Annotated in this window: 56 protein-coding genes (2 of these 56 cut by a window edge); 32 read left to right on the top strand and 24 right to left on the bottom strand. The window is 35.0% G+C overall.

What is annotated here, in order from left to right; all coding sequences use genetic code 11:
* Window positions 1–108, top strand: the end of a protein-coding gene (locus GIY83_RS09555) for a SusC/RagA family TonB-linked outer membrane protein (RefSeq protein ID WP_208686599.1). Its footprint begins 3,093 nt before the window's first position; 108 of the gene's 3,201 nt are visible here — the last part of the coding sequence; the start codon falls outside the window, past its left edge; the stop codon is at window positions 106–108.
* Window positions 109–120: 12 nt separating this feature from the next.
* A complete protein-coding gene (locus GIY83_RS09550) occupies window positions 121–1,545 on the top strand; it encodes a SusD/RagB family nutrient-binding outer membrane lipoprotein (RefSeq protein ID WP_208686597.1) in 1,425 nt (474 codons plus the stop codon).
* Between the two features lie 83 nt (window positions 1,546–1,628).
* Here the strand turns inward: GIY83_RS09550 and GIY83_RS09545 are convergent, their stop codons facing one another.
* Window positions 1,629–2,447: an alpha/beta fold hydrolase gene (locus GIY83_RS09545; RefSeq protein WP_208686595.1), complete on the bottom strand. Its 819-nt coding sequence runs from the start codon at window positions 2,445–2,447 to the stop codon at window positions 1,629–1,631.
* Window positions 2,448–2,901: 454 nt separating this feature from the next.
* Window positions 2,902–3,243, bottom strand: coding sequence for a helix-turn-helix domain-containing protein (locus tag GIY83_RS09540; protein WP_194614830.1), 342 nt, complete (start codon window positions 3,241–3,243; stop codon window positions 2,902–2,904).
* Window positions 3,244–3,400: 157 nt separating this feature from the next.
* On the opposite strand from GIY83_RS09540, the gene GIY83_RS09535 reads away from it, so the two are divergent.
* From GIY83_RS09535 to GIY83_RS09520, 4 genes are all read left to right on the top strand, one after another.
* Window positions 3,401–3,907 carry a YceI family protein gene (locus tag GIY83_RS09535; RefSeq protein ID WP_229029270.1) on the top strand — a complete coding sequence of 169 codons (507 nt, stop codon included), beginning with the start codon at window positions 3,401–3,403 and terminating at the stop codon, window positions 3,905–3,907.
* 255 nt (window positions 3,908–4,162) lie between these two features.
* On the top strand, window positions 4,163–4,732 hold the full coding sequence (locus GIY83_RS09530) for a Crp/Fnr family transcriptional regulator (protein ID WP_194614828.1): 570 nt from the start codon (window positions 4,163–4,165) through the stop codon (window positions 4,730–4,732).
* 128 nt (window positions 4,733–4,860) lie between these two features.
* Window positions 4,861–5,652, top strand: a complete 792-nt coding sequence (locus tag GIY83_RS09525) for a type 1 glutamine amidotransferase domain-containing protein (protein ID WP_229029268.1) — start codon at window positions 4,861–4,863, stop codon at window positions 5,650–5,652.
* 209 nt (window positions 5,653–5,861) lie between these two features.
* Window positions 5,862–6,176, top strand: a complete 315-nt coding sequence (locus GIY83_RS09520; protein WP_208686593.1) for a putative quinol monooxygenase — start codon at window positions 5,862–5,864, stop codon at window positions 6,174–6,176.
* Between the two features lie 64 nt (window positions 6,177–6,240).
* Here the strand turns inward: GIY83_RS09520 and GIY83_RS09515 are convergent, their stop codons facing one another.
* The 4 genes from GIY83_RS09515 to GIY83_RS09500 all read right to left on the bottom strand — a co-directional run bounded on the left by GIY83_RS09515 (window position 6,241) and on the right by GIY83_RS09500 (window position 9,613).
* Window positions 6,241–6,867, bottom strand: a complete 627-nt coding sequence (locus GIY83_RS09515) for an NAD(P)-dependent oxidoreductase (protein ID WP_208686591.1) — start codon at window positions 6,865–6,867, stop codon at window positions 6,241–6,243.
* Window positions 6,868–6,877: 10 nt separating this feature from the next.
* Window positions 6,878–7,675, bottom strand: a complete 798-nt coding sequence (locus GIY83_RS09510) for an inositol monophosphatase family protein (protein WP_208686589.1) — start codon at window positions 7,673–7,675, stop codon at window positions 6,878–6,880.
* An 81-nt stretch (window positions 7,676–7,756) separates the two neighbouring features.
* On the bottom strand, window positions 7,757–8,617 hold the full coding sequence (locus tag GIY83_RS09505) for an AraC family transcriptional regulator (protein WP_208686587.1): 861 nt from the start codon (window positions 8,615–8,617) through the stop codon (window positions 7,757–7,759).
* A gap of 111 nt (window positions 8,618–8,728) precedes the next feature.
* Window positions 8,729–9,613 carry a LysR family transcriptional regulator gene (locus GIY83_RS09500; protein ID WP_208686584.1) on the bottom strand — a complete coding sequence of 295 codons (885 nt, stop codon included), beginning with the start codon at window positions 9,611–9,613 and terminating at the stop codon, window positions 8,729–8,731.
* 199 nt (window positions 9,614–9,812) lie between these two features.
* On the opposite strand from GIY83_RS09500, the gene GIY83_RS09495 reads away from it, so the two are divergent.
* From GIY83_RS09495 to GIY83_RS09455, 9 genes are all read left to right on the top strand, one after another.
* Window positions 9,813–10,952, top strand: a complete 1,140-nt coding sequence (locus GIY83_RS09495) for an efflux RND transporter periplasmic adaptor subunit (protein WP_208686582.1) — start codon at window positions 9,813–9,815, stop codon at window positions 10,950–10,952.
* A 17-nt stretch (window positions 10,953–10,969) separates the two neighbouring features.
* On the top strand, window positions 10,970–14,137 hold the full coding sequence (locus GIY83_RS09490; protein ID WP_208686580.1) for an efflux RND transporter permease subunit: 3,168 nt from the start codon (window positions 10,970–10,972) through the stop codon (window positions 14,135–14,137).
* A 1-nt stretch (window position 14,138) separates the two neighbouring features.
* Complete coding sequence (locus GIY83_RS09485; protein WP_208686578.1) at window positions 14,139–15,551, top strand: efflux transporter outer membrane subunit; 1,413 nt, start codon at window positions 14,139–14,141, stop codon at window positions 15,549–15,551.
* 118 nt (window positions 15,552–15,669) lie between these two features.
* A complete protein-coding gene (locus GIY83_RS09480) occupies window positions 15,670–16,242 on the top strand; it encodes a Crp/Fnr family transcriptional regulator (RefSeq protein ID WP_194614819.1) in 573 nt (190 codons plus the stop codon).
* 99 nt (window positions 16,243–16,341) lie between these two features.
* Window positions 16,342–17,445, top strand: a complete 1,104-nt coding sequence (locus GIY83_RS09475) for an L-dopachrome tautomerase-related protein (protein ID WP_194614818.1) — start codon at window positions 16,342–16,344, stop codon at window positions 17,443–17,445.
* A gap of 137 nt (window positions 17,446–17,582) precedes the next feature.
* Window positions 17,583–18,815, top strand: coding sequence for an MFS transporter (locus GIY83_RS09470; protein ID WP_194614817.1), 1,233 nt, complete (start codon window positions 17,583–17,585; stop codon window positions 18,813–18,815).
* A gap of 2 nt (window positions 18,816–18,817) precedes the next feature.
* The gene (locus GIY83_RS09465) at window positions 18,818–19,597 is read left to right on the top strand and encodes a hypothetical protein (protein ID WP_194614816.1); all 780 of its coding nucleotides are present in this window, start codon (window positions 18,818–18,820) and stop codon (window positions 19,595–19,597) included.
* 2 nt (window positions 19,598–19,599) lie between these two features.
* On the top strand, window positions 19,600–20,601 hold the full coding sequence (locus tag GIY83_RS09460) for a TIGR03571 family LLM class oxidoreductase (RefSeq protein WP_208686576.1): 1,002 nt from the start codon (window positions 19,600–19,602) through the stop codon (window positions 20,599–20,601).
* A 65-nt stretch (window positions 20,602–20,666) separates the two neighbouring features.
* On the top strand, window positions 20,667–20,948 hold the full coding sequence (locus tag GIY83_RS09455; protein WP_194614814.1) for a hypothetical protein: 282 nt from the start codon (window positions 20,667–20,669) through the stop codon (window positions 20,946–20,948).
* A 31-nt stretch (window positions 20,949–20,979) separates the two neighbouring features.
* Here the strand turns inward: GIY83_RS09455 and GIY83_RS09450 are convergent, their stop codons facing one another.
* Window positions 20,980–21,444: a hypothetical protein gene (locus GIY83_RS09450; RefSeq protein ID WP_208686574.1), complete on the bottom strand. Its 465-nt coding sequence runs from the start codon at window positions 21,442–21,444 to the stop codon at window positions 20,980–20,982.
* 212 nt (window positions 21,445–21,656) lie between these two features.
* Here GIY83_RS09450 and GIY83_RS09445 point away from each other — a divergent pair, with 212 nt between their 5' ends.
* The 5 genes from GIY83_RS09445 (at window position 21,657) to GIY83_RS09425 (ending at window position 25,820) form a co-directional block, all read left to right on the top strand.
* Window positions 21,657–22,613, top strand: coding sequence for a YheT family hydrolase (locus tag GIY83_RS09445; RefSeq protein WP_208686572.1), 957 nt, complete (start codon window positions 21,657–21,659; stop codon window positions 22,611–22,613).
* 202 nt (window positions 22,614–22,815) lie between these two features.
* Window positions 22,816–24,012 (top strand): PQQ-binding-like beta-propeller repeat protein, encoded by a 1,197-nt coding sequence (locus GIY83_RS09440; RefSeq protein ID WP_208686570.1) that lies wholly within the window; start codon window positions 22,816–22,818, stop codon window positions 24,010–24,012.
* Between the two features lie 241 nt (window positions 24,013–24,253).
* The gene (locus tag GIY83_RS09435) at window positions 24,254–24,445 is read left to right on the top strand and encodes a cold-shock protein (RefSeq protein ID WP_194614810.1); all 192 of its coding nucleotides are present in this window, start codon (window positions 24,254–24,256) and stop codon (window positions 24,443–24,445) included.
* 124 nt (window positions 24,446–24,569) lie between these two features.
* Window positions 24,570–24,920: a nuclear transport factor 2 family protein gene (locus GIY83_RS09430; RefSeq protein WP_208686568.1), complete on the top strand. Its 351-nt coding sequence runs from the start codon at window positions 24,570–24,572 to the stop codon at window positions 24,918–24,920.
* A gap of 168 nt (window positions 24,921–25,088) precedes the next feature.
* Window positions 25,089–25,820 (top strand): hypothetical protein, encoded by a 732-nt coding sequence (locus GIY83_RS09425; RefSeq protein ID WP_194614808.1) that lies wholly within the window; start codon window positions 25,089–25,091, stop codon window positions 25,818–25,820.
* A gap of 27 nt (window positions 25,821–25,847) precedes the next feature.
* Here GIY83_RS09425 and GIY83_RS09420 read toward each other — a convergent pair whose 3' ends face one another.
* Complete coding sequence (locus GIY83_RS09420) at window positions 25,848–26,072, bottom strand: hypothetical protein (protein ID WP_208686566.1); 225 nt, start codon at window positions 26,070–26,072, stop codon at window positions 25,848–25,850.
* A gap of 244 nt (window positions 26,073–26,316) precedes the next feature.
* Here GIY83_RS09420 and GIY83_RS09415 point away from each other — a divergent pair, with 244 nt between their 5' ends.
* On the top strand, window positions 26,317–26,691 hold the full coding sequence (locus GIY83_RS09415; protein WP_208686564.1) for a nuclear transport factor 2 family protein: 375 nt from the start codon (window positions 26,317–26,319) through the stop codon (window positions 26,689–26,691).
* A gap of 120 nt (window positions 26,692–26,811) precedes the next feature.
* Here GIY83_RS09415 and GIY83_RS09410 read toward each other — a convergent pair whose 3' ends face one another.
* Window positions 26,812–27,024 (bottom strand): hypothetical protein, encoded by a 213-nt coding sequence (locus GIY83_RS09410; RefSeq protein WP_208686562.1) that lies wholly within the window; start codon window positions 27,022–27,024, stop codon window positions 26,812–26,814.
* A 463-nt stretch (window positions 27,025–27,487) separates the two neighbouring features.
* Between GIY83_RS09410 and GIY83_RS09405 the strand changes: the two genes are divergently transcribed.
* The 8 genes from GIY83_RS09405 (at window position 27,488) to GIY83_RS09370 (ending at window position 39,591) form a co-directional block, all read left to right on the top strand.
* On the top strand, window positions 27,488–30,571 hold the full coding sequence (locus GIY83_RS09405) for a SusC/RagA family TonB-linked outer membrane protein (protein WP_208686560.1): 3,084 nt from the start codon (window positions 27,488–27,490) through the stop codon (window positions 30,569–30,571).
* 11 nt (window positions 30,572–30,582) lie between these two features.
* The gene (locus tag GIY83_RS09400; RefSeq protein ID WP_208686558.1) at window positions 30,583–32,088 is read left to right on the top strand and encodes a SusD/RagB family nutrient-binding outer membrane lipoprotein; all 1,506 of its coding nucleotides are present in this window, start codon (window positions 30,583–30,585) and stop codon (window positions 32,086–32,088) included.
* A 7-nt stretch (window positions 32,089–32,095) separates the two neighbouring features.
* Window positions 32,096–33,736, top strand: coding sequence for an alkaline phosphatase family protein (locus GIY83_RS09395; protein WP_229029266.1), 1,641 nt, complete (start codon window positions 32,096–32,098; stop codon window positions 33,734–33,736).
* A 243-nt stretch (window positions 33,737–33,979) separates the two neighbouring features.
* The gene (locus tag GIY83_RS09390; protein WP_208686556.1) at window positions 33,980–35,335 is read left to right on the top strand and encodes an aspartate aminotransferase family protein; all 1,356 of its coding nucleotides are present in this window, start codon (window positions 33,980–33,982) and stop codon (window positions 35,333–35,335) included.
* Between the two features lie 33 nt (window positions 35,336–35,368).
* On the top strand, window positions 35,369–36,460 hold the full coding sequence (locus tag GIY83_RS09385; RefSeq protein WP_208686554.1) for an alkaline phosphatase family protein: 1,092 nt from the start codon (window positions 35,369–35,371) through the stop codon (window positions 36,458–36,460).
* A gap of 5 nt (window positions 36,461–36,465) precedes the next feature.
* Window positions 36,466–37,764 carry a DUF5690 family protein gene (locus tag GIY83_RS09380; RefSeq protein ID WP_208686552.1) on the top strand — a complete coding sequence of 433 codons (1,299 nt, stop codon included), beginning with the start codon at window positions 36,466–36,468 and terminating at the stop codon, window positions 37,762–37,764.
* Window positions 37,748–38,905, top strand: a complete 1,158-nt coding sequence (locus GIY83_RS09375; RefSeq protein WP_208686550.1) for a TIGR03364 family FAD-dependent oxidoreductase — start codon at window positions 37,748–37,750, stop codon at window positions 38,903–38,905. The genes GIY83_RS09380 and GIY83_RS09375 overlap by 17 nt, the downstream gene beginning before the upstream one ends.
* Before the next feature lie 2 nt (window positions 38,906–38,907).
* Window positions 38,908–39,591: a phosphonatase-like hydrolase gene (locus GIY83_RS09370; protein WP_194614797.1), complete on the top strand. Its 684-nt coding sequence runs from the start codon at window positions 38,908–38,910 to the stop codon at window positions 39,589–39,591.
* Window positions 39,592–39,899: 308 nt separating this feature from the next.
* Here the strand turns inward: GIY83_RS09370 and GIY83_RS09365 are convergent, their stop codons facing one another.
* The 4 genes from GIY83_RS09365 to GIY83_RS09350 all read right to left on the bottom strand — a co-directional run bounded on the left by GIY83_RS09365 (window position 39,900) and on the right by GIY83_RS09350 (window position 43,012).
* Window positions 39,900–40,481 carry an XRE family transcriptional regulator gene (locus GIY83_RS09365; protein ID WP_208686548.1) on the bottom strand — a complete coding sequence of 194 codons (582 nt, stop codon included), beginning with the start codon at window positions 40,479–40,481 and terminating at the stop codon, window positions 39,900–39,902.
* Window positions 40,482–40,748: 267 nt separating this feature from the next.
* A complete protein-coding gene (locus GIY83_RS09360; RefSeq protein ID WP_208686546.1) occupies window positions 40,749–41,222 on the bottom strand; it encodes a hypothetical protein in 474 nt (157 codons plus the stop codon).
* Window positions 41,223–41,251: 29 nt separating this feature from the next.
* Window positions 41,252–41,671, bottom strand: coding sequence for a Dabb family protein (locus tag GIY83_RS09355; protein WP_208686544.1), 420 nt, complete (start codon window positions 41,669–41,671; stop codon window positions 41,252–41,254).
* A 12-nt stretch (window positions 41,672–41,683) separates the two neighbouring features.
* A complete protein-coding gene (locus tag GIY83_RS09350) occupies window positions 41,684–43,012 on the bottom strand; it encodes a hypothetical protein (RefSeq protein ID WP_208686542.1) in 1,329 nt (442 codons plus the stop codon).
* Window positions 43,013–43,276: 264 nt separating this feature from the next.
* Between GIY83_RS09350 and GIY83_RS09345 the strand changes: the two genes are divergently transcribed.
* Both GIY83_RS09345 and GIY83_RS09340 read left to right on the top strand, forming a co-directional pair.
* Complete coding sequence (locus GIY83_RS09345; protein WP_208686540.1) at window positions 43,277–43,966, top strand: response regulator transcription factor; 690 nt, start codon at window positions 43,277–43,279, stop codon at window positions 43,964–43,966.
* Window positions 43,963–45,324, top strand: a complete 1,362-nt coding sequence (locus tag GIY83_RS09340; protein ID WP_208686538.1) for a HAMP domain-containing sensor histidine kinase — start codon at window positions 43,963–43,965, stop codon at window positions 45,322–45,324. Before GIY83_RS09345 ends, GIY83_RS09340 begins: the two co-directional genes overlap by 4 nt.
* A gap of 5 nt (window positions 45,325–45,329) precedes the next feature.
* On the opposite strand, the gene GIY83_RS09335 is transcribed toward GIY83_RS09340, so the two are convergent.
* The 11 genes from GIY83_RS09335 to GIY83_RS09285 all read right to left on the bottom strand — a co-directional run bounded on the left by GIY83_RS09335 (window position 45,330) and on the right by GIY83_RS09285 (window position 57,264).
* Complete coding sequence (locus GIY83_RS09335; protein WP_208686536.1) at window positions 45,330–46,469, bottom strand: aldose epimerase family protein; 1,140 nt, start codon at window positions 46,467–46,469, stop codon at window positions 45,330–45,332.
* A gap of 99 nt (window positions 46,470–46,568) precedes the next feature.
* Entirely contained in the window at window positions 46,569–47,711 is a 1,143-nt protein-coding gene (locus GIY83_RS09330; RefSeq protein ID WP_208686534.1) for a glycoside hydrolase family 76 protein, read from the bottom strand.
* Window positions 47,712–48,016: 305 nt separating this feature from the next.
* Window positions 48,017–48,664 carry an SRPBCC family protein gene (locus GIY83_RS09325; RefSeq protein ID WP_208686532.1) on the bottom strand — a complete coding sequence of 216 codons (648 nt, stop codon included), beginning with the start codon at window positions 48,662–48,664 and terminating at the stop codon, window positions 48,017–48,019.
* Between the two features lie 65 nt (window positions 48,665–48,729).
* Window positions 48,730–48,933, bottom strand: coding sequence for a hypothetical protein (locus GIY83_RS09320; RefSeq protein WP_194614794.1), 204 nt, complete (start codon window positions 48,931–48,933; stop codon window positions 48,730–48,732).
* Between the two features lie 289 nt (window positions 48,934–49,222).
* A complete protein-coding gene (locus GIY83_RS09315; RefSeq protein WP_229029264.1) occupies window positions 49,223–50,026 on the bottom strand; it encodes a porin family protein in 804 nt (267 codons plus the stop codon).
* Window positions 50,019–51,107, bottom strand: coding sequence for a PCMD domain-containing protein (locus GIY83_RS09310; protein WP_208686530.1), 1,089 nt, complete (start codon window positions 51,105–51,107; stop codon window positions 50,019–50,021). Before GIY83_RS09310 ends, GIY83_RS09315 begins: the two co-directional genes overlap by 8 nt.
* A 17-nt stretch (window positions 51,108–51,124) precedes the next feature.
* The gene (locus tag GIY83_RS09305; protein WP_208686528.1) at window positions 51,125–53,482 is read right to left on the bottom strand and encodes a glycoside hydrolase family 3 N-terminal domain-containing protein; all 2,358 of its coding nucleotides are present in this window, start codon (window positions 53,480–53,482) and stop codon (window positions 51,125–51,127) included.
* A gap of 185 nt (window positions 53,483–53,667) precedes the next feature.
* Window positions 53,668–54,330 (bottom strand): response regulator transcription factor, encoded by a 663-nt coding sequence (locus GIY83_RS09300; RefSeq protein ID WP_208686526.1) that lies wholly within the window; start codon window positions 54,328–54,330, stop codon window positions 53,668–53,670.
* 462 nt (window positions 54,331–54,792) lie between these two features.
* Complete coding sequence (locus tag GIY83_RS09295) at window positions 54,793–55,224, bottom strand: hypothetical protein (protein ID WP_208686524.1); 432 nt, start codon at window positions 55,222–55,224, stop codon at window positions 54,793–54,795.
* A gap of 19 nt (window positions 55,225–55,243) precedes the next feature.
* The gene (locus GIY83_RS09290) at window positions 55,244–55,942 is read right to left on the bottom strand and encodes a response regulator transcription factor (protein WP_208686522.1); all 699 of its coding nucleotides are present in this window, start codon (window positions 55,940–55,942) and stop codon (window positions 55,244–55,246) included.
* On the bottom strand, window positions 55,939–57,264 hold the full coding sequence (locus GIY83_RS09285) for a sensor histidine kinase KdpD (RefSeq protein WP_208686520.1): 1,326 nt from the start codon (window positions 57,262–57,264) through the stop codon (window positions 55,939–55,941). The genes GIY83_RS09290 and GIY83_RS09285 overlap by 4 nt, the downstream gene beginning before the upstream one ends.
* Window positions 57,265–57,551: 287 nt before the next feature.
* On the opposite strand from GIY83_RS09285, the gene GIY83_RS09280 reads away from it, so the two are divergent.
* Window positions 57,552–57,671, top strand: partial view of an outer membrane beta-barrel family protein gene (locus tag GIY83_RS09280; RefSeq protein ID WP_208686518.1) — the start only. Its footprint extends 2,277 nt past the window's final position; 120 of the gene's 2,397 nt are visible here — the first part of the coding sequence; the start codon lies at window positions 57,552–57,554; its stop codon lies off the right edge, out of view.

The following is a 57,671-nucleotide window of genomic DNA, read 5'->3' as shown; positions in this document are numbered from 1 at the left end:
AATATCGATCCTGAAACGGCTTTTAATACCGGAAACGGACAAGGATTGGAGAGTTTATCTTTGCCAACTACCAGAAGTTTTAGCCTTAATGTTAATCTTAAATTTTAAAAAAACGAAATCATGCTAAAAAAACTATCATATATAACGCTATTTGCATTGACATTGGTCTCTTGTAGCGACACTCTGGATGATGTCAATAAAAATCCAAATGCAACCGAAACTCCATTAGCTCCTTACCTGTTAACAGGATCATTAAAACAGGGCGCTGACCTATATTGGGGTGCCGATAATAACTTTAACTCGTCTTTGTTATTTGTTCAGCATTGGGCTAAAATTCAATATACTGAACCGGACAGATACGATGTGTCTAATACATCTTTCACCACATTGTGGAATACAGGTTATGCGACCTTAATTACAGATTTGAACACGATAATTAATTTTCCGGCAGATCAGGCCAATTCAAATTATAAAGGAATTGCGCTTACATTGCGTTCATGGACATTTTTATTGCTGACAGATGCTTACGGAAGCATTCCTTATAAAGAAGCAGGACAAAAAATAACACCATCATATGATCCTCAGTGGGATGTATATGCAGGATTACTTGAAGATCTGAAAAAAGCTCAGTCTTTGTTAGGTACATCCAATGGTGCAGTAACGGGGGATTTAGTTTATAAAGGAGACATCACAAAATGGAAAAAGTTTGTAAACTCACTTCGCTTGCGTATAGCGTTGAGAATTTCTGACCAGGAATCTGCTTTAGCAAAACAAGCTGCTATCGATGCTACAACAGATGTTGCTGGAGTACTTAGCAGTAATAGCGATACTTTCAAGTTTACCTACATCAGTTCACCACAGCAAAATCCGGCTTCGGCTTGGTTTGAAACGAGAGATGATTTCCGTATTTCAAAAACTATGGTTGACAAGTTATATGAGTTAGCAGATCCGCGTTTACCTGTTTTTGCGCAGTTGCCATCAGATCAAACTGTAGGTAAATATGTAGGAGGTGGCAATGGTTTGTCAAACAGTGATGCTAATGATCAGGGTTTTGCTAAAACATCAAAACCAGGTACTTACTTCCTGACGTCGACATCTCCGGCTGTCATCGCTTCTTATTCTGAAACATTGTTTAATCTTTCTGAAGCAGTAGCTCGTGGTTATATTGCAGGAGATGCAGAACAATTGTATAAAAATGCAATCACGGCATCTTTAAATCAGTTTGGTATTACAGATGCAACGGTTATTGCTAATTACCTTAATCAGCCAATTGTAAAGTACGATGCAACAAACTATGCAAAATCGATTGGTACGCAAAAGTGGATTGCATTCTACGGTCAGGGACTTGATGCTTTTGCAGAATGGAGAAGACTGGATTATCCGGTATTGAAAGCGGGTCCGGCTACAGTTTTAGACGGAAAAATCCCTTCGCGTTTTTTCTATCCTGGTACAGAGCAATCATTAAACGGTGATAATTATAACGCTGCAGTAGCGGGTCAGGGAAAAGATTTGCTTACCAGCAAACTATGGTTTGATAAAAAATAAGTTATTATATCCTTATAAAAATAGAAACCTCCAAAGTAATTTTAACTTTGGAGGTTTTTTTATAAAAAGCAGTTCGTAATTCCTTACGCTTTCAAAAATTCTAAAATATCTTTATTAATAGTATCTGCTTCTGTTGTTGGCATACCATGAGGGAATCCAGGATACGAAATCAGTTTTCCGTTTTTCAACAATTTTGCAGCCTTAGGTGCTTGATTGTAAGGTACTATTTGGTCATCTTCTCCATGCAAAACAAGAACCGGAATTTCTAAACTCTTAAGATCTTCGGTAAAATCTGATTCAGAGAAAGCTTTTATACCTTCATAATGCGCCAATACAGAACCCATCATTCCCTGACGCCACCAGTTGTGTTTTATTCCTTCCTGAACAGTTTTTCCTTCGCGGTTCCATCCGTAAAACGGAATGGGGAAGTCATAAAAATATTGCGCTCTGTTAAATCCGGTACCTTCTCTTATTTCATCAAAAACAGACAATGGAACACCATCAGGATTTGTTTCATTTTTTATCATTATTGGCGTTACGGCACTAATGATAATTGCTTTGGCAACGCGGGCTTTTCCGTATTTTGCTGCGTAACGTATTACTTCTCCGCCACCTGTAGAGTGGCCAATATGAATTGCATCTTTTAAATCCAGAGCGGCAGTCAATTCAGCTACATCTGCAGCATAAGTTTCCATATTATTTCCTTCTGAACTCTGACCGGAACGACCATGTCCGCGTCTGTCATGCGCAATAACGCGATATCCCTGTTTCAGGAAAAACATCATTTGTGCATCCCAATCATCAGCAGATAAAGGCCATCCGTGATGAAAAACTATTGGTTGTCCTGTTCCCCAATCCTTGTAATAAATTTCTGTTCCGTCTTTAACTGTAATTGTACTCATCTTATTTTGGTTTTAGATTAATATATTTTAATTCAATCTAAGTTTTTGCTCTTTTTATTTTGACTTAGATTTCTTGTACAAATTTATATAGGATGTAAAGACCTATCCGTTAATCTAGATTAAGTAATGACGTTCTCAAAATTAAATTACATCTAAAGAAGTAAATAGTGATTGATTTTTTTGTCTTTCAAATTTAATTATATTTTTGTAATTATCTGTAAATTATGTGATTACAAATTTATTTAAATGTGAAATATTTTTTAAGAGCTTTGTTACAGGAATTAATTCAAAAAAAAGCACATAGAAACATAGATTTTTTATCTGAAAGACAAAAAGAAATACATTTTTTAGATAGCAAGTTATGTTCATTAAAAAAAAGTGAAACGCCTTTTTTGAAGTTCTAAAAGCTATGTTTCTATGTGTTAAAAATAATTATACCGTATGAGTTATAATATTATTTTTCTAAAATTTCTTTTCTAAAAATAACGCCCCAGTTTAGGATTTCGTCTAATAATTTCCTCATTGTCAAACCTAAAGGCGTAAGCGAATATTCTACTGTTACCGGCATACTGTCATAAAGCGTACGCGTAATAATTTTATTTGTTTCTAAAGCTTTTAGTTCCTGCGACAGCATTTTTGGGGAAATATCAGCAATATCTCTTTGTATTTCTCCAAAGCGTTTGTTGCCATGAGTTAATGAAATAATAATTGGCAAACGCCATTTTCCCTGAATTACTTCTAAAGCATCCCTTGCAACCAGTAATCGATATTGGCAAACATCATCTTTTTGACTCATAATTATTAGATTTTAAAAACATGTACTTACGCGAAGGTAACTACTTACTCAAGGGTAACTACTATATTTTGTATAGCAAATCTACATAATTTTGTCCTGATAATAAATAGTAAAAAAAAAAATTAGGACAAACAAAACCACTTGGGTAATAGACCCATTGCACTCCGAAGTTTTCTTTAAAATTAAACACTTAGTTATTTCTACTGTAACAGGTTCATTCAGAAAATTTGAAGGAAATATAATTACTGATGGTACAGATTTTAGCAATGCAAAAGTAGCAATCGCCATCGACGTAAAAAGCATCGATACCAATCAGCCGCAACGTGATGAACATTTACAAAACGGAGACTTTTTTGATGCGGATACTTACCCGAAAATTACTTTTGAGTCTACTTCGTTTGTAAACACCGGAGGTAATGATTATAAAATGACTGGAAATCTAACCTTGAAAGGTGTAACTAAATCAATTGAATTAAAGGTAGAATACGGCGGAACTGAAAAAGATGGGCAAGGCAATATAAAACACGGCTTTGAAGTAATCGGGATAGTGAATCGAAAAGAATTTGGAATGACATGGAACAAAATGACAGATTCCGGAGGCCTTGGATTAGGTGAAGATGTTAAATTGATCGGAAACATTCAGGTCAGTCAGTTAGCTGAATAAACTGCAACTTTTAGAATTTATTGAATTACACAAGCAAAAAGAATAAAGACCTTTTTACTTGTGTTTTTTGTTTAGATTATATACTTAAGACAAAGCAAAAAAACTTTGCGACCCTGCGTCTTTGCGAGATTATTTTACTCCAATAAAATATCGTCAGATGGTAAAATTATCCCCAACAATTTAAAATCTAAAATCTAAAATCAGCAATCTAAAATTAAAAACTAATCCTCTATCTTTGAAAAAGTAAAACAAACTATGGAAAAGCTGAGAAAACATATTGAAGAAATAATACCTGTTACTGACGAGGAATTTGAGTCTATCAAACCCTTTTTTACGATAAGAAGAGTATTAAAAAATCAATATCTTATTCAGCAAGGCGATGATGCAAAATATGAATACATCATTATGAGCGGAATTTTCAGGGTTTTTTATCTGGATGAAGACGGCAAAGAACACATCGTGCAATTTGCTACAGAAAACTGGTGGATGTCTGATTACATCGCCTACTTCAATCAAAAACAAGCCAATATGTATGTGGTTTGTATGGAACCCGGAGAAGTTTTGTGCCTGACACTTGAGGGCAGGGAACAACTCTCGGTTACATTGCACAAAATGGAACACTTTTTTAGAATAAAGCTTACCAAAGGTTTTATTGCGCTTCAGCAAAGAGTGATTTCATTACTATCTAATAATCCGCAGCAGCGATACAAAGAATTTGCAGAGCTTTATCCTAATCTCATGCAAAAAATCCCCAAAAAATATATTGCAGAATATCTCGGGGTAAGCCGCGAAACCCTCAGCAGGCTTTACTCCGGCAATAAATAATATACCTGTTTAACTTAAAGTGTGATTCTCGTCACACTTTTTTTGTGACTTTGCTCCTCGTATTGAGGAGTAGAGCCGGCATAAATTTGCCCTATAAATAATTCATAACAACCTAAAAAATTATAGCCATGAAAAAATTGATGATCCTAACAGCAGCACTTGCCTTTTTTTCTTCTTATGCACAAAATCAAAAAGAGAACAAAGCAGTAAAACAAAACACAACTTCTAAAAATGAAACAAAAATGAGCAAGAAAATTTTAATTATTGTATCCAATGCCAATGCCATTGGACCAAACAACAGAAGAACAGGAACATTTCTTCCTGAAGTAGCGCATCCTTATGCAGAATTCGAAAAAGCAAATTACCAGATTGATTTTGCGAGCTTAACCGGAGATACGCCTTATTTAGATGCTCTTAGTTTAGCAAATGATCCTGCAAATCTGGCATTTCTAACAGGAAAAGGATGGGAAACAATGCAAAAAGCCGTTAAACTATCGACTGTAGATGTCACTAACTACGATGCCGTTTTTGTACCAGGCGGATTAGCACCAATGGTCGATATGCCGGAAAATGAGTTGCTGAAAAAAGTAATTAAAGAAACCTACGAACGAAATGCAGTTGTGGGGGCAGTGTGTCATGGTCCGGTTTCTTTATTGAATGTAAAACTAAGTAACGGAACTTATCTGGTAAAAGGTAAAAACATTACCTCTTTTACAGATGAAGAAGAAAGAGGTTACGCCATTGCAGATGTGCCTTTTTTATTAGAAACTGCACTAACCAAACAGGGAGCAAAATTTCACGCTGCCGCAAATTGGTCTGCGCACAGTATTGCAGATGGTAATTTGGTTACAGGACAAAATCCGGCTTCTGCAAAAGGAGTGGCAGAAAAGATGATTGTTATTTTAGAATCTAAAAAGTAATTATAATCTAATAACCATAATCTTGTCATTTCGAGGAACGAGAAATCACACAAGAAATGCCGTCCATAATCTTGCCAATCTTTGTCGAGTTACTAACGGAGATTGCTTAGCCAGTTGGCTGTTGCTCGTGTCCTCGTTGCTCGGGATGACAAGATGAGGGCTACTATTTCTGGAATTAAAAAAACATATTAATTAAAAAAAATATAAAAATGGAAAATCAAAATCCAGTTCATGTTTTTGCAACGTGGAAAGTTAAAGAAGGTCAGATTGAAAACGTTTTAAATTTACTAAAAACAGTACATGACGAAAGCGTTCAGGAAAAAGGAAATCTGTTTTATACCGTTCATCAAAGTAATTCAGATTTAAATACGATACTGTTATTTGAGGGATATACCAGCGAAGCTGCTGTAACAACGCATCGAAATTCATCCTATTTTCAGGAGATTGTTTTGGGACAAATTGTGCCTTTATTAGAAAGTAGGGAGATTATGTTGGCTACGCCTTTGGATTATTTAAAAAAGTAAGGATTTTAAATAGCAACAAAACTTATGCAAAAAAAAGTAACAGCTTAAGCTGTTACTTTTTCTATTAATTCGTCAACGCAACATATTGATAAAGCCTTTTTGGGTTTTCGGCCTCATTGATTAAGTAGTCAGCAACATCGGCTCTTGAAATCTTGCCCACTTTAATTCCTTTCTTAAGTCCGCTTATGGCTTTATAAGCCAAATTTGCATCATGATTAGTAAGCATTCCGGGCCTTATGATTTCCCATTTTAGAGCACTGTTTGTAATTATTTCTTCCATTTTTGTTTTGTTGATATATTGGTCTTTCAGGAATAAAGAAATCACGGTTTTCATAAAAAAGCTTAAGTATCTTTTACTTTCCCCGGCTCCAAAACCTGTTATTACTAAAACGGGTGAAGAGAAATTTAAATCTTGGGTGACCTGTAGCAAAGTACTTGCAATATCAGAAAATAGGGTAGTTGCTTTTTTATTTTTTGTTCCAACAGTAATAAGTACAGCATCAGAAACTTTTATGGCATTTTTTAAATCTACGGGTGATGTAGCGCTGCCGTTTATTTTGATGAGATTGGGATGATTCGGGATCTGATTCGTGTTTGTTGACAAAGCTGTTACGGTATGTCCTTTTTTGAGTGCTTGCGTTACAGATTGCAGTCCAATTCCGGCTCCGGCTCCTATGATTGCTATGTTCATTTTAGTTTGTTTATTTAATTTGTAGATATTTTTCAGCAGTTTTTTTCGGTGCCACCAATAAACTTTCGCTTCCCCATTTCCATGCATTTCCGGCTGTTGTGAAGATTTCAGCACCAGCTTCTTTCGCAATAAGTAATCCGGCAATCCAATTATAAGTATCAAGATCTTCCTGAACAAATAAATCAATTCTTCCTGCGCCAACATAAGCTAATTGCAGTCCGTGTGGTCCATAATTTCTAACTATTCCGTAATTGCGGATAAGTTTTGTAATGGTAGCGCCAATTTTTTCGTTTAAATCATTATCTGATTTATCCTGATGACCATATTCAAAAACAGTAAGCATAATAGCCGGATCTGTTTTACGGCTAAGTTCCAGTAATTTGCCATTCATAAAAGCGCCTTCACCATCTTTTGCCCAAAACATTTCATTGGCTAAAGGATCAAAAATTACAGAAAAGAAAGGTTTTCCATCCCGAATAAGCGCCAGATTGATCGTCCATCCTGCAATATACTGAAGATACTGAATAGCGCCATCCATGGCGTCGCAAAGCCAGTATTCCTGATCTTCGGCTGGTTTTCTTTGCGAATTGGTATCAAACTCATCGCCAATATGCCAGTGTGTATTGGGGAATTCTGCAGATAGATCTTCTTTTAAAGAGGTTAGGCACAAGGTGTCGATATCTTCTAATTGTTTCAAAAGCGTATCCATAGTTTGCGGAATAGCATTTTGCTTATAGTCTTTTAAAAAGACGTTCCCCACTTTTCGTACTGCATCGAGTATGATGGGAATATTAATTTCGTTTTGCATATCAATTAATGTATTAATTACACTGCAAAACTAATGGTGGTATGAGGTTTTAATGTAGTTGGAATGAAGGGAAGGATAGTTCTAATCACGGAATTTTTTCCGAAACTCAAGAGGAGTGAGGCTGGTTACTTTTTTAAATAGTTTTCCAAAATAAACAGCTTCGTCGTAACCCACCTCATAAGCAATTTCCTTGACGCTATTATCTGTAAAATACAGCAATCTTTTGGCTTCCATAACAGAGGCTTCCTGAATATGTACAGACACCGGACTTCCGGTTAATGATTTTACAGTGTCATTTAAATGTGCTACCGAAATAGAAAGTGCCGATGCATATTGAGCGGGCTGTTTCCAGGTTTTGAAATGCTCTTTAGTTAAGTTTATAAAAGATTCCTTAATGATAATACTTCTGTTTTCCTTTGTTTTATCAATCGCTGCAGCAGCAACTATTTCGCCCGCTATTAGACTTAAAAGTGCATGTAATAAGGAATGAATACTTTTTTGGCTATAAGAATTTGTGTTTTCTAATTGTACTTTTTCAATTAAATCCATCAGAATATGAAGCTGTTCCCCAAATTTAGATTCTGCCTGAAGCAAAAAAGGATTACTAATTTTATTTTCTAAAAGCTGTAATACCTCTTTACTCACCAGCGCAGGATCAAAACTAATCATCCATCCTTTCGGATTTTCTACTGCTATAATATGATGTACCTGTTCAGGAAAGATACAAATCAAGGCAGGCGCAGTAAATTCAATATTTTTGAAATCAATATTCAATCGAAATGTTCCGTTTACAGCAAACATCAACTGGCAATGATTGTCCCTGTGTGGCTTCGAGATATCGTGTTTTTCAACATCCTGATCTTCCATATTAACAATAATAATTCCTGCCTTTGCAAGAGGCGAAAGTTCAAATTGTTTGATAATATGGTTTTTGTTTTTCAAGATGATAAGATACTTTAAAAATGTAATTGAAGGTTTGTCTACAAAAATAGACACTAAATTTTACATATCCGGGAATATAAAAAGTCAAATTTCATTACAAAAGCAGACTTTTTATTTTAATAGTTTTTTTACCATTTCAATCTGGTCTGTAGTAACATTGTTTTTATTATAAGCCAGATAGATCGTATTTTGAGTAGGGTTAACGCCTTTCCATATTTCTTTAATATGGTTTTGCTCAATATCATCCTGAACTAAATAATCGGCAGCAATTGTAATTCCCGAACCAAAACAAATTCCTTTTAGAATCGAATTATAATCAGGAATAACAAAACGTGGTTTTATGGTAGGACGCTTTTTAAAATTCTCCAGCCAAAATCGTCTAATGATAGCCAGATCACTACTATACGCATACCAATCCTGATCGCAAAGCCATTTTTCGGCCTTATCCAATTCATTATTTATTATAAAATGGTAAAATTCAGCAGTATCGAATTCTTTATTGCCAACAAGAAGCAAATTGACAGCAAGAATAGGTTCGTAAACAATGTCTTTCTCGTCATTGCGATTTGAAGTGATGACAAAATACAGCTTTCCTGAATTTAATTTTTGCATTAATTCTTTGGTAGGACAAAATTCAAAAACAAGATTTGCCGGCGCCTTACTGATTTTCGGGGCTAATACTGTATAGAAAAACTCTTTAGATGTGCCAATACAAGTCAGAGGTATATTCGAAGAACGTGTATATCTAAACTCCGCTTCGATATATTCTAATTTCTCAATAGCATCAATTACCTGAGTATAAAATAGTTTGCCATAATCTGTTGGCACCATTCGGCGTGGTTTACGTTCGAATAACTGTTTACCCACATGCGCTTCAAGAGCTGATAAATGCTGACTTACATTGGGCTGTGAAATAAGCAGTTCCTGTGCAGCACCCGTTAGCGTACCCACCTGATATATAGTCTTAAACGTTCTGTACCATTCCATGTCTACCATGCTGCAAAGTTATTTATTTTTTACCTTTTAGAGAGTATTATCTATAATCTGATTTATAGATAACTATAAATTATGCTATTTCCTTTATAAGTAATTCCGACACACCTTTGCATGCAGTTTTAGAAACTTCAATTCAAAATACCAGTATTGAAAATTTCTTTCCAATTCATTATTAATCCATTAAAAATTATTTATTGTCATGCAGCAACATTTAAAAGCATTGCTTAGTACTATATTCCGAACGTCCGTGGTCGGTTATTGCTTATTGGTTTTACAGGGATGTTCCTCCAAAGAAGAAAAAGAAAAAACAGTCACGCCTTTAGTCTCAACTGTTACAGTTGACACCACTTCGGTCACTACCGAATTAGAATTTTCAGGTATGCTCGAAGGAATCAGCAATATCGAAATAAGACCTCAGGCAGAAGGATATCTGGAAAAGATATTTGTAGACGAAGGCGCTTATGTACGAAAAGGACAGCCATTGTTTCTTATTAATGATACGCCTTACAGCGAACGATTGAATCAATCCTCGGCATCATTACAAACCGCGTTGGCGAACAGAGAAAAAGCCCGAATTGAAACCACAAGAATTCAAAAATTAGTAGAGGGAAAAGTAGTTTCGGATGTGCAGCTCAAAAATGCCCAGGCAGAATTGAATGCCGCCAATTCAGCCGTTCGACAAGCAGAAGCTGCAAAGAAGAGTGCCGCGATCAGTAAAGGTTTTACGCTTATAAAAGCACCTGTAAACGGTTATGTGGGCAAATTGCCTTATAGAGTAGGAAGTCTTGTGGGACATAACGAACCTGAACCTTTATCTGTGGTTTCAGATATCAATACCATGTATGCTTATTTCTCGATGAGCGAAGAAGCTTTTTTACAATTCAAACAACATTATGCCGGAAAGACAATAGAGCAGAAAATAAAAAATATTCCCTCTGTTCGTTTAATGCTTCCTGATAATACTTTTTATGATCAGGAAGGAAAGGTTGATCTTGTTCAGGGACAGTTTGAGAAGTCTACCGCTTCTATTATGTTCAGGGCTTCATTTCCTAATACCGGCGGTCTTTTGCGCTCAGGAAATACCGGAAAAATCATCATGTCACAATACAACAAAAACGTAATTCAAATTCCGCAATCAGCCACTTATGAATTGCAAAACAAAGTCATGGCGTATGTGGTCGAAAAAAACAATAAGCTAAAAAGTGTATCGGTAAAAGTTGCACAAAAAACAGCATTACATTATATCATTTCCGAAGGATTAAAACCCGGTGACCTGTTAGTATCAAAAGGACTTGAACGCTTGCATGAAGGCATACAGGTAAAAGTATCCAATAAATAATCTATCCTTTTTAAGTTATGTTAAAAAAAATAATCGACAGGCCGGTTACGGCTACTGTCATCTCATTGATATTGGTAATACTCGGTTTTTTAGCCCTGGAGAAATTACCAATGGAAACTTTTCCGGAAATTGCGCCGCCTTCTGTTGTGGTTACTGCGAGATACCCCGGAGCCAGTGCCGAAGCCGTTGCGCGTTCTGTAGCTACGCCATTAGAACAAGTAATTAATGGTGTAGAAAATATGATCTACATGACATCATCGTCTTCAAACGATGGTACATTAACAATTACGGTGTATTTTAAACTCGGAACCAATCCGGATCAGGCGGCGATTAACGTGCAGAACAGGGTTTCGCAGGCCACGAATCAATTACCTCAGGAAGTGGTAAAAACGGGAATTAGTACGTCTAAGCAAAATAACAGTATGATCATGATTATTGATCTTGAAAGTACCAATCCCAATTACGATTCGGCTTTTTTGAACAATTACGATTTGATCAATATTATACCCGGAATTCAACGTATTCAGGGTATTGGAAAAGCGCAGGTATTTGGAAGCAAGGATTATGCGATGCGTATTTGGCTGAATCCGGGAAAACTGGCCAGCTATCAAATGACGGCACAAGAAGTCATGAAAGCCATTGATCATCAGAATATCGAAGCCGCTCCGGGTAAATTTGGAGAAGGAAGCCCAACAGCTTTTGAATACACCATTAAATACAAAGGAAAACTGAACAAAGAACCCGATTATGAAGATATTGTGATCAGGGCAAATCCAGACGGTTCTGTGTTACGATTAAGAGATGTTGCCAAAATAGAATTAGGATCGTTAGATCATGTCTATGCATCGGCACAAACGCTGGATGGACATCCTGGAATTGGAGTTGCAATCTTCCAGACGCCGGGTTCTAATGCCAATGATATTCAGATCGAAATTCTGAAGTTTATGGAAGAAGCCAAAAAGAGTTTTCCAAAAGGAATCAGCTACAGAGCTACTTATAGTACAAAACGCTTTCTGGACGCTTCTATCAGTCAGGTAGAACATACTTTGGTCGAAGCTTTTATACTGGTATTTATTGTCGTTTTTATTTTTCTTCAAGATTTCCGTTCTACACTTATTCCGGCGATATCAGTGCCTGTGGCGATTATCGGGACGTTCTTTTTTATGGGTGTCTTTGGCATCACCATAAATTTACTGACACTTTTTGCCCTCGTTCTGGCTATTGGAGTCGTCGTAGATGATGCCATTGTCGTTGTCGAGGCGGTTCATCATAAATTAGAACACCATTCGACCGATGCTAAAAAAGCGACAATCAGCGCGATGGGAGAAATTACAGGAGCCATTTTATCTATTACTTTGGTTATGTCGGCGGTATTTTTACCTATTGGTCTTATCGAAGGTCCGGTTGGGGTGTTTTACAGACAGTTTGCTTTTACGCTGGCGATTGCTATTGTGATTTCGGCAGTAAATGCCTTAACCTTAAGTCCTGCTTTATGTGCCGTTTTGCTTAAAAACAAACATGCAGAATTGTATGAGGACAAACATAAAAAAGGTTTACAAAGATTCTATGAACTTTTTAATATTGGTTTTCATGCAGCAACAAAAAGGTATACGAATGCAGTTCTTTTTCTAATTAAAAGAAAGTGGCTGGCTTTGGGTGGTTTGGTTTTGGTTACTATTTTAACGGTAGTATTGGCACGCAACACGCCTCAGGCATTTATCCCTACAGAAGATCAGAGTTTTGTTATGACGGCTTTAAGTATGCCTCCGGGAACATCGTTGGAACGTACCAAAGCGGTAACTACCGAAGCAAGTAAAAAGTTAAGTAAGTTTGAAGGTGTATATTTTAATGCGATGGTGAACGGAAGCAATTTATTGGCCAACTCGGTTTCTCCATCGTACGCAGCTTCGTACACCATATTGAAACAGCCCGAAGAACGAGGAAAAGTAAAGGACATCAATAAAATTATGGATTCGATTAAAACCGTATTTGATGGTTTACCCGAAGGATCTTCGTTTACGTATTCGATGCCAACTGTTCCGGGATTTGGAAATGTAGATGCCCTGGATGTTGTGCTAAAAGACAATGCTGGAGGTTCAATTGATAAACTGGCTCAGGTAAACGATCAGTTTATAAAATCACTTAAGGAAAGAAAAGAAATTGCTGCGGCTTTTACATCGTTTAATGCCAAATTTCCTCAGTATATGCTGGATGTTGATGCAGTTAAGGCAAAACAATTGGGACTTGACGTAAGTACAATTCTAGAAACGATGCAGGCTTATTTTGGAAGTATTTATTCTTCTGATTTTAATCGCTTTGGAAAATATTATCGTGTGGTGGTTCAGGCCGAAGCGCCTTTTAGAATGGATGAAAATGCATTGAATGAAGTATATGCTAAAAACGATCAGGGCAAAATGGTACCGCTAAAATCTGTGGTGCAGCTAAAGCGTGTTTTTGGTCCCGAAGTCGTTACGCATTTAAACCAGTCGACTTCTATTAATTTGAATGTTCAGGCTAAAAAAGGCTATTCGACCGGAGACGCCATGAAAGCTATAAACGAAGTGGCAGAAACGCTTCCGTTAGGCTATTCTCATGAATATACCGGAATGGCGAGAGAAGAACAACAGGCAGGAAACCAAACGATATTTATCTTCGGAATCTGTATTTTGTTTGTGTATTTCTTATTATCAGCCCAATACGAAAGTTATCTTTTACCATTGGCGGTAATTTTGTCTTTGCCAACCGGAATTTTTGGAGTATTTGTATTCATCAATTTAATAGGCGTTACCAACAATATTTACGTTCAGATTGGTATGATTATGCTTATTGGTCTTTTGGCTAAGAATGCGATCCTTATTGTAGAGTTTGCGGTACAAATGCGTCATAAAGGTAAGTCTTTGGTAGAATCGGCTTTGCAGGCTTCGGCATTGCGATTACGCCCAATCTTAATGACTTCTTTCGCCTTTATTGCGGGATTATTGCCTTTGCTGTTTGCTGGTGGTGCCACAGAGCAGGGAAACCGTTCTATTGCATCAGGAACCATAGGAGGAATGTTCTTTGGTGTGGTACTGGGAATTTTTATAATACCGGTTTTATTTATCGTATTCCAATCTTTACACGAACGTTTTTTTGGTTTAAAAATTACACCTGTAGCAGACCAACATTTAATTCAATCCAACCATTAAAATGAAAAGAATACTAAATTATATACTGATTTTGGTTGTGTTTTCGGCCTGTCAGTTAGGGAAGGATTATGTACGTCCATCAATAGTAATGCCTGCAAAATATAGAGGAAATGATCTATTGCAACAAAGTAACGATAGTGTATTGTTACCCTGGAAAAGTTTTTTTACAGATCCTGTTTTGCAAAATATTATAGACGATGTTTTACAGCGTAATCATGATATGGCAATGGCACTTAAATCTATTCAGATTAATGAGGAATATCTAAAAGAATCAAAAGTAGCCTGGCTGCCATCGGTTTCCGCAGGAATTGGAACTTCGAGAAATTATTTTTCAGATAATAGTCTTAATGGTGGCAATGGTTTTAATTTAAGTAATACCATTGGAACAAAAAAAGTAGAAGATTATACGCTCAATGCTGGTGTAAGCTGGGAAATTGATATCTGGGGAAAAGTAAAAAAACAGAAAAAAGCAGTGTTAAACGAATGGCTGCAAAGTATTGAAGCCAGAAAAGCTTTGCAGACCAGATTGATTGCATCGGCAGCTTCGTCGTATTATACTTTATTGATGCTTGACGAACAATTGGCAATAGCCCGTAAAAATTTAGCGTTAAGCGATAATACGGTTAAACTAATCCGGATTCAGTTTGAAAATGGTGAAGCGACTGCGCTGGCCTTGCAGCAAGCCGAAGTTCAGTACAAATCGACAGAAGCAATTATTCCTGATTTAGAGCAGGAACGTTTCATTCAGGAAAATGCTTTGAATGTTTTAATGGGAAACCAGCCTGATCAAATTGTATTATCAGAAAGCAAAACCAATTTTAGAACTCCGGAGCAGTTAACTTCCGGAGTTCCCGCTTCGTTGATGTCGAATCGTCCGGATGTGCGTCAGAAAGAGTTTGAGTTGCGAGCTGCTTCCGCGCGAATAGGTGTCGCTCAGGCGGGTTTATATCCGGCTTTGAATATAACGGCGGTTGGTGGTCTTAATTCTTTTCAATCCTCAAATTGGCTAAACATTCCGGGTTCGTTATTTGGCACTTTAGCAGGCGGACTTACGGAACCTATATTCAATAAGCGAAAGTTAAGAACTGCTTTTAATGTGAGTAAAATAACATACGAACAAAAGGCGGAAGAATTTAGAAAAACAGTTTTACAAGCCACAAAAGAAGTTTCGGATGCGATGTTTAAAACCGAAAAACTAAAAGAGAAAATTACCATTGAAGCATCTAAAAATGAATTGCTGCAAACCGCTGTAACGAATGCAGATCTTTTGTTTACGAATGGTCAGGCCAATTATTTAGAAGTAATTCTGGTAGAGCAAAACCTGATAGAGAATGAATTAAAATTATCTGATTTAAAAAGACAACAGGCTTTAGCGTACATCGAGTTTTACAGAGCACTGGGAGGAGGACAATAAAAATTTTTCAAAACTCACACTAATGAGGTGTGAGTTTTGTTTGGCTATTTTTTAATAAAAGATTTTTGTTACATTCGCAGGTAAGTAAGTCACGTAGTGCTAAAAAGAAGTTGCTTTTATGGAAAATCATTATTTATTATTAAGAAAACATATCGAAGAAATAAGTCCGTTGACTGATGAGGAATGGAATATTGTCGCCGATTGTTTTACCTATAAGAAATTAAGAAAGCATCAGTTTTTAGTACAAAAAGATGAGCTTGTTCCTTCTGAATACTGGATCATAAGCGGATTCCTGAAAACGTACGCGATTGACAGCGAAGGAAAAGAACATATCCTGCAGTTTGCAATGGAACAATACTGGACAAGTGATTTTCATGCTTTTCAGAATCAGGTTCCCGCCACTATGTTTATTGATTGTATTGAAGATTCAGAGTTTTTTTGTCTTCGCTTAGAACACAGAGAACGTTTGTGCAATGAAATTCCAAAAATGACGAATTTCTTCAGAATCAAATCGCATTATGGTTATATCGCTTTGCAACAACGAATAATGTCTTTACTGACTCAAACCGCTGAAGAACGTTATAACAATCTTATTAAAAAATTCCCTTTATTGATTCAGCGAGTTCCTAAAAAGCTGCTGGCTTCGTATTTGGGGGTGACCCGTGAAACCCTCAGCCGTTTTAAAGGATAAAAAGATGTGATCTACATCACTTCAAAAGTGTGATGTTCATCCTTGCACACCTCTTGGTATCGTTAGAACTTTGTACTGTTAATTTTAAACAATACAATTATGAAAACGATCAAATATTTTATGCTGGCAGTAACCGCTTTTTTAGGCACTGCAAACTATGCACAAAATAAATTAGAAGTAGTATCAACTTTTCCGGATGCAAGACCAGGAAATGTTGCCGTATCTCCCGAAGGACGAGTTTTTATCACCATGTCGGCTTTAGGAGAATCAAAATTTATGGTAAAAGAAATTCTGCCTGACGGATCTGCCGTGCCTTTTCCGGACGAAGAATGGATTGTGAAACCAACTGGTAAATCAATGAAAGGTATTAATGCCACGATTGGAATTCATGTTTCAAACGATAATACTTTATGGGTATTGGATATGGGAGATGACAAGCCGGAATCTAAAAAAGCACCAAAACTGGTTGGATTTAATATCAAAACAAAGAAAATGGTAAAGCTTTTTGCTTTTCCGGAGGATGTTTTGCAATTCAATTCTTTTCTGCAGGATTTTATTATTGACGAAAAAAATCAAATCGCTGTTATTGCTGATATGACTTATGCAGGATTGTTACCGCCTATAAAACCGGCTTTTATTGTAGTGGATTTAAAAACAGGATATAGCCGCAGAGTGTTAGAGTCAGATGCTAGTTTTATGCCAATAAACGAACCGGTTGTCATCAACAATCGCCCTGTAAGTCATTTGTTCCCTAATGGAGGTGTTTTACAGCCAAGTTATCCATTAAACCCAATATCTATTGATCCGCAGAGAGAATGGATTTATTTCGGGGCGATGGGAGGAACAAAAATCTACCGTATTAAATCAGAATCATTGGCTAATGACAAACTGAGTAATATTGAGCTTTCGAAACAAATTGAGTTTTATGCCAATAAACCAAAGTCTGATGGGTTTAAAGTGGGCAATAACGGAAAAATATATGTAACCGATGTAGAGCAAAATGCAGTAGGTGTTGCTACTCCGCAGGGATATACAATTTTAGCACAGGATGACCGCTTGTTATCATGGCCGGATGGTGTTTCAATTTCTAAAGACGGCTATTTATATGTAGTTGCCAATCAGCTTCATAATTTAGCCTGGCTAAACAATAACATTGACACGAGTAAACCGCCTTATTATGTGGTTCGTATTAAAGTTGATTAAATTGGTTGTTGGATAGGAGGATGTCCTACGGGACATTCTCTTATTTTCTTCATCTTAAAATTTAGAATATTTCTTCATCATAAAAAGGCATTCTATGAAAGACTGCCATTCATTTATCACATTTTTTTTAAAACAATATGAAAACAAATCAAACTGCTGTTACTGGTAAAACTGCCAGTACGCGAAAAGGATTGCCTGCAGCGCTATGGGCATTAACTATCAGCGCATTCGGAATTGGTACTACCGAATTTGTGATTGTGGGTTTACTGCCAACCGTTGCCACAGATTTAAATATTAGTATTCCTTCAGCCGGATTACTGGTAAGCTTATATGCCATTGGTGTAGCAATTGGTGCACCTGTATTGACCGCCCTAACAGGAAGTATTCCGCGTAAGAAACTGTTAATCTGGCTTATGATTGTGTTTATTTTAGGAAATGGCCTTGCCTCAATAGCTCCTGGTTTTACGACTTTGGTTCTGGCAAGAATTATTACAGGATTAGCACACGGAGTTTTCTTCTCGATAGGTTCTACTATTGCGGCATCTTTGGTTCCAGCTAATAAAAGAGCATCGGCAATTTCGATCATGTTTACCGGGTTAACCGTTGCCATTGTTACGGGAGTACCATTTGGAACTTTTATCGGACAGGAATTTGGATGGCGTGCTACTTTTATAGGAGTTGCAGTTTTAGGATTAATTGGTTTGATTTCAGGCTGGATTCTGCTTCCAAATGAAATCAAAAACGATCAGAAAATCGCCATTAAAGATCAATTTAAAGTAGTGACAAACGGTCGGTTACTTCTTGCTTTTTTAATGACTACTTTAGGTTACGGAGGGACTTTTGTGGCGTTTACCTATTTGTCTCCCATTCTTCAAAAAATCATGGGATTGTCTGAATCAATGGTGAATATCGTGCTTGTGTTGTACGGAATTGCGATTGCTTTTGGAAATCTTATTGGAGGAAAAGCAGCCAATAAAAATCCTTTAAAAGCCCTATTGTGGATGTTTGTTTTACAGGCGATTGCTTTATTGGTTTTCAGTTTTACTTCAAGTGATTCTGTTTTTGGAATTATTACTTTGTTTATCATGGGGGCGTTATCATTTTCTAATGTTCCGGGATTACAATTGTATGTTGTTCAGTTATCAGAGCGCTATTTACCGGGAACAGAAGATGTGGCTTCAGCTTTTAATATTGCTGCTTTCAATGTCGGAATCGCGATAGGTGCCTATGCAGGAGGATTAGTAGTAGAATCTAGTTTAGGACTTGGTGCAACACCATGGGTAGGCGCTTTGTTTGTCATGCTTGCCATAGTAGTAACCTTAATGAGCTCCAGAATATCCAGTAATCTATATCCTAAAAAAGTCAAATAATTATGTTACGCTACTACAGTATTATTTTATTACTGATAATCAGTTGTAATGTAAAAATTCAGGCTCAGGATAAATCCAGTGAGTATAATCCGGTTGAGATTCATTTACAATTAAAAAGCAGTTATTTCTGGCGTGGGATGACCATTTCAGATGTGCCTTTTGTATTGGCCAGTGCGAATTTTACCAGCAAGGACGGGAATTTTAAATTTGGTGCCAGAGGCAGTAATTCCTTCAACGGAACGTACAAACAGTTTGATTATTTTGCATCTTACAAATACAAAAACCTGCGTTTTGTTGTTTACGATATTTACAACTATTCGACCTATCTGGCACCAAAAACCGATTTGTTTGATTATAATGCCGCTACAACCCGACATTTTCTAGATGCGACCGTGGGATATAAAGTTTCAGAAAAATTCCCACTGGACATTTCCTGGAGTACCATTGTTTTTGGGCGTGATCGTGATGTATTGCCGGGTGATGTTCGCGAAGAAGGTAAAGATCCGGTCAGAAACGGAAAGAATCGTTATTCGACCTATGTTCAGCTTTCGTATCCGTATCAGGTTAAAGATGTTAAACTTGAATTTTTTATAGGAGGAGTATTTGCTCTTAATGGCGAAAAAGACACCTTTTTTAGTGATAAACCCGGAATTGCTTCAGTAGGTTTTAATGCCTCTAAAGTCTTTAAATTTGGTAATTATACACTGCCCATTATGGCTTCTCCAACCTGGAATACACTTAAAAACACTGGAGGAGTAGTATTAACCGCTAATTTATTTTAAAAATGAAAACAATTTGTAAAATTCATATACCCGGCCGTATGACTCTCGGAATAGAATTTCCGTTAGACAACGACTGGTCTCTTGAAGGAGAGAAAAAAAGAAAAAAACAGGGCCGTCCTTTTGGTATTCCGGATATCAGCAGGCATGCAGAACTTGTCAAGTTAGTCGATCAACTTGGGTTTGCTGCTTTATGGATGAGGGAAGTTCCTGTGTATGACCCAAACTTTGGCGATGGAGCGCAGGTTTTTGATACCTTATCGTATTTGGGTTACGTGGCCGCCATTACCAAATCTGTAGCTATTGGTACCGCTGCTGTTGTACTGCCATTGCATGATCCGCTGCAGTTGGCCAAAGCAATTGCTACGATCGAAAATTTATCAGACAGCCGTTATCTTTTTGGCGTTGGTTTAGGAGATCGTCCTGTAGAATTTCCTCTGTTTGGATTTGATTTTGAAAGCAGGGCAGAGCGGTTTGTATTGAACCATGAAATAATCAAAGAAGCCTGGAAAGAGAAGAGTTCTCTGTATCACTTTTTCGGAAAGGCTTCTAACGGAATCGAAATTTATCCAAAACCTAAAAAAGAAATTCCGTGGATTTTAGCAGGAAGAGCAAAACAAAGTATGGGGTGGATTGCGCAAAATATGCAGGGTTGGTTCAATTATCCAAGGGATGTAAAAGACACGGAAATTTTAGTGAGAGAATGGAAAAATGCACTTTATGACAACAATCAGGCTTCGAAACCTTACATATCGGCATTTCATTTGAATCTTTTAAAAGATCCTGATGCACCATTTACTCCACATCGTTTTGGAGGTGCTGTAGGGATTAAGGGGGTAACTTCGATTATGAGACTTTACGAATTGGCCGGCGTAAACCATATGGCGCTCCATTTAAGAAAATCAGAGCTTCCTGTTGATGAAACTTTAAAATTGATTGCTCAGGAAGTCCTGCCGCATTTTAGCGCAGCAGATTTTAAAAATCAATCCATTCATCAGGATGAGTAATAAAATGAGTAGTTACAATCTGTTTTGAATAAAGGGATCGGAATTATTAAATAAAAAATACATCAATGAAAAAAATAAAATTAATAATTACAGCAATATCCCTGACATCAGTCATTTTTTCTTGTTCTAACTCGGAAAATGATAAAAATGAGATTGTGTGCTATAAGTGTACACAAAATATAGAAACAAAATATAATGGACTGATAGCAGGTTCCTCTTCACTGGAAGCTGATTTTTGCAATAATACACCAGTCGAAATTGAAAAGCTTCAACAAGATAGTACCTATGTTAAAACAAATGGTGAAATTACAGAAACGTCGACATTTAAGTGTAAATTAAAGAAATAGATTAGAAGAAACACATTCTATGAACCATCAATTACTCTTTTTTACTTTCCATTTTGACCTTGAATTTACCCCAATAAGGACTGTCAGCCATTTGCGAATGTCCGATTACGATGATATAATTACCTTTTTGTTGGAGAGCAATATTCAAATCCATTCCAAACGGGCCGTCTGAGGCGTTGTCAGGAGAGATAATCTGGTTGAAACGGATATTGCCTTTGCCGGTAGTAGGAATAATATTGGCTGTTAAATTGCCTGAATCTTCATTTTTAAATTTAACGTAAACTCTTGGATGAATAGAATCTATAACACCTTCGGCAATAAAAAGGCCTTTTTCATTTTTAAAATCCATGTAGATAGTATCGCCCACTTGTTTGTTCTCTGTTACTTCTTTCTTTGTAATAATTGAATCTGAAGTGGGAACAGGAGCACTCTTATTTTCTTTCTGTTGGCATGAAAAAAGGAAAGCTGACAGTAAAAGCATTGAAAAATTTTTCATAAATAATATTTTTAGTAAAACATCTCAAATTTAATGCTTATTTGAGATGTTTTGTTACATAATAGCATTTGTATTTTGTAATATCCGGATCAATAAATTGCATTATAAGGAACTATAAATCAGTTTTTTTAAATAAAATAAAAGAGACGGTTTTAAACGAGTTGTCGATTGATTTCTTAGCTTTGTACAACGCACCAAAAACAAATCCTATCATGCCAGTAATTGAACAATCAGAATATAATTTTCCTTCTATTATTCATCGCAACAGGCACGTTTCTACTATTTATGCAGCTTTGTTTAAAAAGTTTGATGCTCCGGGATACACAAGAGAGAAAATTGAGTTAAATGACGGAGATTTTATCAATATTGATTTCATTATCAATGATCCTAAAAAAGCAGTTATTTTATGCCATGGCCTTGAAGGTGATTCCCGCAGAACGTACAATAACAGCTGTGCGGTTTATTTTCAGGAAAAGGATTTTTCGGTTTTTGCATGGAACAATCGAACTTGCGGGGGAGAAATGAATCGTTTGCCCAGACTTTATCATCATGGTGCAGTAGATGATCTTGATGAAGTAGTGCAGTTTGTTTTACAAAAAGGATTCGAAGAGGTTTATTTAATAGGATATTCGATGGGAGGGGTGCAGCTCCTGAATTATTTTGGATGGACAAAAATCGATGAGCGTATAAAGGCAGGAGTTTGTATTTCAGTACCCACTCATATCGCAACAAGTGCAGCTGTACTCAAACAAGGTTTTAACAGGGTTTATTTAAAGAATTTTACAATTGATATTAAAAGAAAACTAAAATACAAAGCAGCGCAGTTTCCTGATTTTATAAATCGTGATCAAATTGACAATATCACTTCTTTTGATGAAGTCGATCATTATTTTACGGCACCACTGCATGGTTTTGCCAGTCGCGATGATTATTATCAGCGTGTTTCTCCTGAATTTTCACTTAAAGATATTACTACTCCGGTCTTAATTATTAATTCTCTTGATGATCCTTTTTTAGGCGAAAGATGTTACCCCAGAGCTATAGCGCAGGAAAGTGCCTATGTTTATCTTGAAACTCCAAAGTACGGAGGCCACTGTGCTTTTCCGTTGCGTGATTCGATGTATTCATACGCAGAGAAAAGAGCTTATGGTTTTTTTAAATCCTACTAATAGCCTGCAGAGAGCGTCTAAAACTCCATAATAATTTTTTACTATATTTGACATCGATATTGATTTTTATATTGAATTTAATGTGTTAAATTTTAATGTTTTAATCGATATTTAGTGCGTCTTTTTTATTGTAAAGCATCTACTTTCAAACAGTAATTTCATATAATAAAAAAGAAACAGAATGATCAAACCCCATTTTAAAATGAAAAAAAACCTAGGAATTCTTTTATTTGTATTGAATGTTGTAAATATGTTTGGGCAAACACCAGCTGTATCAGGTAAAACTAATTATTCTAATAAAGCTTTAACCATTAATGATATGGTTACTAATAAAGTGATAAACCCGCTTAAAAAAGTTGCGCTAGACGGACAATCGATCCTGATTTATGATTACGACGGTTCGCTTATGTCATTTAATTTAGAATCTGAAGGATTCAACTGGACGGTTAAAGCAACAGATAATCATACAGAAATGTGCGCCAATCAGGTAACGCTAAAAGATGGTGTCATATATGTTCCGTTTATTAACGGTGAGATTTTCGCGATTAATAGTAAAACAGGTGAAATTTTCTGGAAATCAAGATTGGGTAATATCACAGATCAAATCATACTAAAAAATCAAATTCCGGTTATTAATGATGGAAAACTGTTTATCACTACTCAGGATCCCAATAACAACATTTATGCTCTTGATTTAAAAGACGGAAGTTTAATATGGAACTACAAACTGGACGCTACAAATAATGACATTCCGGTTCTCTTTTTTGATAACAAAGTTTTTACCCAAAGCGGCAACAATTTTTATAGTTTTGAAGCCAATACAGGAAAACTTCTTTCCCAAAAAAGCTTTGAGGAACCCATACACGGAAAGGCTGTAACCGATGGTGAAAATGTATTTGTAGCCAATGAAAAAGACGTGCTTTTTGCTTTAAATCCTAATACTCTGAATATTTTATGGCAGTTTAAATTAGAAGAAGGTCAAAATAATATCAAAGAGCGCATATTTAGTAAAGACAAAAAGGTATATTTTGCAGGACAAGGCCCGGAAGTTTCTTCTCTATACGCTTTAGATTCAAAAACCGGAACTCAACTTTGGAAAACGGACTTTAAAAATGATAACATCGAATACATTATTGAGGAAAGTGATAATGCCTGGGGATATACCCGTAAAGGAAAACTTTTTCAAATCGATATGGCAAATGGTGAAATAGCATTCGAAATAAAGCTATCAACCTTACCAATTTCTAATCTTGAATTTGCTGAGGATAATTTCTTGTATTATTATTCAGATGCTGCTTTAATTCAATTTGAATTTAGTACAAAAGACGAAAACGAAGTGTATCTGCGAACTTCTATTAAGGATGATGCTTATAGCGCTTATTTAAAAATACTTCGCTAACAAAAAAGAAGCTGTCTTAATACTAAAGCAGCTTTTTTTTGGGACATTTGGCGATACACTATTCCTTAAAACTAACATTCGCGACTTAATTTAAAGCACAACAAATGGTTTCGTAAGTATGTTTAAGTCAGTGATTTTGACACTAAAATAAAAAAATGCATTTTTTTTTAATCTAATTTACTCTTTTTCAGCATCGTGATGAAAAATGTAGTACATTTATGAACAATAAATAATTAATAAGATGCAAGAAGGTACAGTAAAATTCTTCAATGAAGAAAAAGGATTTGGATTTATTACTCCAAAAAACGGTGGAAGTGAAATTTTTGTTCACGTTTCAGGTTTATCAGAAAATATTCGTGAGAACGACGAAGTGCGTTACGAAATAGCAGAAGGCAAAAAAGGGCCTAATGCTGTAAATGTCTCTGTCGTTTAATATATGATGAAAAATGATCTAAAGTACCTGCTGTGAAGCAGGTATTTTTTTTTGATAAAAAGCGCGTCGAGACTGAGACGATAATGTTTGAACTAGTTTGTAAAAAGTTTAATTATAAAAGGTTATGAATAATAAAGCAATACTGGAAAAAGCAAATGCAGCTGTTAGCAATGGTGATAATGAAGGTTTTTTATCCTTTTGCACTGAAGATACCAAATGGACTTTTGTAGGGGATAAAACTCTGGAGGGAAAACAGGCGGTTAGGGCATATATGGCAATAGAATATCTGGAACCGCCAAAATTCAAGGTTGAATATCTCATCGCCGAAGATGATTTTGTTACCGCAATTGGTACAATCAGCCTTAAGGATAAGAGCGGTAAATTGGTCGATTATTCTTATAGCGACACCTGGCGATTTCGCGATGGTAAAATGGCCGAGCTAAAAGCTTTTGTAATTGAACTCAGTTCCAAATAAATTTTTTCTGGCGATGTTGTCTTAATCGCTTAGGGATTGAAAACGCCCTTTATAGTTTCACTACAATTTTTCCCTGTTTCATTACAAATATTGAATTTTGGATCTTCTATTCTTTAATTTTTAGAATTTAGTACAATATATTAGCTTCTAAAATCAAAAAATACGAATATGCAGCCAAATTCAAATTCAGATTCATTATGGGGAAGTAAAAGAAAAATTTCATTTTTAGAGAAGCTTTTTTGGGGAACTAAAAGAGAAAAGAAAGCGCTTACTACTCCTGAAATAATCGAAAAAAACTGTGAAGGTATTTTAATAGGAGAACAAAAATTAAAATCCTTTCTTTTTTCGACAGATATGGCGATTATTGAAAACAATGATGCTGATGCAATTCTTGCTGTTTATCCTTTTGCACCTTCGTCAAGAATTATAAAATCACTGATCGATTTTTGTAATAAACCGGTAATATGCGGTGTAGGAGGAGGAACAACACGAGGAAAGAAATCTCTTGAAATGGCACAATATGCCGAAGAAATGGGTGCTGCGGGAATCATCGTCAATATACCATTTGAGAATAATGATCTACAAAAGATAAGAAAAAAAATTTCGATACCAATAATTGCCAGTATTGCTTCTGCAGATTATAAATTTTTAAAAAGCAAAATAGATTCCGGAGTCGATATTTTTCATGTTACGGGAGGAAAATACACCAATAAAATTCTGAAAGACATTGCCGTAAATTTTCCGGGTTTTCCAATAATGGCAACCGGCGGTACAAGTATCGGCAATATCGAAGAATCGATATCCTCAGGTTCTAAAGCAATTGTTCTTTCGCCTCCTTCGAATAAGGATTTATTCAAAACAATGATGGATAAATACCGAAAGAGTTTACTGGATTTCTAACAGATACAAATAATCCTATTTAGAATTCTAGTTTTCTGTTTTTGACTTTGCCTGTGATGAGGCAGTATTTTTCATATTGTTTGTTTCATATGAATTTGAGCATGGGATAGCATTATCAGAAAGGTCATCCCAGTGTCCCCAGTCGCCTTTATATTGTTTTCTGTAAACCATGTCGGTTTTATTGCCATAAATAAGGGTTTCATAAGGACATTTTTTAAGATTCTCGTTGTTGTTTGGGGTGGAGTTTTTCATGACGCTTATTTTTGAATGGTTAAGAGATTCAAAATTAGACATATACTGATGGTTTGTTTTATATTTAAGCGTCTATTTGTTGTCAAATTATCATGTTGGATAAATTTTTATAAATGAGATTCAATAAATTGAGGTACAATTATTTAAGTAGTTTTTCCATCAATTAAATCTTTGTTAAAAGTGTAAAGTCATTTTAATATTAATTTGAACTTTGTAAGAACTGTTTAACTAAAAAGAAATGATTATGGAAACGCAAATAATTGAACTGGAAAAAAAATATTGGCACGGAATGGAAAATCATGATTATGAAACGGTAAAAAAACTAACTGGTTTTCCTTGTATTATAGCCGGAAAAAATGGTGTACAAACTGTAAATGAAGCCAAATTTAAAAAAATGTTTGAATCAGGAGAGGGAGATAAAATACAAATATTGAATTTTTCTGATATAGAAGCGCAATTGGTTGCTGAAAATACGGCAGTGATAGCCTATTTGATAGAATTAGGAATAGCAGACAATAAACAAAAAGCTCCCATGAAATGTGCCTGCACTTCGACCTGGATCAAAGAAAAAAACAACTGGATTTGTGTATTGCATACCGAAACAGAATTGTCTGAGTAGTTTTTTAATTGAAAGAATTGGTCGCCCTGGCTAATTCTTTCAATTTATTATTTGTTTATGCTTCATCTTGACGGCGCACATTATAATTTACAATTTTTGTAAAGTTACTTTTGATCATCATTACAATAGAAAATCTCCGTGAGCTTTTTCTTCAAGCGCACTACAGAATTCACCATCAGGATAATTAGAGTCTTTACTAAAGCACAATAAAGGTTCATTTACAGATTCGTAAGTGTGATCAAGGTGGTTGCGTTCATGTTTTTCCATAAACATTTGTGATCCTGAAAATAGAGATGTTTGCTGACGGTAATTATCGTAGTAAGTCGTTATCATGTTGATTGTCTTTAAGTTTGATGTTTTGTAATCCAAATTTAATAAGACACTACAAGGAAATATTTATATCATTTCTGCTCAAAAGTTATTTAATTTTCAGTTTTTAAATCTCCTGAAATAGCTACATCGCATAAACTTGGCTGACCGCATATTTGCCAATTGGTAAAAAGTAGTACTGCTGAAATAATTGAAATCCGTACTTCATATTCAATTTCAATAATATTAAGGTAGACATCTTTCATTATCTCCATCGCGCGGAACTCTTACTATTTTACATATTGGACAAATTATAAAGGTTGATTTTAATCAAAAAAAATCAATATAGTGGTTTTTGGTAACATTAATTTGATGATTCAATAAAGGCCTGTTAAAGATTTCTTAAAATCAAAAAGTTTACTAATAGTAAATATATTTACACATTTGTGGTATAAAAAATTACTAATAGTAACTATTTAATAAGCCAATGAAAAATTTTAAAACTTTAATGATTCTATTAATGATGTTGGTGTCATCATTAATTGTTGCCCAGACTGCTACTTTTAAAGGAAAAGTAGTAGATGAACTAAATGAACCATTACCTGGAGTATCTGTTCTTATTAAAGGAACAACTTCGGCAATTACAACAGATTTTAATGGAAGTTTTGAAATTGAATTACCACAAGGTAATGAGCAGCTTGTTGTCTCTTACTTGGGATATGTAACAGCTAATTTTAATCCGGGAGGTAAAAAAACGGGTGTAATTTCTCTAAAACCTGATTCTCAGAATTTAGATGAAGTTGTCGTAACGGCTCTTGGTATTAAAAAAGAAAAGAAAAAGTTAAGTTATTCTGTACAAGAAGTTCCAGGCGACTTAACAAAAGGAAGAGATGCAAACGTAATGAACTCTTTATCAGGAAAAGTTTCCGGATTGGTTGTAGCGGCGTCGCCTGAATTTTTTAGCAGTCCCAACTTATATTTAAGAGGAAAAAAACCTTTGATAGTTGTCGATGGTGTGCCTTTAGGAACCGATACCTGGAATATAAGCCCTGACGATATCGAAAGTATAAATGTACTGAAAGGTGCCAATGCTGCAGCACTTTACGGATCTGTGGGAGGAAACGGAGCCATTCAGATTACTACAAAAAGAGGTACGCAAAATAAAAAAGATTTTGTAGTAGAGTTTAACCATAATACCATGTTTCAGGGTGGTTACAATGCTTTGCCAAAAACACAAAACGCATATGGCCCTGGTTCTTACGGAAATTATGCTTTTGTTGATGGTAAAGGTGGCGGTATCAATGATGCTGATTACGATCAATGGGGACCAAGATTCGACGGACAGTTAATTACACAATATGACAGTCCTATGGGTGCAGATGGAAAATTAATTGCAACCCCATGGCAGGCAAGAGGAAAAGACAATTTTAAGAATTTTATGGAAACGGGGCTTCTTACGACCAACAACTTAGCACTTGCTTCAAACTTTGAAAAAGGGAATATAAGATTCTCACTTTCGAATACGCATCAGGAAGGAATCAACCCGAATACAAAATTAAATATTTACAATTTTAATTTAAGCGGAAGATACAATCTTAGCGATAACACATGGGTTGATGCAAGCTCTAATTTTAGCTTTCAAACTTCCCCAAACAATCCAAATGTGCAATACGGACCAAATAGTTATATCTATAATATGCTAATCTGGGGTGGTGCTGATTATGATATTAGAGATTTAAGAGACTACTGGCAAAAAGGAAAAGAAGGTATACAGCAAAAGAATTTTGAATATACTCGTTACAACAATCCTTATTTTATGGCTTATGAATGGTTAAGAGGATATTACAAAAATGATTATTCGGGACAAATAAGTATTAATCACAAGTTCAGCAGTGATTTTGATATGATGGTGAGAACAAATATGGCGGTAACGAATTTGTTTAAAAATGAAAAATTCCCATATTCGATGACTACTTATGACAGAGAAAAAGGACAGGGAGATTATAAGGAAGAATACAACTACGGATTCAAAAATTATTCTGATTTAATGGTAAATTACCATAAAACAATCAGCAATTTTGAGGTAAAGGCAACTCTTGGAGCTAATATCAATATTGATAAAGCCCGTAATTCTTTTGCCTCTACAAATTATTTGATCATACCGGGACTATACACTTTAAGCAACTCTCAAACTCCGGTTCAGCCTACAAATTTCAACAGCCATTTTCAAACGTACAGCTGGTACGGATCTATGGATTTGTCTTATAAATCCTTTTTATTCCTGGGTGCAACAGGAAGATTTGATACAGATTCAAGACTTCCCGAGCAAAACAATACTTTTTTCTATCCGTCAGTTGGTTTAAGTGCAGTTTTGAGCGAAGTAGTAAAAATTCCGTTAGTAGATTTCTTAAAAGTAAGAACCTCGTATGCAAAAGTGGGAGGATCATTGGATATCTACAGCAACTTAGATACTTACAAGCTTAGAGATCCTTTTACAGTAGGAGGAAAAACATATAATGCAGCTTATGTTTCTGAAATTTTATCGAATAAAGATTTAGAGCCTGCATTTAACTCTTCGATTGAATTTGGTATGGAAACCAGAATGCTTAAAAACAGATTTGGTTTTGATGTGACGTATTATGAAAATACAAACGGACCACAGATTTTTGATTTAAAGTATTCAGAAACTTCAGGATATCAGGGAAGTAAACAAAACGGAATTACAACAAAAACAAAAGGTATCGAAGTTTCATTATTTGTAAAACCTCTAAAAAGCAATTCTTTCAATTGGGATTTTACTGTTAACTGGTCAACTTACAAAGAGTACTTAAAAGAAGTGTATAAAGGAATAGAAAACAACGGAAGAATTAAAATAGGAGAGCGTGTAGATGCTTTTTATATTAATGATTTCATGAGAACGAATGATGGTAAACTGATTGTTGGAAATGACGGAAAACCACTTGTCAATCCGTATCAGACAAAAGTAGGATATAAAGCTCCAGACTGGTCAATGGGTATTACCAACAATGTGAGCTATAAAAATATAGCACTGAATTTTACTTTTGATGGACGATACGGAGGAAAAATTGAAAACTATGTCAACCAAAAAATGTGGCAGAGTGGCCGACATGCAGATAGTAATACTCCCGAACGTGCCAATGATGTTATTGGTGTAAAATCATACGTAACAGACGGAGTGGTAATAACGGGTGGACAATTGATTACCGACGGACAGGGAAATACGATTAGCGATACCAGAACTTTTGCTCAAAATACAACCAAAATGTATTATCAGGATTATGCCAAATCCTATCATGGTAATTATGCAGCCAATATTATCGATAAAACGTTTTTTAAGCTGCGAGAAATAAGCTTAACGTATACTTTGCCAGCTTCTTTTATAAAACAATCGTTTATAGAAAATGCTTCTATCTCATTAGTTGGTAGAGATTTACTTTATTTTTCTAAGCACAAAAACATCGATTTAGATCAGTTTTTAAATGAGAGTGATTCGCCGCTTCAAACTCCAACCGTAAAAAGTTATGGTATCAACTTAAACTTAAAATTTTAATACCAGTAAAAATGAAAACAATACAACTATATAAGGCTATATTGATTGTTGCAATGGTTTTGATTGCAGGATCTTGTACAAATTTTGAAGATTTAGCCGATGATCCAAACAAAGCGACAAGCGTTCCTCCGTCGATGCTTTTAACAGAGGTTTTAAGAGTAATGAATAATGTAGATGACGAAGGGCCTTGGTCAGGTGCGCAAAGGGACAACCAGTTCTGGGCAATTTCATTTGATTACTACGGAGAACAAGATTACAATTGGGGTTCAGGGCCTTTGCGTTATACGACTTTATCTAATGTTATGGCAATGGAAAAAGAAGCTGCAAAATTGGATTCCAAGAATAAATATGGCGCATTAGCTAAATTTTTCAAGGCTTATTTCTTCGACTATATGTCAAAAAGAATGGGAGACATTCCAATGTCAGACGCATTAAAAGCAAATAGCAGCACGCCAGTAACTCAGCCAAAATACGATACTCAGAAAGACGTATACATCGAAGTTTTAAAACTCCTAAACGATGCTAATGATCAAATTACAGCAGCAAAGGCTGAAGTAGGAACCGGTATTGTCGAAGGTGATTTTTTATACAACGGAGATCTTGACAAATGGCAAAAAGCAATCAATGTTTTTCATTTAAGAGTATTAATCAGCTTAAGCAAAAAAACAGCAGATATAAATGTTACCAGTGAGTTGAAGCAAATGATCGAAAATCCGTCAAAATATCCTTTAATGACAGGAATTGAGGACAATATGAAACGAAATTTTTCGGATGAAAACCTGAACAATTTTCCTTTTAATCCAGGAAACTTTGGTCGTAACCGAAACAGAAATGTTATGGCCGGAACTTATTTGAATATTCTAAAAGCGAATAATGATCCCAGAATATACAAAGTTGCCGATCCTGCTGCTTTTTATTTTAACAGTGCAGATCCTCTAAATATGAATGCTTATATAGCTGCGAATACAGGAGATGAGCAAGGACCAATGCAGGTAGCATCAGATCAGGGAAAATTGTCTTATCCTAACGAAAAAAGATATTACAGCTCTTATGTTGGGGAAGCCTATACTTTAATTGGTTACGCAGAGCAGCAGTTTATCATTGCTGAAGCGATAAACAGAGGATGGATCGCCGGTGATGCCGCTGATTTTTACAACAAAGGAATAAAAGCATCTATGGATTTTTATGCCGTGAGCAGTGCAGATATTACAACTTTTTTAGCCAGCCCAAATATTGTTTATAAAGGAAATAATGCAAACGGTTTAGAACAAATCTTAACGCAAAAGTACGTAGCCTTTTTTCAAAATTCTGAAAGAGAAGCTTACTTCAATTTCAGAAGAACAGGAATTCCTGCTTTTAATGTGGGGCCGGCGAATAAAAACGGAGGAAAAATCCCGATGAGATGGAAATATTCTCAGGGAGAATTTGACAACAATTCCGAAAATGTAAAAGCCGCATTAGCCCGACAATATGGAGGTACAGATGATATTAACGCTGTAATGTGGCTTCTAAAATAATAGCAGAATGAAACATACCCAAAATACAATCATGATCATAGCGATATTCTCGCTATGGTCTTGTTTTTCTCAGAATAAGAAAGAATTTCAGGCTGTAAAACATGTTGTAGTCATTGGTTTTGACGGTTTAAGCCCTAACGGAATTGAAAATGCCAATACCCCAAATTTTCATAAATTAATGAAAGAAGGTGCTTCGACTATGCACGCAAGAGCGGTATTGCCATCGAGCTCGAGTACCAATTGGGCTACGATGATTATGGGCGCAGGACCGGAACAACACGGAATAACGTCTAACGATTGGGAGAAAAATAATTTTGTTCTTCCTACAGTTGTGCAGGGCGAAGATTTTCTTTTTCCAACCATTTTTAAATTGATTCACGATCAGAAAAAAAATGCCGAAATAGGCGCAATTTATCATTGGTCAGGTTTTGGACGACTTTTCGAAAAAAGCGCTGTTAACTACGATATTAATACGGAAACAGAAGAAAAAACGGCACTTGCAGCCAGCAATTATATAAAATCGAAACAACCTGTTTTTACCTTCATACACTTTGATCACGTCGATCATGCGGGACACGAATATGGTCATGGAAGCCCTGAATATTACAAATCAGTAGAAAAAGCAGACGTTTTATTGGGCGAGGTTTTGCAGGCAATAACAAGCTCAGCAATGGCCAATGAAACCGTAGTAATTGTAAGTGCAGATCATGGGGGTTTAGGTAAAGGTCATGGCGGAGAATCGCTGCAGGAAGTCGAGATTCCGTTTATTGTCTGGGGAAAATCAGTGAAGAAAAATTATACGATCGAATTTCCTGTTTACCAATATGATAATGCCGCAACTGTAGCTTTTGCTCTAGGTTTAAAAATGCCAATGGCTTGTATTGGGCGACCTGTTAAAAATGCTTTTGAGGGATATAATCAAAAAGACAATTATCCGCTTATAAAAAGATTTAAAGAACCTGTAATTCTACCCACAGCCGTTTTAAGCAAAAGGGCAGGCGGTTTATTTACCGGTCAGGCCGAAGTGATCATCGAAAACCCAAGCGGTGAAGGAGAAATTCGATACACTACAGACGGATCAATGCCTACAGGAAAATCTCTTTTGTACAAAAACTCTTTTAAAACCCTTAAAAATACAGTGGTAAAAAGCGCCATTTTCAAAAACGGAAGTATTGTAAGTTTGGTAAGTGAGGCTTTTTTCAGAGTGATTCCGGCTGGTTTTTCCGCTCCGGTTTCTTATGAGATATTCTATTTATCCAATTTAAGCAGTATCCCATTTTTAGACAATTTGAGTCCTAACGAAAAAGGAAATTGTTTCGAAATAGGTTCCGAAGAAATCAACCAGAAGATCAGGGATAATACTGTTGTAAGGTTTAAAACCACAATAACTATCGAAAAAGAAGGAACGTATAAGTTTTATACCCGATCAGATGATGGCAGTATTTTAAAACTTAACAATGAGGTTGTTGCCAATAATGACGGTGATCATGGCATAATCGAAAAGTCAGGCGAAATGAAGCTGAAACCAGGAAATTATCCTCTGGAAGTTGTTTGGTTTAATGGCGGAGGCGGAGGCTGGTTAGATGTTTATTATGAAACAGCAGGAATAGCCAAACAAATTATTCCGCCCTCGATTTTTAAGCCATAAATGCGCCTTTAGGTACTAAATATTGGTAGAAAACCGGAACAGAAATAGATTTAGCGTGCCATAGGTACGCAACTAACGGCACAAGTCGAAGCTAATATTTCAAATTATAAAAAAGAGAATTATAAAAAAGGAAATCTGCTCAATCTGCTCAATTTGCGAGAAAAGACTATATGTTAAATGTCCTATTGCAGAACTAACAAAGAGCAATTATAAACAATAATAAAAAGGATCAAATTCGATTAAATGAATAATCTCAATACCAATAAAAAAACAGAAGGTGATATAAACCTAACGTCACAAAGAACGCTCTGGAATGCCTCTGAAAATGACGACCAAACAAAGCATTTGTTAGAAAAAGACGCGCGTTATTTTTTGCATCAGGCCATGTCGACTCCATGTTTAGACGTTTTAGAATCCTGCAAAGGAGCTTCTATAAAAAACATTGCCGGAAAAACCTATCTGGATTTTCACGGAAACAACGTACACCAAATTGGGTATGCAAACCCCAAATTGATCGAAAATCTTATTGAGCAGTTACAAACACTTCCTTTTTCTCCAAGACGATTTACCAATAAACCCGCAATTGATTTTGCCGAAAAATTGGCTTCGTTATGTCCGTCAAATCTAAATCGCGTATTGCTGACTCCCAACGGAAGTTCTGCCATAGGCATTGCGCTTAAACTGGCCAGGGCGGTGACTAAAAAGTTTAAGGTAGTTTCGTTTTGGGATTCTTTTCACGGAGCTTCTTTAGATGCCGTAAGTGTAGGAGGAGAATCTGTTTTTAGAGAATACATGGGACCAATGATGCCGGGCGTAGAACGTATTCCTCCGCCAACAAGTTATCGTGGTATTTTCGAAAATAACGAAAAAAAGTGTTTAGAATATTTAGAATATGTTTTTTCTAAAGAAAATGATATAGGTGCTTTTATCGCCGAAACCATAAGAAATACCGATGTTCAGATTCCGTCGAAAAACTTCTGGAAAGAAGCCAGAAGATTGTGTTCACAATACGGCGTTTTATTGATTTTAGACGAAATCCCGATCGCATTAGGCAGAACAGGAAAAATGTTTGCCTTTGAACATTATAATATTGAGCCTGATATTCTATGCATTGGCAAAGGTTTAGGCGGCGGTATTATACCCCAAGCAGCGATTTTGACCAGAGACGATTATAATGTTTTTGGTGACATTTCTCTGGGACATTATACGCATGAAAAAAGTCCGCTTGGATCTGTTGCAGCTTTAACCACCATTCAATTTATAGAAGACGAAGATCTTTTGCAAAAGGTAAATAAAGACGCTCTTTTTATGGAAGAATCACTGCAAAAACTCAAAGAGAAATATACAGTTATTGGCGATGTAAGAGGAAAAGGCCTTTTGTGGGCAGTAGAATTAGTAAAAGACAGAACAACTAAAGAAAAAGCGATAGACGAAGCAGAAAAAGTAATGTACGGATGTTTGAAAAGAGGATTGAGTTTTAAAGTATCTGCAGGTAATGTTTTGCAATTATCACCTGCTCTAACCATTACAAGAGAAGAACTTCAAACGGCATTAAATATACTCGAAGAAAGTCTGAAGGAACTTTTATTTGAAGCTTAAAAAAAATGATTTAATGATTAAAAAATAAATAAAATGAAAAAACTAATTGTAACAGCGTTATGTGTTTTTAGTGCTTTAGGAGCAGAAGCACAGCAAAAAAAAGCGGTAAAGAATCCCAAAATAGTACTCATTACTTTAGATGGTTTTCGCTGGCAGGAATTATTTAGCGGAGCTGACAGCAAGTTAATTATAAAAAAGTATGCAGAAGATACCACAGCAGTAAAAGAAAAATTTTGGAGAAACACGCCTCAGGAAAGAAGATCTGCTTTAATGCCTTTTTTCTGGAATCAGGTTACCAAAATGGGACAATTGCATGGTAACAGAACCTTAGGCAGTAATGTAAATCTGACCAATACAATGTGGTTTTCTTATCCGGGTTACAATGAGATTTTGACCGGATCGGCTGATGATAAACAAATTAACAGTAATGATAAATTCAACAATCCTAATACTACAGTTTTAGAGAAAATCAATATGCTTTCTAAATATAAAGGTAAAGTTGCCGCTTTTGGGAGCTGGGATGTTTTTCCGTTTATTATTAATAAAGAACGTTCTGGAATACCTGTAAATGCCGGTTTTGAAACGGTAAAAGGAAATAAGCTTTCAGATAGGGAAGTGTTTTTAAATGAGCTGCAGCCAAAAGTACCTTCACCGTGGGATTCTGTTCGATTTGATGCTTTTACTTCAAATTATGCATTAGAATACATGAAAAGAGAACATCCGGAACTGGTTTACATCTCTTACGGAGAAACAGATGATTTTGCACATGATGGCAATTATCAGGCGTATTTAAAATCAGCAAATACTGCTGATAGATTAATTGAAGATTTATGGAAATTTACCCAAAAAGATTCTTTTTATAAAGACAATACTATTTTTATTATTTCGACAGATCACGGCCGCGGAACAGAACCATTAGAACAATGGAGGGATCATGGTTCTAAAGTAAACGGAGCAGATCAGGTTTGGTTAGTTGTGTTTGGGAATGGTGTTCAGGCAATTGGAGAAGCAACAGCAAAAGAACAGCTTTACAGTAATCAAATTGCGCCAACGATATTGCAGTTTTTTAATACTGCAAAGGATGCTCAAATGAAAGGTCAGCCATTAGAAATCCTTAAAAAATAATTCAAATGGAGCGTAAAAAGTCAAATATACCTTTTGTTTTGAATGCGTCTGTGGCTTCTTTTGGGGTATATTTTTGTATGTATGCTTTTAGAAAGCCTTTTACAGTCGCTACATTCGAAGGTTTAGAAGTCTTTCATATCGATTATAAAATACTTTTAATAATTGCTCAGGTAATTGGTTATGTGATTTCTAAGTTCATAGGAATCAAAATAATTTCAGAACTTAAAGCAAACCAAAGAATATTTTATTTGTTGTGTTTAATAGGCATTGCCGAAATCGCTTTGGTACTTTTTGCTTTAGTCCCAAAACCGTATAATATACTTTTTATGTTTCTTAACGGAGTGCCGTTAGGAATGATTTGGGGAATTGTTTTTTCGTATCTCGAAGGAAGAAAATTTACCGAAATATTAGGCGTTGCCCTAAGTACGAGTTTTATTGTTTCGAGCGGAGTAGTAAAATCAGCCGGTTTTTTTGTGATGGATTCTTTGCATTTTTCTGAGTTTTGGATGCCGGCCATTACAGGTCTTTTATTTGTGGGACCTTTATTGTTTTTTGCCTGGATGTTAGAAAGAATTCCAAAACCATCGACAGAAGATATTGCTTTGCGTTCAGAGCGTATACCAATGACGAATAAAGATAGAAAAAAGGTCTTGTTGCAGTATTTATTTCCTATCACGATTTGGGTTTTGTTTTATACCTATCTCACTGCTTTCAGGGATTTCAGGGATAATTTTGCCCGCGAATTATGGGATAGTATTGGTTATAAAGACGATATAGGAGTTTATACCAGTTCAGAAATTATAGTGGCTTTTATTGTATTATTGGTTTTAGGAGCGGCATTCTATTTTCGAGACAATATGAAAGCATTATTTTTTTATCAGATATTGCTTTTATTGGGTTCAGCCTCTATTGGTGTTTCTACTTTTTTATTTCATACGCAAAATATTAGTCCGTTTAGCTGGATGGTGGTGTCCGGTTTTGGTTTATACATTTGTTATGTTCCTTTTAATTGTTTGTTTTTCGATCGCTTTATAGCAGCTTTTAAAATAAAAGGAAACGCAGGATTTTTTATTTACATCGCCGATGCCTTTGGATATTTAGGAAGTGTTGCCGTACTGTTGTACAAAAACTTTGGGCAGCCCAATTTGTCCTGGTTAGATTTTTTTATGGATGGCGCGTACTTAATTGCCATTATGGGAATCCTTGTAACGGTAAGTTCTATGATTTACCTAAACAGAAAAAAGAAGAAAATTAAAAAACAAAATATAAATTATCAATTCGTTTTAAATGAAAACACAATATGATTTAATCGTTATAGGCGGCGGTATTCTGGGAACTTTTCATGCCTACCATGCCTTAAAAGCAGGAATGAAAGTTGCCGTTATCGAAAAAGACAAAATGCCTAAAAGTGCTACAATTCAAAACTTTGGGCAGGTAGTACCTTCCGGAATGGATTCGAAATGGCAAACTTACGGTAGAGAAAGTTTGGCGATTTATAAAGAAATACAAAGTCAGTTTGATATTTCTGTCAGACAAAACGGCTCGGTTTATTTGGCTTCAAATGATGAGGAAGTACAGCTTATCGAAGAGTTGGCTCAGATTAATAAAGCCAATAATTATGCTTCGGTTTTATTCAATAAAAAAGAATGCCTGGATAAATATCCGGGATTAAATGCTGCTTATGTAAAAGTAGGATTGTTTTTTCCGGAAGAAGTTACGGTCGAGCCCAGAACAATGATCTACAGGCTTCAGGAATATATGAGTAAGCATTTGGGGTTAAAATTAATCACCAATACAACGATTTTAAATTGTGAGAATTTACCGAATGGAGTTGTTTTAGAAAGCGCATCAAAGGATAATTATTTTGCCAAAAAAGTAATTATTTGCAACGGCAATGACTTTAAAAACTTATATCCTGAAGTGTTTTCTAAAAGTGATCTGGAGGTTTCAAAATTACAAATGCTGCAAACCAAGCCTCAGAAGAATTATAAACTAGACGGATCAATTTTGACAGGATTGTCTATCAGGCGTTATGAATCTTTTTATGAATGTGCTTCTTTTAAAGATATTAAATCGAAAGAAGATCCCAACTCTTTAGAAAAAAAATGGGGTGTACATATTCTCTTTAAACAAGCAGCAGACGGATCGGTTATTTTAGGAGATTCACATCAATATGCATCGGCAGAAAATATCGATGATTTAGGTTTTAATCTTGATATGGATATTGACAATTTCATGATCGAAGAAGCCAAAAAAATTATCGATTTGCCTACTTATGAAATTCAAAACAGATGGTTTGGTATGTATTCTCAGTGTAAGACCAAAGATGTTTTTGAACATACAATAGGCGAAAACATTCATATTATAACAGGAATAGGAGGAAAGGGAATGACCGGAAGTGCCGGTTTTTCAAAAGAAAATATAATTAAAATCTTTAATAAATAAGAATGAAGCAAGAAATACAACTGGTAGTATTTGATATGGCCGGAACAACTGTAGATGAAGGAAATGTAGTGTATAAAACAGTTCAAAAAGTAATTAATGATGAAGGTTATGCCGTATCATTAAACGAAGTTTTGAATTACGGAGCCGGTAAGGAAAAATACCAGGCGATTTTTGATGTTCTAACAAATTGTACTGATTCTGATACTGTTGAAGCAACAGCTCAAAAAGCATTTTCTAATTTTAAGCCTGCACTGGAAACGGCTTATGCCAATTTAGCTGTAAAAAGCTTTGAAGGTACAGAAACGCTGTTTAATGATTTAAGAAATAATAACATCAAAGTCGTTTTAAATACGGGATATGATTGTATTACCGCCAATAATTTGCTTACAAAATTAGGGTGGTCAGTAGGCGAAACCATTGATGCTATGGTAACATCTGATGACGTTGAAAATGGACGTCCTGACGGAGATATGATTTTGAAAGCGATGGAAATTACCGGAATAAAAGATCCTGAAAAAGTACTGAAAGTAGGCGATTCTGCAATTGATATTGAGGAAGGAAAAAGTGCCAATTGCGGTATGACGGCAGGAGTTTTGACAGGCGCACAAACCAGAGAACAAATTCAGGATGCAAATCCTACTATTATATTAAATAGTTTGACAGAATTAAGAGCGATACTCTTGTAGAAATAAGTTGTTGTTTTTTTACTCCTCCTTGTTACCCTTGATGAGGAGGAGTTTTTTGTTTTAAAAAAGAATTAGGAAAGACAGTAAATAAAAAAGCAATAAATTTTAAGAAGATTTTTTATTGACTTCGGCAAAGAATTGCTAACTCAAAAAGAATCTAATTCAAAACCTTTGCGACTTAGCGTCTTTGCTAGATTAAATCATGAAAATTTTTTTAGCAGCGAGAAATTTGCTTGCAAAGGCGCAGAGATGCAAAGCTTTTTATTAATAATTCAAGCTATAAAAAGAGAACTTAAAAAAGTTAGAATTTATTCTGTTTGTGTATTAAAAAAGAAATATAAAACTAACATCTTGGCGGTGGCTTGACTTCGGTTTATAGGAACATGGGGAATCCTTCCATCAAAAAATATCGAGTCACCTTCTTTTATTAATACTTCATCATCTCCAATAATATAAACACATTCTCCAGAGAGCATATACTTGTATTCAAAAGCATCTGTTTCGACTTTTTCCCTTTTAGAATCGGGTTTTACTTCCAGCAAAACGGCTTCAAAACCAATGGATGAAAGCTGTTTTCCAAAAATATACTGATAGGTAAATCCTTTTGCATCGTCTTCTTTTTCTATAATAGAATTATCTTCAGCGCGGGAAACAATATAGTTTTCTCCGGTAGGTTTTGGCATTCCTTCAAAGAAATCAGAAACCTCAATTTCTAAGGCATTGATAATATTCAATAAAACAGGAAGCGATGGTATGGTTCTTCCATTTTCAATTCGGGATATCAAACCATTACTCACATTAGCTGCATTCGCTACTGTGCTGATTGTTTTTTTGTTCTTTTTCCTAATATCCTTTATTCTTTTTCCTATCCCAATTAAGTAGTCGTTCATTCCAAATGGTATTTATTACGAATATGCAAATTTAACTTGAGATAAAAAAGAAGTTTTTATATCAAAAGTTGATAAAGTGGTTTGCCCTATAGTTTAGCTCCGGGATAATTAATTTGAAAAAAGCCTATCTCATTAGAAATAGGCTTTAAGATAGTTATTCGTATTGTACAAGATACCAGCTATTTTGTATAAAATTTGAAATGATTGGAATATTTTCAAATTAATAAAGAACAAAAAGCAGCTTGCATCTTAATTTAATGTCTGAATTTATTTCGATTCAGGCATAAAAAGATCATCTGAATTTTCAGTAATCGGAATGTATAGTCTTTCCCAAACATCACTGTCTACCATATCCCAGCTGTGACCTTTTCCTTTAAGATCTTCGGCAAGTAATACTACACCTGGCTCTATAATAAAAGTACTTCCGTCAGAAACCTTAAATCTGATTTTGCCTTTTACGGTTATTACATATTGTTTTCTTGGTGCCGGATGCGCATTTTTTTCCCATTCTTCTGTTTTATTGCTATACCAGAAAGAAGCCGTATTCATGTGCTTTAACGACGGAATAGTACCTTTTTCGAATGCACATGTACCGTCAGGATTATTCATAAGACGGTAAGCAGTAATTTCAGGTTCTTTTTCCATCACTTTTACTGAAACTTTTTTGTGTTCTTGTGCGTTATTGCTGGTTACTGACATAATAGCCAAAATTAGGATAAATCCTTTTACTAAGTTTTTCATTTTTGATATTAATTTAAAAGTACTATTGTTTATTGATTGTATACTGAATCGTGAACCATCATTTTATTAAAAAATGGTTTGTATTTGGCTACCAAAGCCAGATGTCCGTCAAGCTTTCCGTAGGTTTCTAAGTCTTCAAGAGAATCAAATTCCATAGAAGCATTGTAGGTAAAAGAATTGTCCATTACAGGTCGTGGCGTTGAGTTTGCAGGTCCGCCATAACGTACATTTTTTACGTAAGGCAGTTTTTTAAGTCCTTCAAAAAAGTTCTCAAAATCCTTTATCTGAGCCGGCGTAAGTTCAGGCTTAAGCCAAAATAACAGATAGTGAAAATAAACTGTTTTAGTTTTTGAGGCTGTTTCATTTACAGGATTTGCCAATACATTTTCCCCGACAAGCGCTAGTGCTCCTGCACTGGCTGATGTGATAATAAAATTTCTTCGTTTCATAATAATAGATTTTTAATTAAAGTCGATTCTGTATTTTAAAACAAACTGCCATTTTCGGTCTGATACATCAGCCTGACCAAGATTATTCAAAGCGTAGATTGGACGATTTTGGGCATCAACAGTCAGCCTTGACGACATACCATTCATTAGTAATGATACACCAGCATCATAAGTCAAAGCTTTGTCATGAAGACCATCAAGATCAGAAAGCATGACACTTGCCGCAGGCTGTAACTGCAGATTGTTTTTGTCTTTGTTGAAGTAGGGTAGTGTACCGCCAATTTGTACATAATATGTATTACCGGTTCCTATTACAGGTGAGTTATTACCAGCTCCGTTAAGGCTGCTTTCAGCTGTATTTACACCGCTTGCAGGATTACTCACACCGGAATAGCGTACATAGTTAGGACCATAATTATTATTCATAGCCATGGCATAAGCACTAAAAGAGGTACCGCGTTCTTTGTTGATTGGCGTATCATAGAAAAGGTCAACGGCAAAGCTTTTTTCATCATCATTGATAGTTGTTTTTGTTTCATCTAAGTGCCATAATGCATTGTGCATGTATTCGAATCCCGCTCCTAACGCAAGTACTTTCTTTTTACCACTATACGTTCCGGAATGGAATGGTGAAGAGTTGTTTTCTGATTCGAAAAACTCATATTTAAAATAACCGGAATAGTCTTTATTAGGATGCGTTTTACTAAAGGTTGCAACATTATACTGCGGATCAGCGCTAACGTTGGTATAAGGATCTGCAATCACCAAACGATAATCCAACTTACCTATTTGTCCTTTTGCATAAACACTTAACTCTCTTACTGTTTCATCAGATATACCGGCATTTCCGGTAGCATAAGAAGGTAAATCGTATAATAATGTGTTTAAAGGTCCTGTAGTAAACCTCGATAATCCTCTCCAGGTAGATCGTCCGGCACCGGCAGCTATAATATCATTAAATTTATATTCTGCGTAAGCATCCAAAAGTTCAAGAGCCGGTGTTGTTTTAGAAGCTACGTTTACATTCGTTAAACCTCCTTGTAGAATAAAAGTAAATTTTTCTGTAGGCTGATAAGCCATTTTTACCCTTACTCTGCGCAATGATAAGTCTGATATACTGTTTACCTGTTCGCCGTTTACCAGACTTCCGGGGTTAAGCTCTGCGTAACGTGCCCATAATTCAGCATAACCGCTAAATGATATCGAGCGTGTTTTTTCGTCGTTTAGATAATGTGTAAGTGTAGGGTTTCCAAAATCGTTCTTTTTTTGGGCACTTACCGTGTTGATTAACCCTGTTAGCAGAGAAAAACATATCCCAATTTTTAAATAACCTGTTTTCATTTTAGTTAAAATTTACATTTTGTTTAGTAGCAATCGCTACTTGTTTTTGACATGACAAAGGTAGATTCAGCGTAGGCTTTGGGTTATTAGAAAAGTATTAGAAAGGCTTTAGAATGTTATTAGAAAACGGGCTGTTTTTAAATTAAATAATTGATAATCAATAATTTTTTAGTGCAGGGATAAGCAAGGCACAGCTATCGGCCTTTTAGAAAAAGAAAATATTGTCGTAAATTTGATTCGGATTTAAAAATGAAATAGATACAAATGAAGATCTTAATAGTGGAGGACAACAGTCGGGTTTCAGCATTGCTTAAACGCGGACTCGAAAGTCAGGGGTATCAGGTATATATTGCAGAAGAAGCAGAAGAAGGACTTATACTTTTAGAGAAAATTGATTTTGAATTGATTATCACAGATATTATGCTGGCCGGAATGGATGGTATTGCTTTTTGTAAAAAGATTCGTCATTCAGGAATAAGAATCCCTATTATTATGCTGACTGCTTTGGGAACTATCGACGAAAAAATTGAAGGTTTTGATGCCGGAGCCGATGATTATTTAGTTAAACCTTTCGAAATACGGGAGTTGTATGCAAGAGTTAAGGCTTTGCTTCATCGTAAAAAGGATACAGTAAGTAATTTAGAAGAAACGACTCAAATTACCTACAATACCCTTGTAATGGACAAACGCACGAAAGTTATTTACAGAGAAGGGGTAACTATTAACCTCACTCCAAAAGAGTTTAATTTACTGCACTTTATGATGCAGAATCCCGAGAGGCTTCTTACAAGAGATGAAATTGCTGATAATGTCTGGGGGAATAATTTTGATACCGGAACCAATTATATCGACGTTTATATTGCTTATTTGAGAAAAAAAATTGACAAAGGTTTCGAGCAGAAACTAATTCATACTAAAGTGGGTATGGGATTTATTTTAAGCAATAAGATATGAAATTAGTAACCCGTACCGCTCTGGCTTATGCTATTTTAACTGCTTTTATTCTTTTTGTTTTTGCGTATAGCGTTTATTTTGTATCTGAAAAAAACAGAAAAGATGAATTTTTTGACCGTCTTGATTATAAAATAACCTGGCGCGCCGAGTTTATATTTGATGCTCAAATCGATAAAGAACTTATAAAATTCCTGCACACCAAAAACAAGAAAGTACTTAACGAGGCCGATATAAGTGTTTATGACAGTAACTTTAATCTTTATTTTTCTGATAATATGCCGCCGCTGGGTAGTAAAAAAATATTGCACTCTATAAAAAAGAATCGATACCTAAACTGGTCTGATGATAAATACCAATACAGGGGTATTTTGTACACAGATAATAACAGGGAATTTTATATCGTTGGAAGAGCAACAGATGTAACCGGCCTCAATCATATTAATGCTTTTAAGGAGAATTTACTTTATGTCTATTTTACTTCTATTGTTTTGATCTTTATAATTGGTTTTGGATTTTCCTATTACACATTACAACCATTAAAAGATATTATTTTTCAAATTAGAGATATATCTGAGCATAATCTTAATAAGCGAATCATTGTACCAAAAGCGAAGGACGAACTTTATGAGCTCACTCAGACCTTTAATGCTACTTTTAACCGATTAGAGAAATCCTTTAATAATCATCGAAATTTTGTAACGACCATATCGCATGAATTCCGTACACCGCTTTCTATTTTAATTGCCGAAATTGAACTCGGAAAAGAACTTAACCGAACCATTGATGACTATAAAGTATCATTAGATAATGCTTTAAAAGAAGCAAATCATGTTTCTCAGCTTTCTACGGCACTTCTTGATTTTGCCCGTGCCAATTATGACCGATCTCAAATAAAGATGTCGGATATTCGAATAGATGAGGTTTTGGTAGATGCCAAACTAAATCTATTAAATAAAAAAGATGTAAAATACAGGATAGGTATAAGTTATACGAATCTGGATGATAATGATGCGAATTTCTACAATTACTTTGGTAATCCGTATTTACTGCAAATCGCTTTTTCGAATATTATGGAAAACGCCTGTAAATATTCTGCAGACCATGCCTGTCACGTCGACATAAATGCTTCTGCAGATAAAATTATCCTCACTTTTTCTGATAACGGAATTGGTATTCCTGAAGGAGATCTGGAACAGATCTACAATTTATTCTACCGCGGAAAAAACAAAAACTACGAAATAGGTTATGGTGTTGGATTATCAGTTGTAAAACAGATCATAAGCCTGCATAACGCCTTAATTGATGTTACTTCTGTTGTGGGGAAAGGAACAACATTTACAGTTACGCTGCACGTATAATCTTTTTAGTGATCACGAACAAGAAATCTGTAAATAGTTTGAGAACTAAAGGTTTCCTTAGGTCGTAAAACAGTATTTGGAAAAGCAGGTGTATTGATGGAGTTGGGGTAATGTTGTGTTTCGAGGCAGAATGCGCCATTTTTGGTATAAGGAACACCGTTGCGTCCTTTTACTTTTTCGTTTAACCAGTTTCCGGAATAAAATACAACTCCAGGCTCAGTCGTATACACTTCTAATACTCTTCCGCTTAATGGTTCGAAAGCTTTTGCTGCCAGGGCTAATTTACCGGTTTGGTTTCGCAAAGCAAAAGTCACATCGTAACCATTAGTATATTGCTGTACTTTTTCTATGTCCTTGCCAATAGTTTTAGGCGAAGTAAAATCGAATGGCATTTCTTTTACAGTCAGAATCTTTCCGGTTGGCATGCTGCCGTCTCCGTATTCCAAAAATTGATCAGCGAGAACGGTTAGTTCTGTATTTAGTGTTTTAGTCTCTTTTCCGCCCGAAAGATTAAAATAGGTGTGATTCGTTAATACAAGCGGAGTGGCTTTATCTGTAGTTGCTTTATAATCAATAACCACATCATTATTATTTTTGAGTGTAAAAGTTACCGAGACTGCTAAATTCCCCGGAAAACCTTCCTCGCCATCTTTACTAAAGTAAGTCATTTCAACAGAAAGTTCATTCTTTTTTGATATTTCTTTGGATTTCCAAATACGTTTGTCAAAACCATTAACACCTCCGTGAATATCAGAAGATAATGTGTATTCGTGTCCGTCAAGTGTGAATTTTTTGTTTGCAATTCGGTTAGCAACGCGACCAACTGTAGAACCCATCAACGAGTTTTCTTTACCCGCATAATGAGCAATTGAATCGAAACCCAGTACCACACTGCTCATTTTACCATATTTATCCGCCGTTACAATATTGGTAATTGCAGCGCCGTAAGTAAGAAGCTGAACCTGCATTCCTGTTTTATTTTGCAGAGTATACTCGAAAACATCCTGTCCCTGAACCTGTCCGATTTTCTCTTTAGTAATAAAAGATTTCTTAGCTAACTTCGTATTTTGAGAAAATGCATTCTCAGTTACCAGGAATGCCAGAGCTAAAAAAGATAAGTAGACAGTGATTTGAAATTTGTTCATGATGTTTTGTGGTATTTGTTATTCATTTTAATGACAAGGTTTTGGCTTACTTGTGATTACGCCATATTCTTTGCCAATAAAGCTTTGGATATAAGTTGATTATTTTTGTTTTGATAAACTGTAATGATCTTCAAGAAAGGCGAATCGCGCTAATATTTCGAGCATTCCGCCATGCTCTACTAAATTATAGACACCGTCGTTTGCAGCAAATAATCCTTTTTCATTTTTGTTTTCTTTCAGGATATTATCCAGACACTTTTTGAATCCTGAAATGTATTTTAAATCTTTATTATATTTTAAAAGATGCTGATAACCGCGCAATAAAACAGCATTAAACCAGTAACCGTCTCTAAATTTGTCGCCTCCGTAAAAATAAAGCAAAGAAGCGTCTGCTATTTCATTTGCTTTTTTTAGGTATTTTTTATCCCCTGTTATTTCATACAAATATACATTAGACTGGAGCATTGTTCCTGTGTTGTATGAATACATCGTTTTCCCTATACTGCCATCTTTTACTTTTATATTATCATAAAATAAGCCTGTAGGAGTTTGTAACTTTTCATTTGTCCAATTGTAAATCTTCAATGCATTATCAAGGTATACTATTTTCTTTGTTGCTTTATACATTTTAAGAGCCACTATAATTCCGGGCCCATTTGAGCAGGTATTTTTAGTTTCGAAATCATTTTCCCGCCAGTACAATCCACCGCCTAATTTTGAGTCTGATGCTGTCATCATAAAATCATACATCGATTTTCCTAAATCAAAATACTCTTTCTTCCCGTTCCTTTCATAAATATCCAAAGCAGTTATTCCAATCCATTGGTTGTCATCGTAATATCTTTGGCCTTGGCTTAGTTTTACAATATATTCTCCATATCCCGGTTTAGGAGGTGCCGGATCGTAGTAAGGCTGCATACTTTTTACGATGTTATCTACTAAATTAGCTTTTTTATCTACTTCTTCAATTTCATTTGTAGCTTCAAACATGGCACATAGCGCCCATAGCCAGCTATATTCTCTTTTATGACCAAATTTCGTTTCTCTTTTAGCAGGATCTAAATCAACAAAGTAATAATCGGAAACCGGATCATGAAAATTTTTCTCAATGGCAGAGTGGAGCTGCTCCATTTCTTCTTTGTAAAAATTACTTTTCGAATTGGTAGTCTTTTTTATTTCTGAAAAACTTGAAAACAATACTATTGTTGCAATAAGTACTAAACTCTTTTTTTGATTAGTCATAATCTGTAAATATTTGTGGTTATTTATTATTTGAGGTGAATGGTTAGCTATTTTGAAACTTACAAAGCAAATTCACTAAAACGTTTTAGTATTTTGAAATTAAAAATACAGATTGCTATTATTTTTACCAATATTGTTTCTAAATCGGTTTTTTAGTATTTATCTTTTAATGAAGCAGGGGATTGGTGAACGAAGATTACACATTTACAATCCATTAGAATATAATGTGTTATTATACTAGCAAAAAGCCTTTTAGAATTTAATCTAAAAGGCTTTATATAAAAGTCTGAAACCAAACTTTGGTATTATGATTCGAGATACAACTTAAGGTTTTTGATATCATCGTTTACGATTTTCTCAAAGTAAGGGTTGAGCAGTTTCGCTGCACCTTCACCCGCCAATCCTAGTGGAGCGCGATATGAAATAGTTATGTCTATTTCTGTATTTTTTCCGTTGGCTTTAAAGATTACTTTTCCGAAGTTTTTAACCGAAGCATCTGCAAGAGATTGCCAGCTTAGAAGTTTTTCTTTTTGATCTTTGATGATTTCTGCGTTCCATGTAAGCTTTCCAATACCTCCCGGACCTTTTGCAGTCCACTCAGATTTAGTTTCGCTTATTGTTTTAACCGATTCTAAGTGATTCATGAATTTAGGCAGATTTTCGAGATTGCGCCAAAAAGCATATACTTCACTGATGGGTTTGTTGATTACGGCGCTTGTTCTGATGTTCACATTCGAAGGTTTGTCGTTTTTTAAATGATCTACCGCACTGTAAACCGGGCAGTACCCGCTAATCCCTCTGGCAAGCATTGCGCCGCCGGAACTGATTTTAGCGATACTTTTATTTTCCTGCGAAAGTCCTTTGTATAAAAGGTAAGATCCGCTGGTAATCATTAATATTCTCTCCAATGTTGAAACATTGGCTATGCTGTTAGATGCTGATTGAGTTCCCATATTGTATGTTTTTATAATTAAATATCTTAAGATTACGCGTTTTGTTTTTTACTTATTTTCGAAAATTAATCGGTTGCAAAATTTTCAGATTCGCTGTAATTCTCATCAAAGTTCTCTTCCGGATTATTGGTCTCCTCTTCCTCCTGAGAGTCCTGATTTAGATCATGGTTATCTTCACTATTAAAGTTTTCAGGTTGCAACTGATTTTGTAAATCCTGCATTAAATTACGATCTCCCGGATGGTAATTTTTGTTGTCGTCTGTTATCATATCAGTGTGTTTAAAATGTATTAATTCAGATTCTTATCGCTGCCATAAGATTAGGTTCTGTATATCAGATCTTATGGCTAATTCAAAATTAAGAACAACAGGATTATTTGTTCTTATAGAATTTTAAGTAAGAGTTCTTTAATTATCAGGGATTTATAAAAAGTAAAAAATCCCATTTCGTTTAGAAACAGGATTTTAGTTTTTATGTCCGCTATGAACTATTAGTAAAGTTCTGTATTGTTGGTGGTATTTAAAAAATGGTTAACTAATTTGTTTTTGAAATTTAATATTAAAAAACATAACCAAATCCGAGGTTTAGGTAAATGGGTCTCAATCCAAAAGTAATGGTTTCGAAATCAGATTTAAATATATCATTTAATCCCCAGGTTAAATTTGCAAATACATTTAAGTGGGTGGAGGCATTCCAATTGCTTCCAACTTCTAAACCATAAGAGAATTTTCTTAATTCATTTGAAAAATCATAAGTAGCAGTTTTATCTCCGCTAAAAACAACTTTATTACCTGTTGGACCACCTTCTCTAAGATAACCGTCGTATACATAACCGGAAAAATCTTTTTCTATTAGTAAAGAGTAAAAAGTTCCCAGCGAAAATTCCCATTTCTCATTTAAAGCATATGTGGCCAATATTGGAATAGTTATATAAGAATTGTCAACCTGAGTGTTTACACCTCCAGTCCAGTTACCTGCTACAGTTTCTCCATTTTCGCCAATAATCTCCATGCCGTAATTCTTAACATCTGAATCTGTTTCCATTGCTTTATTTTCAAGTCTAATACCCGTTTTAATTCCCCAGGATTTCTTCTCTTTTCCAAACCAGTATGTAGCACTTCCTTCCACACTAAAATTTAGCTTTGGATTGAATTTATTAATTTTTCTAATTTCTGCCGGTAATGGCATTGGAGTAAAACCTCCTATATTGATACCTGTTCGTATTTGAAAAACGATGCTGTCCTGATGTATTTTAAGATTCTGTGTACTATTTTCCTGTGCATTTGAAATTCTACAGTTTCCAAAAAAGAGAACCAGAAAAACTAAAAAATTTAATTTTACCATTTTATCTATTTTATTCATGAATTATTTCTATTTCGTCAAGTAACAAAGTACTTCCTTCGGAGCCAGCAAAAGTATCTCCATCAATGCTAGAAGTAAATACTAATGTTATACTGTATTTTCCATCTTCCAGTTTTTGTTGATCAATTGCCCAATTATTGCTAAAAACAAAAGGGATATGAAATGAAGTCCATTCTTCAGTTTCAATTCTTGCTTCAGGAGAAATACGTGCAATTGCTATAATATTTTCATGAGTAAATTTATTTGTCCCATCCAAATATTTAAGATTAGAATCTGTTTCAAAAAATATTGCGTAACAATCCCAGGTATCTTTTTTATTAGGGTTCTCAGTGTTTCCTTCTTTGTATACATTTCCTGCTTTATACTTAAAAAAACCTTTTACAGCATAAGGCACAAATTCGACTGGCATTCCTAAACGTAAACTTTTTAGCGGATTGATAATAGAGCTTGCTAAATCAAATTCTCCCATAAAGATATTTCCGGCAGCCAGTGGTTTACCCATAGTTGCACCTAGAGCTCCTGTAGAACGGGTTATTAATTTTACTCCCTGACCTTCTTTACCTGCAGTTAATCTCGATGTTGGATAATCATCAGCATTTGAGGCTGTTCCGGTTAAACTAAAGCCAGCGTTTCCACTTGCCCAATCCATTATGTTTTGATTTTCCTGATTTATTTCATAAAAAACATCAAATTTATTATTCTCGGTACGTACGTGCTCAAAACTATATTTAGATCCTATCGCAGAAGTTATGTATTGAACTTCGTATGTTTTTTGAGAATGACCATCTTCTGATGTTACGGTATAGAATTGAGGGTTTGTAAAATCTAATGTTGTTCCGCTTTTTGGTGAAATTGTAGCGCCTGGTGATAAGGTAAAAACAGGAGCTTGCGATGTTAAATCAGCAAAAGCTTTAACAAATATCTGGATGCGTTCATTTTGAATAATTGGATCTTTTTTAAGAATCTCACTATCGACTTCACAAGATACAATATCAGCTTCAGCGTTAGGAAGCTCATCTTTTATGCAGGAAAAACAAAATAAGCAACTAATTATAATAAAAAAGTAAAAGAAAGATTTCATAGTGTTACATGTAAAAGTTATGGTTTTTTTAAATCCGAAAAATCAAGATGCTCATTAAAGGCAGACTTAACTTTTTCTATAACTAGTGTATTTTTAATACTAAATTCAGATTTTAAAACGATGTCCTTACTAGACTTTCCAATTAAAACGTTATAAGTTCCTGCATCAGCTATCCATTGGCTTTTTTCGGTATAAAAAGAAGCAATTTCTTTTGGCCCTATTGATAATTGTATAATCTCTGATTCTCCAGGCTGTAAAAGTTTTGTCTTTCCAAAATCAACTAATACTTTAGCAGGTTTATCTATAGTTCCTTTGGGAGCTACTATATATAATTGAACAATTTCTTTGCCGGCTACTTTTCCGTTGTTGGTAATTTTTACAGAAACCTTGACATTATCTTTAAACTCCTGTTTATCTAATTTTAATTCACTATAATTAAAAGTGGTATATGATAAACCAAATCCAAACGGATAGGCAGTTTCGATATTAAAGCTATCGTAATAACGGTAACCTACATAAATTCCTTCTGTATATCGTATGTCCCGATGATCTGAAGCTTCAGAGGCAAAGAAACTTACAGCAGAAGCAACATCACTATAAGACTTAGGAAAAGTTGCAGTAGTTTTGGCAGAAGGATTTACTTTACCACTAACAATGTCTGCTAATGCATTTCCTCCTTCGGTGCCTGAAAACCAGGTTACTAAAATCGCATCAACTTTATCACTCCAGGATGTATTCATAACACTTCCTATATTCATGACAACAATGACTTTTTTATTTTGTTTTTTATAGACATTTGAAACACGATTTAATAATGATTCTTCTTCTTTATTTAAGTTGTATTCAGTGTCAACATTTAGATCTTGCTCTTCTGCAGAATTACGTCCAAAAGTTAGAATTGCCACATCAGTATTAGCTGCAGCATCGGCTAATTCTTTATCTGTAATATTTAGTTGTTCTATGACACCCAATGGAGCCAATACATTAAGTTTAGCTCGGCGCTCAATATCTTTTTTTTCTTCTTCTTCTACATATGGAACATATTTGTCAAGCAGAGGTTTGTACAGATTAAATTTAGCATTTTGTAAGCCTTTGTATATTGGCACATTATAAGCTGTTGCCACTTCACTGCTGCCTGTACCTCCCACAACCAAATGATAGGATCCTACGCCAAATGTTGCAATACGTGTATTTGAAACTAGAGGAAGTGTATTATCGTTTCTCAGCATCACAGTTCCTTCTGCAGCAATCTTACGAGACAAACTTTTGTGTGCTTCTAAATTTGGTGCATCACTATACTTATATTTTAGTGGAGTTGGAGATTTAGAAACCAGACGCAAAACATTTCGTACTGCAAAGTCTAAGTCTTTTTTTGAAAGCTTTCCAGATTTTACATCTTCTAATGCGGCTTTTAATTGAATCTTGGAACCCGGCATAATTAAATCATTTCCGGATCGAATTTGAGCAGACACATCGTTAGATTGATTTCCAGCGCGAATAATCTCCACGCTAGGAAAACCAGAGTACCAATCTGTCATAACAAGTCCTTTAAAGCCCCATTCTTCACGTAAAAGCTGATAATTTAGATCTCGTCTTTCACTTGTGTATATGTTATTTATTTTGTTATAGGAAGTCATAATAGTCCAGGGTTGTGCACCTTTAACTGCAATTTCAAAAGGTCTTAAATATAACTCTCTTAACGCGCGTTCGCTAACTAATGAGTTACTAAATAGACGATTATGTTCAGCATTATTAGCAGCATAATGTTTTAGAGATGTGCCAATACCAAGTTCCTGAACGGCATTGATTAAATTCATTGCTATAACACCTGATAACACAGGGTCTTCAGAAAAATACTCGAAATTTCTTCCTCCCAGAGGATTGCGATGTATATTAACGCCAGGAGCTAATAATACATCAATTCCATATTCTTTGGCCTCAGTTCCTAAAGCTTTACCTATTTCTCTTGCAAGTTCTTTATTCCATGTAGATCCTAAAACAGTCTCTGATGGAAATGCAGTAGCATAAAAAGTCTTTTTGGTTCCTTCGCGTATAGGATTGATACGAATTCCCGAAGGCCCGTCGCAAACAATAATGTCCGGAATTCCTAACCGTTTTACATCATGCGTTTGTCCTCCAGCTCCGGGAACCCTTCCGTCTATTACACCCAGGTTTCCAACATTGTCCATTCCTCTTCCAATAACTAAAGAAACTTTTTCCTCATCGGTGAGCTTTAATAATAGTTGATCTATTTCGGCATCTGTATATAAAAAGGCTGTTTTAGAAGATTTAGAATTTGTTTTTTTCTGTGCCATAGTTTGCTGTGTGTAGCATAATAATATTAGTAATAAAAATAAACAAGATAGATTTTTCATGATTTTCAGGATTTTAGATTTAGAAAAAATGAATATTAAAAGAGATTTGTAGTGGGGTAAATCAAATTTAATTTATCTAATTAAAAATTTCAATACGTATTTTCACGTATTATGATACAAGACTATTTATAGCTAATTCCCGTAATATGAAAAACTTCAGGTTTATTTGAATAGACAAAATAAATCTAATCATATATTTCTTCCAAAGTCATTACTCTGTTTGTAAGAGCATATAAAATAACTCCAATAAAGTTTTTGGAATTAGTTTTATTCATAAGATTTCTTTTATGCACCTCTACAGTGCGTAAGCTAATGTGTAACTCTTCTGCAATTTCTTTTGCACAAAGTTCCTTTGCCGCCAGTTTTATGATGTATTTTTCCCGAAGAGAAATGTATGCTACATCATTAAAATTAAACTTCCCCTGAACAAAAAGTTTGAATTTTTTTAAAAAACCTTCGGGATCATGATTTTCATCAAATACAATATGCGGACCAATAAAAATTTCTTTAGCTGTTCGTATCAATAATTTTTTAGTCTTATCAAACTTTTTAAGCTCATTTGAATTTGAACTGATAAGCATGTTTTTTTCTTGATCAAATAAATTAAAAATGACTATCCGTATGTCTGGAAAATATTCTTTTAACTGTCCATAAAAGGCAACAGTAATGCAATGAATTAAAGCATGGCTTGCAAAGAGTACATCTACGGGATTTTCATGTAAATCATCTAATAATTTTTCAGGGCAGTTTACTTTAAATGTTACCTGAACCGGCTCAGGCCAAAATGTGGTGCAAGAAAGCCCTTGTGCCAGAAATTTGTAATCTTCTGTAATTCCAACTTTAATCATCCTTAAATAATAAAAATTAATAAAAAAGATTAATAATATTATAAATGTAGTAAAATATCTATAAAATAAATAACATTTTATTAGCTTTTTATAAATCGATCTTGTAATAGAGTTGTTAATTTTATTAATTAATTTGAATCTATTTTCCTTGTAAATATTTCTTCATTATCTAGTCAAATTGGTTTAATTTTAAGTTTGTAGAGCATATCTTATTTATGCTATAAATTTAAAAACAAGCAGAATTTGAAACTGAAAGATTACAAATACGATATATCATTCAAAACTCTATATTATTTTGAGTTGAATGTATTTATAGATAAAAGTTGGTTAACATTAATAAAAAAAAACATAAAAAAAAATCCCATTTCGTTTAGAAGCAGGATTTTTAATATTGAGGATTTGTGCTTTAAGTTTCTTCTTAAGGTAAAACTAATGTTTCAAGTATTAATCTAAAAACAAAGTTTAATCTTTTGAAAGAGTATTAGAAATTTTTTCTCCCAGCGCTTTTAATTTTTCGAAGGTTTCATTAGACACTAATTCTTTATCAATACCTGCTTTTAATTTTCCATCCCTCAATACAAAAGAATACGCCGTTTGTCCTTCGTTGTCTTTTTTCCAAATTTTGCTTCCGGAATCAGTAGATAAAATATTATGGTCTAAGTTGTCAGACAATAATTTCTCCAGCTTTTTGCTTTTCGAAGCATCAAAGTTTGCTGATAAAGAATAATAATTATCTGAATTTGAAATAGAAACAGATACTGAGGATTTCGTGGTTTTTGTTTGTCTGGACGGAGCTTTTGCAACGGCTGTTGTATTTCCCGACGTAGCTTCTGCTGTTTGTGCCTGCGCTAAAGTGTTCCAAATTAGCAAGGTTAAAAATAAAATGATTTTCATAATGAGAAGTTTTAAATTTTTATTCGTTTTTAGTATTAAACTTAAATCCCAAACCTCTTACGCTGGGAATAGAAATGTCCGGGTCTTCGCTAAAATATTTTCGAAGGCGGCTGATAAAAACATCCATACTTCGTCCGGAAAAGAAGTCATCATTGCCCCAGATTTCTTTTAAAATATCTTCGCGTTTGACCAGCTTGTTTTTATTGGCATATAAAAACCGAATCAGGTGCGCATCCTTTTCGGTAATTCGGTGTGTAATTTTTTCATGAGAAAGGGTGTAATTTTCGCCATCAAAAACATAACTTCCAATAGAAAATACCATAGTTTTTGTGGTATTGTCTGCAAGGGGTTTTTGACTTCGTTTCAGGATATTCTGAATCCGTAAAATCAATTCCTCGACTTCAAAAGGTTTTACTACATAATCATCGGCACCAAGGCGTAGTCCTTTTATTTTGTCTTCCTTAAAGCTTTTCGCTGTTAAAAAGATAAAAGGTGTTTCAGGAAATTTGTCGATAATATTTTCAGCCAGCGTAAAACCATCCATGTGAGGCATCATGACATCCAGAATACAGATATCCGGTTGGGTAGCCGAAAATATTTTCAAAGCTTCCTTGCCATCTTTTGCCCAGGTTACATTAAAGCCTGAAAATTCAAGATATTGCTTTAATATAGAAGCATAGTCAAAATCGTCTTCAGCTAATAAAATATGATGTTTCATACAGGAATTGTTATTGTGAATAAAGAACCTTTATTTTCCTCACTTTCAACGTTTATTGTACCGCCATAAGTTTGTACCAACTGCTTAATATAAAATAAGCCAAGACCAAGTCCTTTACTATTGTGAATATTTCCTTTTTCGACCCTGTAAAATTTATCAAAAATAGAGGCCTGCTCTTTAACAGGGATTCCTTTTCCGTTGTCTTTTACAGAAAGAATAAAGTTTCCGGCGGTTATTTTTAAGTCTGTCACAATTTTATTGGCACCATATTTTACGGCATTGTCCAAAAGATTGATCAGAATCGTATTAAGGTGAAAACGATCCATCGAAATAATAAAAGCTTCTTTTTGGCTTGTCAGTTCAATAGTGATATCGGGTTTGTAAAGCTTAAAATCGTCAATCATATCCTTTATTTCTTCGCTGGTCACCTGAATACTGTCTTTATTGGCAATGGGCGCGACAGAAGCTTCTGTTACCTGACGAAATAATTTTTGCAGTCTTTCGTTTTGCCTTGCAACCATAGCGAGCGTATTATTATAATGTTCCGGGCTCATTTGTTTGTCTTTTCGCTGCAATGTTTTTATTGCAATATCCATCGTAGCAAGCGGCGTTTGAAATTCATGTGTAATATTATTTACAAAGTCCGTTTTGATATCAGCAATTCGCTTTTGTGAGATAAGATTTTTGAGCGACATATAATATAAGAAAACGACAAATGCCATTAATAGTACTGAAAAGAGTAATAAACCCGCCATTTTAGAAATAATGATTTGCTGCAATTCATCAAAACTATAGTAACGGTTACTTTTTACAATCAGTATAAGTTCGTCATTACTATCTTTAGTTTCCCAACGCCCCATAGAAGAAAGAATTTTGTTCTTTTTTAAGGTATCATTGGCTAATATTAGCATTTTTCCATCAAATAAATTATTTTTTTTCCCACCCTTTATTACTGTTATTGAATTAAGATAAATAGAATAATCAATATCATAATCTTCAGGCTGTGCCATCTTTTTCATATAGGTCTTCATGGCTTTCGACAGCGAATCTCTTTTGACAGAAAGGTATTTAGTAAAAGCTGGCTTGGTTATATCACCTTTTGCATATTTTTTTGCATACTTTTTTGAATGTATGGACCAGGTATCGTTTATTTTTTCCCATTCTTCTGTGTCTTCCAAACGGGCGATTTGTTTTTTGATAGAGGTATTTATTTCCCTTTCATATAATTTATAAGTATTGTAGATAAAATAGCCTTGAATTGTAGCCAGAGCTATTACTGTAAAGATACAGGCACCAATTAAAAGCGTTATTTTTCTTTTCATCTGTTTTTGAATGTTTTGATCCGTACAAGAAATCAGTTTGTTTTTGTGGATACAAAGCTATTATATTTTAAGCTTTTTCAGATTAAAAACAAGACCGTTAACCGTACTTTAACCCAATTACTATTTGATAAATTAAGCCAGTCCCCATGAAAACTGAAAAGTCTTTGCTAAAAGCTTTTTTGTATTTACAATATGGTTTTTATCCTATGGTGTTTAACCCTTCGTTAACCCTGTGTTAACCATTTTCGGAAAATGATTTACAGAGATTTGCATCAAATAAATCATCAATGAAAAAATTAATCATGTTACTGTTGTGGGGTTCTTTTGCAGGTTATACGCAAGAAGTTTCCCTGTCTGGAAAGGTAGTCGACGGCTCTCATCAGGCCGTACCTTTCGCAGATGTCCTG

Source organism: Flavobacterium sp. SLB02 (assembly GCF_009664855.1).
In the GTDB taxonomy this organism is placed as follows: domain Bacteria; phylum Bacteroidota; class Bacteroidia; order Flavobacteriales; family Flavobacteriaceae; genus Flavobacterium.
The sequence above is the reverse complement of the archived record's forward strand: the minus strand, read 5'-3'. Positions and strand labels throughout refer to the sequence as shown.

Coding starts and splice junctions, on each gene's coding strand:
- GIY83_RS09550 (WP_208686597.1), top strand. CDS start 121: ATGCTAAAAAAACTATCATATATAACGCTATTTGCATTGACATTGGTC.
- GIY83_RS09545 (WP_208686595.1), bottom strand. CDS start 2,447: ATGAGTACAATTACAGTTAAAGACGGAACAGAAATTTATTACAAGGAT.
- GIY83_RS09540 (WP_194614830.1), bottom strand. CDS start 3,243: ATGAGTCAAAAAGATGATGTTTGCCAATATCGATTACTGGTTGCAAGG.
- GIY83_RS09530 (WP_194614828.1), top strand. CDS start 4,163: ATGGAAAAGCTGAGAAAACATATTGAAGAAATAATACCTGTTACTGAC.
- GIY83_RS09525 (WP_229029268.1), top strand. CDS start 4,861: ATGAAAAAATTGATGATCCTAACAGCAGCACTTGCCTTTTTTTCTTCT.
- GIY83_RS09520 (WP_208686593.1), top strand. CDS start 5,862: ATGGAAAATCAAAATCCAGTTCATGTTTTTGCAACGTGGAAAGTTAAA.
- GIY83_RS09515 (WP_208686591.1), bottom strand. CDS start 6,867: ATGAACATAGCAATCATAGGAGCCGGAGCCGGAATTGGACTGCAATCT.
- GIY83_RS09510 (WP_208686589.1), bottom strand. CDS start 7,675: ATGCAAAACGAAATTAATATTCCCATCATACTCGATGCAGTACGAAAA.
- GIY83_RS09500 (WP_208686584.1), bottom strand. CDS start 9,613: ATGGTAGACATGGAATGGTACAGAACGTTTAAGACTATATATCAGGTG.
- GIY83_RS09495 (WP_208686582.1), top strand. CDS start 9,813: ATGCAGCAACATTTAAAAGCATTGCTTAGTACTATATTCCGAACGTCC.
- GIY83_RS09490 (WP_208686580.1), top strand. CDS start 10,970: ATGTTAAAAAAAATAATCGACAGGCCGGTTACGGCTACTGTCATCTCA.
- GIY83_RS09485 (WP_208686578.1), top strand. CDS start 14,139: ATGAAAAGAATACTAAATTATATACTGATTTTGGTTGTGTTTTCGGCC.
- GIY83_RS09480 (WP_194614819.1), top strand. CDS start 15,670: ATGGAAAATCATTATTTATTATTAAGAAAACATATCGAAGAAATAAGT.
- GIY83_RS09475 (WP_194614818.1), top strand. CDS start 16,342: ATGAAAACGATCAAATATTTTATGCTGGCAGTAACCGCTTTTTTAGGC.
- GIY83_RS09470 (WP_194614817.1), top strand. CDS start 17,583: ATGAAAACAAATCAAACTGCTGTTACTGGTAAAACTGCCAGTACGCGA.
- GIY83_RS09465 (WP_194614816.1), top strand. CDS start 18,818: ATGTTACGCTACTACAGTATTATTTTATTACTGATAATCAGTTGTAAT.
- GIY83_RS09460 (WP_208686576.1), top strand. CDS start 19,600: ATGAAAACAATTTGTAAAATTCATATACCCGGCCGTATGACTCTCGGA.
- GIY83_RS09455 (WP_194614814.1), top strand. CDS start 20,667: ATGAAAAAAATAAAATTAATAATTACAGCAATATCCCTGACATCAGTC.
- GIY83_RS09450 (WP_208686574.1), bottom strand. CDS start 21,444: ATGAAAAATTTTTCAATGCTTTTACTGTCAGCTTTCCTTTTTTCATGC.
- GIY83_RS09445 (WP_208686572.1), top strand. CDS start 21,657: ATGCCAGTAATTGAACAATCAGAATATAATTTTCCTTCTATTATTCAT.
- GIY83_RS09440 (WP_208686570.1), top strand. CDS start 22,816: ATGAAAAAAAACCTAGGAATTCTTTTATTTGTATTGAATGTTGTAAAT.
- GIY83_RS09435 (WP_194614810.1), top strand. CDS start 24,254: ATGCAAGAAGGTACAGTAAAATTCTTCAATGAAGAAAAAGGATTTGGA.
- GIY83_RS09430 (WP_208686568.1), top strand. CDS start 24,570: ATGAATAATAAAGCAATACTGGAAAAAGCAAATGCAGCTGTTAGCAAT.
- GIY83_RS09425 (WP_194614808.1), top strand. CDS start 25,089: ATGCAGCCAAATTCAAATTCAGATTCATTATGGGGAAGTAAAAGAAAA.
- GIY83_RS09420 (WP_208686566.1), bottom strand. CDS start 26,072: ATGAAAAACTCCACCCCAAACAACAACGAGAATCTTAAAAAATGTCCT.
- GIY83_RS09415 (WP_208686564.1), top strand. CDS start 26,317: ATGGAAACGCAAATAATTGAACTGGAAAAAAAATATTGGCACGGAATG.
- GIY83_RS09410 (WP_208686562.1), bottom strand. CDS start 27,024: ATGATAACGACTTACTACGATAATTACCGTCAGCAAACATCTCTATTT.
- GIY83_RS09405 (WP_208686560.1), top strand. CDS start 27,488: ATGAAAAATTTTAAAACTTTAATGATTCTATTAATGATGTTGGTGTCA.
- GIY83_RS09400 (WP_208686558.1), top strand. CDS start 30,583: ATGAAAACAATACAACTATATAAGGCTATATTGATTGTTGCAATGGTT.
- GIY83_RS09395 (WP_229029266.1), top strand. CDS start 32,096: ATGAAACATACCCAAAATACAATCATGATCATAGCGATATTCTCGCTA.
- GIY83_RS09390 (WP_208686556.1), top strand. CDS start 33,980: ATGAATAATCTCAATACCAATAAAAAAACAGAAGGTGATATAAACCTA.
- GIY83_RS09385 (WP_208686554.1), top strand. CDS start 35,369: ATGAAAAAACTAATTGTAACAGCGTTATGTGTTTTTAGTGCTTTAGGA.
- GIY83_RS09380 (WP_208686552.1), top strand. CDS start 36,466: ATGGAGCGTAAAAAGTCAAATATACCTTTTGTTTTGAATGCGTCTGTG.
- GIY83_RS09375 (WP_208686550.1), top strand. CDS start 37,748: ATGAAAACACAATATGATTTAATCGTTATAGGCGGCGGTATTCTGGGA.
- GIY83_RS09370 (WP_194614797.1), top strand. CDS start 38,908: ATGAAGCAAGAAATACAACTGGTAGTATTTGATATGGCCGGAACAACT.
- GIY83_RS09365 (WP_208686548.1), bottom strand. CDS start 40,481: ATGAACGACTACTTAATTGGGATAGGAAAAAGAATAAAGGATATTAGG.
- GIY83_RS09360 (WP_208686546.1), bottom strand. CDS start 41,222: ATGAAAAACTTAGTAAAAGGATTTATCCTAATTTTGGCTATTATGTCA.
- GIY83_RS09355 (WP_208686544.1), bottom strand. CDS start 41,671: ATGAAACGAAGAAATTTTATTATCACATCAGCCAGTGCAGGAGCACTA.
- GIY83_RS09350 (WP_208686542.1), bottom strand. CDS start 43,012: ATGAAAACAGGTTATTTAAAAATTGGGATATGTTTTTCTCTGCTAACA.
- GIY83_RS09345 (WP_208686540.1), top strand. CDS start 43,277: ATGAAGATCTTAATAGTGGAGGACAACAGTCGGGTTTCAGCATTGCTT.
- GIY83_RS09340 (WP_208686538.1), top strand. CDS start 43,963: ATGAAATTAGTAACCCGTACCGCTCTGGCTTATGCTATTTTAACTGCT.
- GIY83_RS09335 (WP_208686536.1), bottom strand. CDS start 46,469: ATGAACAAATTTCAAATCACTGTCTACTTATCTTTTTTAGCTCTGGCA.
- GIY83_RS09330 (WP_208686534.1), bottom strand. CDS start 47,711: ATGACTAATCAAAAAAAGAGTTTAGTACTTATTGCAACAATAGTATTG.
- GIY83_RS09325 (WP_208686532.1), bottom strand. CDS start 48,664: ATGGGAACTCAATCAGCATCTAACAGCATAGCCAATGTTTCAACATTG.
- GIY83_RS09320 (WP_194614794.1), bottom strand. CDS start 48,933: ATGATAACAGACGACAACAAAAATTACCATCCGGGAGATCGTAATTTA.
- GIY83_RS09315 (WP_229029264.1), bottom strand. CDS start 50,026: ATGAATAAAATAGATAAAATGGTAAAATTAAATTTTTTAGTTTTTCTG.
- GIY83_RS09310 (WP_208686530.1), bottom strand. CDS start 51,107: ATGAAATCTTTCTTTTACTTTTTTATTATAATTAGTTGCTTATTTTGT.
- GIY83_RS09305 (WP_208686528.1), bottom strand. CDS start 53,482: ATGAAAAATCTATCTTGTTTATTTTTATTACTAATATTATTATGCTAC.
- GIY83_RS09300 (WP_208686526.1), bottom strand. CDS start 54,330: ATGATTAAAGTTGGAATTACAGAAGATTACAAATTTCTGGCACAAGGG.
- GIY83_RS09295 (WP_208686524.1), bottom strand. CDS start 55,224: ATGAAAATCATTTTATTTTTAACCTTGCTAATTTGGAACACTTTAGCG.
- GIY83_RS09290 (WP_208686522.1), bottom strand. CDS start 55,942: ATGAAACATCATATTTTATTAGCTGAAGACGATTTTGACTATGCTTCT.
- GIY83_RS09285 (WP_208686520.1), bottom strand. CDS start 57,264: ATGAAAAGAAAAATAACGCTTTTAATTGGTGCCTGTATCTTTACAGTA.